The organism is Sphingorhabdus buctiana (genome assembly GCF_042680825.1).
In the GTDB taxonomy this organism is placed as follows: domain Bacteria; phylum Pseudomonadota; class Alphaproteobacteria; order Sphingomonadales; family Sphingomonadaceae; genus Sphingorhabdus_B; species Sphingorhabdus_B buctiana.
The window spans coordinates 277,232-332,703 of the sequence record NZ_JBHUEL010000010.1 but is presented as its reverse complement, the minus strand read 5'-3'; the positions used below and the strand labels follow the sequence as shown (position 1 = coordinate 332,703).

Genomic DNA, 55,472 nt, shown 5'->3' with positions numbered 1-55,472 from the left:
CGCCGCCAGCAATTCAAATCCGAACATTGCAAAACGGATGATGATCGTATGGTCAATTCCATTTCCCGGAATGTCGAGTACCCAGCCGAACATCCGCGTGTGTAGCGTCTGCAACGGTCTTGTAAGCGTACCATTGGCCAGCTGGTGCAGTTGGCTATAATGGAAAAATTCATCCCAATGGATCGAACGCTGCCAGATCAGGGGAAACTGCATGCCGATGACAATCGCCAGCGCAACGGCTGCGATTGACCAACCGTGCTTTTCAGCAGCGACCTTTGAAAGGGTCATTACTTTGCCCCTGCCAACGCCGCGCAGTTAAGCGCGTCGCTTTCGCGGTAATTCGGTGACGGCGCTATCGCCATTTTCCAGTCGTTTCCGCACTGCTACAAGCTCGTCTTCGAGGTTCCGCATCCGCTTCAGCGAGGTTTCCAGAAGTTTGCGATTGGCGCCAATAAGATCGGCTAGAACGCCCATCAGGCTGGTAATTACACCCAAAGTAACCAGCGAACCGCCCAGCACAAGCGACTGCAAGTGTCCGTTGCCGTCCCCATTGGCCCAGAACCAAAGAAAGCGTAAGACCGGCATCGCACCAATAACCGCGAGCGCCAGCCCCACACTCACAAAAGCCCGCAACGGGTTGTAAGTTGTATACGCCCGCGCAATCGTCACCATCTGTCGCGAAATGAATTGTGGAATTGATTTGAACAACCGCGAAGGGCGTTCGGTGCGGTTGGTACCTACAGGAACGCTGACCACTTTCATCCGCTTGCGGCCAGCCTGGATAAGCATATCGGTTGTGTAGCTGAACTCTGTGGTGATGTTGATCCGTTGCGCAGCCTCGCGGCTGATCGCGCGAAACCCGCTTACGGCATCATTGATATCTGTGCGCGACAGATAGCGCACCACAGCGGTACCAAGCCGCTGAAGTCGACGTTTGATCGGGCCGAAATACTGGTTGCTGGCGACCCCGCGGTCCCCAACTACGATATCAGCTTTGCCCTCTAAAACGGGCAAGACCAATGCTGGAATAGCGCCGCCATCATATTGGCCATCGGCATCAGTATTGACGATTATGTCCGCGCCCGCAGCTAGGCACGCATCCAGCCCAGTCATGAATGCGGCCGCAAGCCCGCGGTTGGTCGCATGGCGCACAACGTGGTGGACGCCCCAGCGGCGCGCAACTTCAGCTGTTCCATCGCTGCTGCCATCGTCGATGACCAGCAATTCAACCTTATCGATGCCCGGAATTTGTCGCGGAATTGCCAGCAGGGTCGAAGGCAGGCTCTCAGCCTCGTTGAAACATGGAATCTGGATAATCAGTTTCATCAAACTTCGCCTCGCCCCGGCTACCAACTTGTGTGCGGCACCCTATTTGCTTTGCATCCCGCCAGTGGCGAATTGCCTTGCATTCAGCCTAGGCGAATTGTGGTTAACAAACCGTTATTTGCGGCTGGCGACTATGGTCGCCGCGCACGGTTTCAGGCGGCACGCTGATTGCGCCACATGATAAGGCCGGCGCACACGATCAACGCAGCCCCACCCAAAGCAAGCGCATCTGGAAAATGCTGGAACACCAGTGCATCGATGAGCAATGCGACCGGAAGCTGGATATATACGGCTTGTGCCGCATCGGCAGCAGTACCGCGCGTGGTGCCGAGGTAGATCAACCGGTGCGCCATGGTCGCCGTTATCGCGACGATCGTGCACCGCAGAATGACCGACCAATGCGGCCAACCAACACTCAACTGCTCGATCCCTGACATATGGCCGGCAAACGTGACCAGCAAAAGAATCGGAGCAGCCGTGGCCGCCAATATCCATTGCAACGCCATCGGCGATCCGGTGCCGGCAGCAAGGCGATTGAAAATCATCATTGCTGAAAAAGACACCGCCGCAATCAGCGGCAACAGTGCAACCAAACCCAGTTCCGCCAGATTGGGACGCAACACCATCGCCACTCCGGCCAAGGCGACCAACGTTGCAAGCCACGAGGCGCGTTGCAGATGCTCTCGCAAGACAACCGCAGACAGCAAGGCAGTAATTACCGGGCTAACGAAAACGATCGCCGTGGCTTCTGCCAATGGCATCAGGAACAGGCTGAAAAAGAAAACGACCGAAGATGTGGCGACCGAAAATCCTCGCCCGAACTGTACCCATGGCTTTGCAACGCGCAGCGCCTGTCCGCCCTGGGTCGCAGCCACAAAGCTGGCCAGCAGCGGAACCGCGATCGAAAATCGCAGCGCGGCAATCGCCGGTGCAGGCCACATGCCCGCCATCGATTTGATGATTGCATCTCCACAGGTCAGCAGCGCGAAACCCGCCAGCGCCATTGTGAAACCTGAGGATGATCGCATCGCTTACCTATAGGACAGGGAAAAGCGGGCCGAATGGCTCGCAACCCTGCCCTAGCGTTTCGGATTGTAACAAAAAAGCGATAGTTTCACCGCCGGGCAGACAAACTTGTACGCTTCATTACCCATTTATTCACCATTTCCGGATAGCACCCAGTCCCTACAGATTTTGCAACAGCATATGGGGTTCCAGTGAGCGCATTTGGCAAACGACCGGGATTGAACAGCAGCCGGCCCGCTTTTGGTGTCGCGCGTCCCATGTCTGGTGGAGCTACTCCTGCACCTGCTGCACCCACAGCCGCACCGGCTGCCTATCGACCCGAACAGGTACCAGCCCAAGTGCCGCCGCCAGGTGGAGAACAATTCCCGCCGATCGAATCGCTGGAGCTGGCGCCGAGCAGCGCATCCGCCGAAGCGATGATGCGATTGGCCGAACGTGCTGCAGGGCCGAGCGAAGCCAACGCAAGCAACGAGGGCTTCGAAGCTTCGGTTCACAAGATCAAGGAACAGGTGCTTCCGCGCCTACTCGAGCGCGTTGACCCTGAAGCCGCTGCCACACTTAACAAGGAAGAACTGACCGAGGAATTCCGGCCGATCATCCTGGAAGTGCTTGCCGAGCTGAAACTGACCCTCAACCGGCGTGAGCAATTTGCACTCGAAAAGGTGCTCGTTGACGAACTGCTCGGCTTTGGTCCGCTCGAAGAATTGCTGAACGATCCCGATATTTCCGACATCATGGTCAATGGGCCGTTCCAGACCTATGTCGAAAAAAAGGGCAAGTTGCAGCTTTCGGGAATCCAGTTCCGCGATGAAGAGCATCTGTTCCAGATTGCCCAGCGCATCGTCAACCAGGTCGGCCGCCGCGTTGACCAGACCACGCCACTCGCCGACGCCCGCCTCAAGGACGGCAGCCGTGTGAACGTGATTGTGCCGCCGCTTTCGCTGCGTGGCACCGCGATCTCGATCCGTAAATTCTCCGAGAAACCGATTACCATCGACATGCTCAAGGGCTTTGGATCGATGAGCGAACAGATGGCGACAGTTCTGAAAATTGCCGGCGCCAGCCGCATGAACATCGTCATCTCGGGCGGTACCGGTTCGGGTAAAACGACAATGCTCAACGCCTTGTCGAAAATGATCGATCCCGGCGAACGCGTACTAACCATCGAGGACGCAGCGGAACTTCGCTTGCAGCAGCCGCACTGGTTACCGCTCGAAACCCGCCCGCCAAACCTCGAGGGCGAAGGCGCGATTACCATTGGTGACCTTGTGAAAAACGCCCTGCGTATGCGCCCTGACCGCATCATCCTGGGCGAAATTCGTGGCGCCGAATGCTTCGACCTTCTCGCCGCGATGAACACTGGTCACGATGGCTCGATGTGTACGCTCCACTCCAACAGCCCGCGCGAATGCCTTGGCCGTATGGAAAACATGATCCTGATGGGCGACATCAAGATTCCGAAAGAAGCAATTTCGAAACAGATTGCCGACTCGGTCGATCTGATCGTCCAGGTAAAGCGCTTGCGCGACGGCTCGCGCCGTACCACCCAGATTACGGAGGTGATCGGGATGGAAGGCGACGTCATCGTGACGCAGGACCTGTTCAAGTTCGAATATCGCGACGAAGATGCCGACGGCAAAATCATCGGCGAATTCGTATCGGGCAGCGTGCGCCCCTATACACTCGAAAAGGCGCGCCAATTCGGTTTCGACCAGCCTTATCTCGAGGCCTGTCTGTAATATCGTGCAATTAGGTGATGTTGGCTAATTCCGCTTGCATCACCTGACCCTGCTGCATAGCTTGTCCTTTCCGGAATCCATCCGGGGAGGAAGATTGCATGAAAAAATTCACGAAAGTAGCGGTCGCTGCGATTTTGCTCGCCCCGCTTGCTGCCTGCGGCACCCAGGAAGCCGACAAGGCTGCTGAAGAAACCGGCGAAGCAGTTGAAGCAACCGGCGAAGCAGTTGATGCTGCTGCCGAGGAAGCTGTTGATGCTGCCGAAGGTGCAGCAGATGCTGCTGGCGACGCAGCTGCTGAAGCAGGCGCTGAGGCCAAGGAAGCCGCTGGTGACGCTGCTGCAGCTGCTGGCGATGCCGCAAAGGCTGCTGGTGACGCTGCCAAGGAAGCGACCAAGTAAGCTTTCAAACTTTCCGATAAAAAGCCCGCCCGGCCCAGCCGTGGCGGGCTTTTTTATTGGTGCGCCCGACAGGATTCGAACCTGTGGCCCCCAGATTAGGAATCTGATGCTCTATCCTGCTGAGCTACGGGCGCGTTGGTTTGGCCTTAGCGGCAGGGGCCGATAGCGTCAATTTTTGGCGTCGGGCGGCACAAAAGGCAGTGGCAGAGGCGCGACGGAAATGCCTTCTTCGTGCAGGTCGCGGGCATCTTCTATTGTCGCACTGCCATGGATGATGCGGTCGGGCGCGTCACCATAATGGATTGCCCTCGCCTCATCGGCAAAACGATCACCTACCCAATCGGACTTTTCGAGCATTTTTTCCTGCATTTCAGCAAGCTTGCCGATCATTTCGACCATTTCTGCGGGCATTGCGGGCATATTGGCAACCGCGACCGCTTCGTCTGTTTCGTTTTTGCCGGGCAATGCGGGGGCCTGGTTGCCCTTGCGGCCAACATTGGGGGCCATTACCGCTTTTTCGACCGATGGATCGCCGCATACCGGGCAGGAAAGCAGACCGCCCAGCCGTTGCATGTCAAAATCGGCAGAAGATCCAAACCAGCCTTCAAACCGGTGCGATCCAGCCTTGCAGATCAGATCATATGCAATCATCGGGTCAGTTTCCCGCCAGCATCGGATCCAGCTTGCCGGCCGATTCAAGCGCCATCAGGTCATCGCAACCGCCGACATGGTGCCCGTCGATGAAAATTTGCGGCACCGTGGTGCGACCATTGGAGCGTGCGAGCATGTCATCGCGCGCCGGGCCGCCAGTCGCATCCTTTTCGGTGTAGCTGACGCCTTTTGAATCGAGCAGCGCCTTTGCACGATAGCAAAAGGGGCATGCAAATTTGGTGAAGATTTCAACAGTGGCTGTCATGCCCTACAGATGGGAATATGCCCGGCTCTAGTCAAGTGAGTGTTCGAGTGCATCGGGCAAAACCCGGGCCCAGCAGAAAATCGTAACGCTGGTTGCTCCTGCCTTGCGCAAGATATTCACGCAGGCGTCGGTCGTGGCGCCGCTGGTGTAAACATCATCCACCAGCACAATCGCCCTGCCTTTGACCAAATTCTTGCACGCGGCCCGTATCTGGAATGCGCCTTTGACCATTGCCGCACGTTCGCGCGCGGAAAGGCCGCCCAGCGGCCGGGTCCGTCGGGTGCGCTGCAACAGGTCGGGCATATGTTGGTGGCCGGAATTGCGCGCGAGTTCTGCAGAAATCAGCGCAGATTGGTTGTACCGCCGGCTCCACAAGCGCGTCCAGTGCAGCGGAACCGGGGTGATGATCGCATCATCGGGAATCGCGCGTGCATATCGCTGCAGCATTCGCGCTATCATCCGCGCTAGGCCGATTTTTCCGCCATGTTTCAGCTTCAGTGCTATTTCGCGCGTGACATCGCCATAAGCCGCCACGGCTTTGACGCCCGCATGGCGCGGCGGGCTATTGAGGCAGGCCGCACATTGCGTACCATCAGCAGCGGCGTAAGGCAGCGGCAAATCGCAAGTGGCGCAGGCCGGTTCGGACAAAAGCTGCAGTTTTTGCCAGCATTCTGCACAAAACTGGTTCTGCTCGGGCGTGATCACGCCGCAAGCCGGGCAGCGCGGTGGCAACGCGAAATCGACCAGAAATTTCAACGGAACAGCCATGGCCTGCATAACATGCTTGTCGGATATAAAGGCGCACGGCACAAGCGCCCGCATGAAACAGGCAGCCCCGCCCCAAATCTTTGACAACAAGAGGCGTCACGCGCTGCGTTTTCGCGCGATGGCTAGGGATGTCGGCAATCACTTCCTTTGGAACATATTGGCCGAGGATCTTGCCGATCGCCTGTCGTGCACCACCCGCAACTTTGAAAAATGCCTTCTGATCGGGCCGCTCACCAGCCAGGCCGATATGATCATTGGTGCCAAAGCGGCCGATATCACCTGCCTGCCACTCGCCGATGAAGACCGCCTCGAAGTCGAGCAGGGTGATTTTGACCTGATACTATCAGCCGGTACCCTCGACAGCGTCAACGACCTGCCAGGCGCGCTGGTCCAGATCCGCCGCGCCTTGCGTCCGGATGGCCTTTTCCTTGGTGCGATGTTCGGTGCCGGCACGCTTGCCAGTTTGAAAAAGGCCATGATGCTGGCCGATGGGGCAAGGGCAATGCCGCACATCCACCCGCAGGTCGAGCTGCGCTCTGCCGCCGACCTGCTGGCGAGAGCTGGGTTTGCGATGCAAGTGGCGGACAAAGTGGGCGCTGATGTGCGCTATTCGGATTGGCGGCGACTGGTCAATGACTTGCGCGACGCGGGAATCGGCAATTGCCTTGCCGGGCCGCGCGCATATCTGGGCCGGGGCTATGTTCAGCAGCTCGACGCAGCGTGGGGCAGCCTGATGGATGTCGAGGGCAAGGTGAGCGAGCGCTTCGAATTCCTTCACCTCAGCGGTTGGGCACCCTCGCCCGACCAACCAAAAGCGGCTCCACGGGGCAGTGGAAAGGTGTCGTTGGCGGCTTTGCTCGATAAATCCGGCAAGCTTTAGTCGCGCAAAATTCGTTCCAGCAGGTCAATAAGCGGAAGATCGGCGGGAGGCATCGGCAAGCGGTACATGTCTTTTACCGCAAACCAATCAAGCTCCTGCCCTTCAAGCGGCTGCGGCGTACCCTGCCATTCCCGGCAGCAATACAGCAGCAAAAGCAAATCCTTGTCGCGAATCTTGGCGCTTGCAAAGCAAGTCGGGGCCAGATTCTGAGGATCAACGCTAACCCCAAGCTCTTCATCCAGCTCGCGCGCCAATGCCGCCTCGGCCTGTTCTGAAGGCTCCAACTTGCCTCCGGGAAACTCCCACAAGCCCGCCATATCGCGGCCTTCCGGACGCTTCTGGAGCAAAATCAGCCCGTCGGCCCTGATGAGTGCTGCTGCTGTGACGATCAACATTGTCGGATTTTTTTTCAATTTCGTTGCGGTTGGAAAGTTTTTGTTAACGGCTCTGTGAAAAAAGGCGAGTGTCGTAACCATGACATGAACAGGACCATCTCATGTTGAAATTTGTTCGAGGCATCGCAAGCTGCCAAGTGGGAGCGACAGCAGTGGAATATGGACTGATACTGTCCCTGCTCGTCATCGCAATGATGGCCGCATTGGGCAATGTAGCAGGCTCTACCACCGGAATGTGGAACGACGTGTCAAACGACATCACGGACGTTGCCGGTTAATCGCTAGATTAACGATTTGGTAGGAGAGTCTGTTTTATCGGTTCATGGACAGTTGGATATTTTCTGACTGCCCGGGTGAATAGTTGAACAGGAGACCTGACATGAAGATGATCAAAAAGCTTTTCAAGAATGAAGAAGGTGCAACCGCGATCGAATACGGCCTGATCGCCGCTCTGATCGCCGTCGCTGCAATCGCTGCGATGTCGAGCCTCGGCAACAACCTGTCGAACACCTTCAACGACGTGAACAACGAACTCGACGGCTAATCGTCGGTTTGCCTGATCTGACCAGGTCGGGCATCGTAGAAAAAGGGGGCGGGAACCACATGGTTTCCGCCCTTTTTCTTTGCAATTACGACCAGCGCATTAACCAATTGGCGACCATTTGCCGTTAAGAATCACAACTGCAATAAATGCCAATTCATGCTGTTAGACAGATGCAATGAACAAGCCGGTCGATCTTATTGAAACGGACAGTGCCCAAGGCAAGCCGCGGTCGCAAGATCGCAACAGCTTGTTTTTAAAAGCTGTCCTGCGTTTCCCTACCAGTGGTGCGCAAGGCGAAGTTCGCGTTCGCAACCTTTCTTCAGGCGGCCTGATGGCGGAAGCGCCTTTGCAGGCAGCTCGCGGCGAAGTCGTCGAGATTAACCTCAAAAATCTGGGCTGGATTACGGGCAAAGTCGCCTGGGTTGCCGAATCGCGTTGCGGCATTGCTTTCGACTATCCCGTCGATCCGCGTGCAGCACGTCAACAAATTGGCTGCGGCAACATTGATGAGACGATGCCGCTTTACCTTCGCAAACTGAACAACCAGGCTGCGATGTCGAAAGCTCCGCTACGCCGGATCTGAAAAATCAGCCGTTCAGGCAGTAAATGTCGACTGGAACGGTCAGCGCATCGATAACGCGACCCACCGGATAAGCCGATTTCGCGCCTTCCTCTATCGCTTGCTCAAGCACCTGCTGCTTATCGGCACCATTGATGACGATCATCGTGGTGCGCGCCGATGTGATCGCCGGCAGCGTGAGCGTTACACGATCGACAGGAGCTTCGGGCGGCAACGGATCGGGGCGAACACCAATCGCGTGCACACCCTTTGCCGGGTTCAATGCTTCACCAAGGTCCGGGCCCGGGAAGATCGAGGCGGTATGCCCGTCTCCACCCATACCCAGCCACACCAGATCAGGCGGCCAGTGAAGGTCTTGCAGCCGCGCATTTGCGGCGCTGCCTGCCAGTTTATAGTCCGCAGCCTCGCTGTTCAGCGGCAGCACGCGAGCACCTTTTGGCAGGAAAATCTTTGCCAGCATGGCAACATTCGACAAAGGATCGCTGACGGGAACCAGACGGTCGTCGGTCGGGATGATCGTTACGCTTTTCCAGCGCAGCGGTGCAGCGGCCAGTTTTTCGAGGATCGGCTTAGGTGTATTTCCGCCGGGAAAAGCCACCAGTGCCTGCCCGCGCGCATCCAGCGCGCTTTCGATGATAAAGGAAACATCACCGACAACCGCGTCAATCAGCTCTTCGGCCGAATCAAATTCCCACCACTCGATTTCCTCGGCCATAATTCCTTTTCCTCGATTATCGCGCGAGTGCGGCAGCCGCGCGTGCCGCAGCCTCTATGGCTGCAACATCAGGGGTTCCTTTAGCAACAAGCCAGCTTCCGCCAACACATAAAATCTCGGGAACGGCAAGCCAATCGGCGGCAGTTTCAAGTTTGATGCCGCCAGTCGGGCAGAATTTGCATTGCCCGAACGGCCCGATGAGCGCCTTCAATGCAGGCAAGCCTCCATTGGCTTCTGCAGGGAAAAATTTGAAATGGGTAAGGCCAAGGTCAAGCCCGCGCATGATATCGCCTGCATTCGCCACGCCCGGCAGGAATGGGATGCCCTTTGCAACAGCAGCTGCGCCGAGTTTATCGGTCAGGCCCGGCGAAACGATAAATTCGCTTCCGGCAGCGATCGCGCTTTCGAGGCCGGCAACATCGACCACGGTTCCAGCGCCGACAATCGCCCCGGGCACTTTCTTCATTTCGCGGATTGCATCAAGACCAGCCTCGGTTCGAAGCGTGACTTCAAGGACGCGGAGCCCGCCTGCGACCAGCGCCTCGGCAATGGGTTTCGCATGGGCCACATCGTCAATCACCAATACGGGAATGACAGGCGCAGTGCGCATGATGGTTTCAATCGGCTTCATTGGAATTTCCTTATCCGTGCTGGCGGGCAAAAGCTGCTGCGGCGCCAAACAGCCCGGGCTGGGGGTGGGTGATGAGTTTGACGGGCAATCCGGCCATCAAGCCTTCGAAGCGCCCCTTTGCGCGAAAGCGCTCGGCAAATCCGGAGCGCAAAAGCGTATCTTTGATGCGCAGCCCCAAACCGCCCGCGATCACCACGCCGGCAAATCCGCCCTGCGCCAATGCAATATCGCCCGCGATGCTGCCGAGCGACAGGCAGAAACGGTCGACAGCTGCCGCTGCAAGGCTGTCTTGGCCTGAGGTACCAAGCGACCATAGCTGCTTGTCGTCAAGTTGCTGGATCGCCCTGCCCTCGATGCTCGCCAGCGTTTCATAAATGTCGACAAGGCCCGGCCCAGAAACCACCCGCTCCGCCGAGACTCGGCGATAGCGCTTGCGCAACCGGGCAAGGATCGCGTCCTCAATGCTGTCGAGTGGTGCAAAATCGATATGGCCGCCTTCGGTCGCCTGCACATGATAGCCATCATCTGTGCGCAGCACATGCGCGACGCCAAGACCTGTACCCGGGCCGATGATGCTGATCGTGCCAGTCGCTTCAAGCGGCTGGTCAGGGCCACACAGATGTACGAAATGTTCAGGGCCAGCCTGTGCCACTGCATGGCCGACGGCTTCAAAATCGTTGACCAGCGTATAGGATTCGACCTTGAGCTTTTCCTTGATCAGCGCCGGCCGGATGATCCACGGATTGTTGGTGAATTTGATCACCTCGGCATTGATCGGCCCCGCAATCGCGATGGCGACGGCCTGCGGGATCGGTTCGTCGATCATATCGCCGAACGCCTCCCAAGCGGTCTGGAACGACGCATGTTCCGCAGTTTTCATCGTTATGGGTTCGCCAAGCGTGACGACCTTGCCATCTGCGATTTCGGCGAGCGCGAAGCGGGCGTGGGTGCCGCCAATATCTACCGTGACCAGCCTGCTCACAACCCGGCCTCCGCCAGCATGGCCGATCCGCCTTTTTCCGCTTCATCAGCAAAATGGCGCATGATCGCAAAGAGTTCGCGGCCGACACCGGTTTCGGCAGGTGGCTGCTTCGCATCTTCGCGCGCGTTCCATTCGCCTGCATCTACCAGCGCTTCAAGGCTGCCCCGATGCGCGCACAGGCGAACGATGTCGCCATCGCGCAGCTTCGCAAGCGGACCGCCTTTAACGGCTTCGGGGCTGATATGGATCGCAGCGGGAACCTTGCCCGATGCACCGGACATGCGGCCATCGGTGACCAGTGCGACCTTGAAGCCCTTGTCCTGCAAAACGCCGAGCGGCGGCGTCAGCTTGTGCAATTCGGGCATGCCATTCGCCGCAGGCCCCTGGAAGCGAACGACGACGACAACATCACGGTCAAGCTCGCCAGCCTTGAACGCCGCCAGCACTTCATTCTGGTCGCTGAAAACACGCGCGGGTGCTTCAATCGTCCAGCGTTCCTCGTCAACCGCGCTGGTCTTGAAGGTACCGCGCCCCAAATTACCCTGCACCAGCCGCATTCCGCCATCGGGGCGGAAAGGATCGGCGACGCCGCGCAGGATGCTGTCATCTCCTGAAACAGTAGGCGCGGCATCCCAAACCAGTGCTTCGCCGTCCATGCGCGGTTCACGCGCGCCGGCACTCAGGCCGCCGCCATAAATCGTCATGATGTCATCATGGGCAAGGCCGGATTCGACCAACTCACGGATCACGAATGGCATGCCGCCTGCTGCCGCGAAATAATTCACGTCGCCGGCACCATTGGGATAGACCCGGGCGATCAGCGGCACAACCGACGACAGCTCGTCCATATCCTGCCAATCGATGATGATTCCCGCCGCGCGCGCGATTGCGGGCAAGTGCAGCACATGGTTGGTGGAACCACCCGTTGCCAGCAGCCCGACCACAGCGTTCACAATCGCCTTTTCATCGACGCAATGGCCAAAGGGTCGATAGTCGCTGCCTTCCCAACCAATTTCGGTAATCCGGTGCGTTGCCGCGCGGGTCAATTCCTGTCGCAGCTTGGTACCGGGATTGCAGAAGCTGGAGCCTGGCATGTGAAGCCCCATCATCTCCATCATCATCTGGTTCGAATTTGCAGTGCCGTAAAAGGTGCAGGTACCCGCGCCATGATAGGATGCCGCTTCTGCCTCGAGCAGCTCTTCGCGCCCGACCTTACCCTCGGCATAAAGCTGGCGGACGCGCTGTTTTTCCTTATTGGCTAGGCCCGATGGCATCGGTCCGGCGGGAATAAGGATCATCGGCAGATGGCCAAAGCGCAAAGCGCCGATCAGCAAACCGGGAACAATCTTGTCGCACAGGCCCAGCAGCAGCGCGCCTTCGAACATGCCGTGGCTAAGCCCGATTGCCGCGCCCATGGCGATATTGTCGCGGCTGAACAGCGACAATTCCATCGAAAGCTGGCCTTGCGTCACCCCATCGCACATCGCGGGTACACCGCCAGCTACCTGTGCGGTCGCGCCCTTTTCGCGTGCCCACATTTTGATCTGTTCGGGGTAACGACCATAAGGCTGATGCGCCGAAAGCATGTCGTTATAGGCGGTGATAATCCCGATGTTCATCGCCTTGCCGCCGCGAATGGCGGCCTTGTCATCGCCGCTCGCCGCAAAGCCATGTGCCAGGTTTCCGCACGACAATGTCGGCCGGTTCACCCCTGCATCGCGCGCGCGCGCAATCAAGTCCAGATAGGCGGTGCGCCCCGGTTTCGACCTTTCGATAATCCGGTTGGTAACGGCCTCAACGACCGGGTTGAGCTTATTCATGCCAGCTCACTCCATCGCGTTCGGCAAGCGCAATGGCGGCACTCGGCCCCCAGCTTCCCGCGCCGTAATTTTTGGGCTTCAGGCCCGTTTCGCCCCACAATTTGCGGATGGCATCGATCCATTTCCATTGCGCCTCCACTTCGTCGCGGCGCACGAACAGGGTCTGGTCGCCCTCGATCAGGTCGAGCAGCAGCCGTTCATAGGCGATGCGGCGGCGTGACCCTGCGAAAGCGGTGGTCAATGAAAGGTCGAGCGGTACTTCGCGCAAGGTAACCCCGCCCCGGTCAAGCCCCGGTTCCTTCGCCATGACAAGCAGGCGGACATATTCTTCGGGTTGCAAGCGGATCACCAGTTTGTTCGCCTCAAGCCGTCCTCCGCGATCGCGGAAAATATTGTGCGGTACCGGCTTGAACTGGATCACGATTTCGCTGCGCCGTTCGGCTAGCCGCTTTCCAGTGCGCAGGTAAAAGGGAACACCCTGCCAGCGCCAATTGTCGACATAGGCCTTGATCGCGACGAAGGTCTCCGTGTCCGAAGGCTTGCCCAGGTCGCTGTCATAACTTTCCACCGGCGCACCTTTGACGGCGCCATTGCCATATTGGCCGGTCACCACATCGCCATCATGGACTCCCCGCAAGGCCCGAAGAACCTTGACCTTTTCATCACGAATAGCGGTGGAATCGAGATTGGCGGGCGGCTCCATTGCGGTAAGCGCGACGAGTTGCAGCATATGGTTTTGCACCATGTCGCGCAGCGCACCGGTATCGTCATAAAAGCCGGCACGCCCTTCAAGACCGACGGTTTCACTGACGGTGATCTGTACATGTTCGATCGCATTGGCATTCCACAGCGGCTCGAACAGCATGTTGCCAAAACGCAGTGCCATCAGGTTCTGGACCGTTTCCTTGCCCAGATAATGATCGATCCGGAAAGTTCGGCTTTCGGGGAACACCGCGTTCACGGCATCGTTGATCGAGCGGCTCGATTCAAGATCGTTGCCCAGGGGCTTTTCAAGGCCGATGCGGACATTATCCCCGGCCAACCCGGCAGCGTGCAGCCCCTTGATCGTGGGTTCAAACAGGAAAGGCGCGGTTGAAAGGAAAATTGAAAGCCCGCCCGAAATATCGCCGATCTTGTCGGCCAATGCCTTGAAGCCCTCCGGCTTCGAAGCATCAAGCGCCTGATAGTGCAGCCGTGTCAGGAAAGCGTCGATCTTGCCTTCGTCCTTGCGATCATCGGGCAGGAATTCGCACAAGGCCTCTTTGGCAAAGTTACGGAAACTCTCGTCGTCATGCTCGCTGCGGGCAGTGCCGAAGATGCGCAGATTGGGTGCAATCAACTCATCCGAATGCAAGGCATAGAGCGAAGGCAGCAGCATTCGCCGCGACAAATCCCCCGTCGCGCCGAACAGCAGCAGGGTCTCGCTATGCTGGCTCATAAAAAATGTCCTCTCAAGCGCGCCAAATCGCGCGCCATCGACAACCATATAGCAGCGATGTCAAATGGCTAGGAGGGGAAGAGGTCGTTTATTCGTATGTAACGAACGCCTTAGCCAGTGATAACCCCGCGCTGCTCCGCCATTCCCATCGAAACCAGTATGGGATCGGCAACCTGCCGTTGCTGGAAATCGGCTTTGCCCTTCAATCCACGCCAGCCGCATGCGATCAAGGCCTGTGCCACTGGCGCACCCAAAGTGGTACCGGGGCCGAGGACAGCGATGCGATCCGGGCAAAATTCGCGCGCAGCGACCTGCACTGCACGGGTGAAATCATAGGTCCGGTTGATCTGTGTGCCGAGTGTGTAGTCGTAGATCCCCTCGGCGTCGAAACCCTTGGGGCTCCAAACCCGCCCGGTTCCGTCTATCGCCGGAATCATGCCTTCGCCAAAATCCGCAACCGGGTTCGCTGCATGAGCGAGTGGCACAATATGGTCGAGCAAAGGCGAGTGGAAAGCGGCGTGATAGTTGAGCTTCATCGGGAAGCGGTCATCCTTTGGAAGCCGTTCCATCAACCATTTCATGCCGTCATCGTCAGCGGCAAAAACGACCATCGCGCCCAGCCGGATCGAGACATGCACCGCACGCCCATCACGCGAAGCTTCAGCAAGAACGGCCTCAACTTCTGCCACCTTTACAGGGTCGATGTGCCAGTCGGCATCAGACATTGACCAGACAACCTGCCCGCCCTGCCCCTTTTCATGCATCAGGCCGCCCATGGTGTTGACGAGCTGCGCGCCGGCATCGAAATCAACGACGCCCGCGCAAGCAAGGGCAAGATACCAGCCCATCGAGTTGCCGGTGACCGCGACCACATCAAAACGATCGCGATCGATGGCGGCAAAGTCGGCAAGCGCACATGCGTAGATCAGCAGCGATGCATTATCGCCGGGCATGTGCAGCGACGTGCTGTATTTCTCGGCGCCGTCTAGTGCCGAAATCGTCGGCTGGCCAAGTCCCGCGCGATAGGAATCGAGCCGCGCCACCTGCGCACCACCACCGCCATGGTAGCGCTTCAGATAGCCAAGTTCGGTTGCGTTATAGGTTCCGCGGCCGGGGCAGACGACGAGGATTTTTTCCTTCATTTCCCTGCTGCCTTCAATGCCGCCTCAATAATCGACGCCTTGCTGGGCAGCGTCAGTTCCGCCGCCGGGCCCAAGGCAATAAAGCAATCATCGGCGGTGAGGCGGCTGGTATCATTCCCTCTTCCCGCTTCGGCAAGGATCGTCACCAGTTTCTCCGACGGGCTGCCAGCGCGGCGGCATTCATCAACAACAAGGATTTTCTTCGCCGATGACACGGCCTCTACAATCCCGGCTTCGTTCAGCGGATGGAGCCAGCGCAGGTCAATAATGCGCAGGTCGATGCCCTTGGCGCGCAATTCGGGCTCCGCCTGACGTGAGAGGAAATAGCCATTGCCGTAAGTGACGATCGCCAAATCCTTGCCCGCACCATGCACACCAAGTTCGCCCAGCGCTATCGGTTTTGCCTCAGCGGGTGCGACATAATTCGCGGTCCAGCCACCATCACCCGCCTCGGCAAGATCGGTGGTGTGGTAAAGCGCAATCGGTTCAACAAAAATGATAACCCGGCCATCTTCATGCGCCAGCTGCACACATTCGCGCAGCATCGCCGGTGCGTCGGCCGCACAACTGGGAACCGCGACAATGATACCCGGAATATCGGTCAGCACGGCAAGGCTGTTGTCGTTGTGGAAATGCCCGCCAAAGCCTTTCTGGTAGGGCAAGCCGGCAATGCGCACGACCATCGGGTTGCGATATTGCTGGTTGGAGAAAAAGCTCAGCGTCGCCGCTTCGCCCCGAATCTGGTCCTCGGCATTGTGCAGATAAGCGAGGAACTGGATTTCGGGGATCGGTACAAAGCCATTGTGACCCAAGCCGATTGCAAGGCCGAGGATGGTCTGTTCGTCGAGAAGCGTGTCAAACACGCGCGCGGCACCAAATTTTTCCTGCAAGCCCTGCGTCACGCCGTAAACGCCGCCCTTGCGGGCGACATCTTCGCCGAACAGCGAAATATTTGGATAACGCTGCATCAGGTCGGCGAGCGCAAAATTGATCGACTTCGCCAAGGTAACAGGCTTGGCAAGATTGCGTGCATCCTTTGCGAAAAGCTCGTCTCGCGCCGTGCTTGACGGAAGCGGTGGCGAGGCTTTTGCCCCGACCTTTGGCGTGATGGGTGCCATGATTTCGGTGTTGGTCGAAAGCCGGGGCTTGGTAAGCGCTTCGGAAGCCACGCGCTCCACCCGCTGGCGCATATCTTCGTAACGCCCGACAATCTCTTCACGCGACAACCCGCCATGCTGCAACAGGATGCGCGCGCTATGAAGCAACGGATCCTGTGCCTCATTGGCTTCGATCGCCTCGAGCGCAGAATAGCTGGCTTCCACATCCGCGCCCGCATGGCCCATCAGACGCACGGTGCGCATGTGCAGGAATACCGGTTTGCGACGACTACGCGCATAGGTAACGGCTTCTTCACAACCGCGCATCGCATCGAGCATGTCGACCCCGTCGCACTGGATATAGTGCAGCGCTGGGCGGTGGGCGAAATTCGCCTCTACCCAACCACCTGGCGTGCGCACCGAAATGCCGATGCCATTATCCTCGCACAGGAAGATCAACGGCATGGGCAGGTGCTGGTAAGCCGCCCAGCAAGCCGAGTTAATTGCACCCTGCGACGTCGAATGGTTGGCCGACGCGTCGCCAAACGAGCACAGGATAACCGCATCGTGCGGCAGCACCGCATCATCCAGTTTCAGGCGTTGCGCCATGCCGATGCTGTGCGCAGCGCCCACGGCCTTTGGCAAATGCGAGGCGATGGTGCTGGTCTGCGGCGGGACAAAGGTCTGCGCACAACCAAGCACCTTGTGGCGCCCACCAGAGATCGGATCCTCCGCCGAAGCGGCAAAGCTAAGCGCCATATCGTAAAGCGGCGTCAGTCCGCCTGCCTGTTTCTTGCGCTGAATCAGGAAAGCCGCATCGCGATAGTGCAGGAAGGCCATATCGGTCTCACGCGTGGTCGCGGCCATTGCCGCGGTGCCTTCGTGGCCCGAACTGCCGATGGAATAAAAGGTCTTTCCCTTCGATCGCCGGGCCCAGAGATCGAGATGTCTCGACATGATCTGGCTGTCGAAAATATCGACCAATTGGTGGGCGGGCGGAACGTGGAAATTCTGGTTGCTGCGCGACGCTGGCAAGTCACCGGAGAGCACGCGCTTGGCGAAGCCTTCGTCGATTATGGTAGGGCGATCAAACATGCGCGCGGGTTTAGCCCGATGCTGCATAAATGCCACAGCAAAAACTAAAGTTTAAGTGCGCAATTGAAATTCTGGACAAGCAAATTCCGTAAGTTAAGTGTGCGACCGTTCCAGTTATGCCCCGGGAGAAAAGGTATACAAAGACGACAGTGGCAACCCAGACCGGCAAAATCAGGCAGGTGCCATAGTCGCAAATCAAGGAGAGGTAATATGCGTCGTTTGAATCGACTCAGTGCACTGGCACTCAGTTCAACCATGCTCGCAACATTCGCGATCACGCCAGCCTATGCGCAAGACGCACAGGCGGAAGAAGAAAGCTATGAGAACGAGCCCATCGTTGTCACCGCTACACTGCGCGAAGCAGATGTGCAGGATATTCCCATCGCGGTAACCGCAGTCCAGCCGGAAACACTGGAACGTCAGGGTATCGCAGACATCAAGACGCTGTCGTCGATCACCCCCAGCTTCAATATCCAGTCGTCCCAGACCGAAACGCAGGGCACGTCGATCAAGATCCGCGGCGTCGGCACGACCGGCAACAATACCGGTCTTGAAAGCTCGGTCGGCGTATTTATCGATGGCGTCTATCAGTCGCGCCCCGGTGTTGCGCTTGGCGACCTTGTCGATCTTGAGCGTCTCGAAGTACTGCGCGGCCCGCAGGGCACATTGTTCGGCCGCAACACTTCGGCCGGCGCACTTAACATCACCACAAAGCGTCCGAGCCTGTCGAAATTCGAAGGTTTCGTGAACGCATCCTACGGCAATTACGACTTCATGAATGTGCAGGCTGGCGTAAGCGCCCCGATCGCGCACAGGATGTTGCCGCAGTTCGCCTTTCGGGCACCTGGCGCAAGCGCGATGGTTACCTGAAGAGCTCCACTGGCGCAGAAAGCAACGATCGTGATCGCTGGATGCTTCGCGGACAACTTTATGTCGAGCCCAGCGCCGATGTAAGCATCCGCATCCTCGCTGACTATTCAAAGGTCGACGAAAAGTGCTGCGATGCCGTCATCCTTCGGGAAACCGAACTGCAGCCCTTCTTCGCCTTCCATGGCTTGACCAATGATGGCGTCGATCAGTCTGGTTTCAGCGCGCTGAAGAATCTTTCCACCAATGGTCAGCAGTTCCTGAACAGCGCCAAGCAATGGGGCCTTTCGGGCGAGCTGAAATGGGACATTGGCGGCGCGAAGCTTACCTCGATCACCTCGTATCGCGACTTCGCTTCTGAATCGAGCCAGGACGATTTTGTCTCCGTGCTGAACTATTCGGTGGGCCGCCGCGGCGCAACGGCGCTTCCGGGCCTTCCCAAGAACGGGGATAACATCACCACCTTCACGCAGGAAATCCGCCTGCAGGGCACAGCGTTCAACGACAAGTTCGACTGGCTGATCGGTGGTTTCTACGGCAAGGAAGATATCACCGCTCAGGGTGTCATGACCCTTGGCAGCGACTTCCAGCGTGCCGTCAGCGCGGGTAACTTCGGCAGCGCCGCTGGCGTCAATCCGTTGTTCGCGCTCACTGCTCTGGGCAATGGCGGCGTTCCGGTGAACGCAGCCGGCGCAAATGCTGTGAACCGGTTCGAACAGAATGCCACCACATTCTCGGTCTTCACCCACAATGTGATCAGCTTCACCGACCAGTTCAGCCTGACCCTCGGCGCACGTTATGTCGACGAAAAGAAGGATGCGAGCTTCGACCAACTTTCGGGCACCAACGGCGCCTGCCAAGCGAGCGTCAACGGCGTGCTTACAGCAGCAGTTCCTTCTGCGCTGCGCGCAGGTCTGGTCGGCCTGAACTGCTTCCCGTTCGTGGCACCGGTGACGCTGACTGCACCGGCAGCACTCGGCGGTGGATTGGCCAGCCGTTTCCTTCCGTTGCCACGCGAATGGGCGAATACGTTCAAGGATGATGAACTGACCTATACAGCTCAGCTTACCTACAAGCCGAACGACGACCTGATGCTGTACGGAAGCTTCAGCCATGGCTTCAAATCGGGTGGTTTCAACCTTGACCCGACCGCGGCCAACCTGATCAACTCGACGGCCGTGCTGACCACCGGCGCGGCGCCGATTTATGCCGATCCGCGCTTCGATTCGGAAAAGGTCGACGCATATGAAATCGGTGCGAAGGCTACCTTCGGTCGGATCAACGCCAACATCGCCCTGTTCCAGATGGATATGAGCGACTTCCAGGTGCTTGAATTCACCGGCGTGCAGTTCACCACCTTCAACGTGGCTGGTGCGCGTTCACGCGGCTTCGAAGTCGAAGTATTCGGTCGCCTGCATGATTATATCAGCGTCAATGCATCGGTCACGCATGCCAAGGCACGTTATGACCAGAATTGCACCGCAGGCGTTCCGGCGGCTGTCGTTGCATCGGTCGCATTGCTATGCGGTCAGGACCTTACCAACGCTCCGCGTTGGGCAGGCGTAACCGGCATTACCTATGACGGCCCGCTGAACAGCTCGGGTTGGGGCCTCACCGCCAACATGAACGTAAGCTATTCGGGTAGCCGCCGCACTTCGACCCAGGCCGTAGAGCGCCTGTCGTCGGGCGCCATCGTCCCGCTGCCGCTCGACCGTCAGGAAGACTATTTCAAGATCAACGCCCGCCTCGGATTCACTGATCCGAGCGAGCGCTTCACCTTTGAAGTCTGGGGTACGAACCTGGGTAACGAAATCACCCGTGGCATCACCTCCAACACCCCGCTTCGTGGCGGTGGCGGCACACGTTCGCGTATCGCGTTCGTCGAAGAACCGCGCATGTATGGCATCACCGTCCGCACCAAATTCTGATCCGGACGATAGCTAAAAGAAAGGGCCGGTCTCCCCATGGAGGCCGGCCCTTCTTCTTTGGATTTTTGGGAACTTAGCCGGTGACGACCGCACCCCCGGCGACGAGGGTTTCAATATCGGAGGTGGCAAGGCCCGCTTCGGCTAGCACCGCCGAATAATCGCCACCACGCGATGCGATAACGAAATTGTCAGCCTGCTCCTGGCTCGACAATCGCGGCGCGATTTGCGGGTGCAGCCATTTTCCATCCTTCACCACTGCCTTGCGTTCAGCATTGGCGGGGTGCGAGGCGGCCTCGACATAATCGAGCACCGGGGTGACGCAGGCGTCGGTCAGCGCAAATGTCGCTTCCCACTCGTCGCGGGTCTTTGAGGCGAAGACCTCCTCGAGCATCTTATGCTGCTGCGCCCATTTCGATTGATCGTGCTGGCCGCCATACGCTTCCTTGTCGATCGGCAACCGCTCCATCATCGCGGCAAAAAATTGCGGCTCGATACAGCCGACTGCCATGAATTTGCCGTCGCTGGTGCCATAGCAGCGATAAAAAGGCGCAGCACCATCGAGCAAGTTCGCCTCGCGGTTGGTGCGCCATTGTCCGAGCCCCGCCATGCCGTGGACAAAGCTCATCAGGCTGTGGGTGCCGTCGATAATCGCCGCATCGACAATATTGCCTTTGCCGGTTGTCGCACGGTCAACCAGCGCAGCGAGGATGCCGGTGACGAGGAACATCGTGCCCCCGCCGAAATCACCCACCATATTGAGCGGCGGCACCGGTGGCTGGCCGGCCTTGCCGATCGCATTCAACACGCCGGTCATGCTGATATAGTTGATATCATGGCCAGCCATCTGGCTCCACGGGCCGGTCTGCCCCCAGCCAGTCATGCGGCCATAGATTAGCTTCGGATTGACGGCATGGCAGGCCTCGGGGCCGACGCCCATACGCTCGGTTACGCCGGGGCGGAGACCTTCAATCAACACATCGGCGCTTGCGACCATTTTGAGCAGCGCTTCGACTGCTTCGGGTTTCTTGAGGTCGAGCATGATCGACCGCTTGCCGCGCCCGTCGACCGCCTTGGGCAGTGCCGGGCCAGGCCGGTCGACGACGATCACATCCGCACCCATATCCGCCAGCAATTGGCCTGCATAAGGGCCGGGGCCAATCCCAGCGAGTTCGATAACCTTGATGCCGTTCAGCGGCCCTTGACGTGCGCTCATGTTTCCTCTCCGTTTAATCGCGTGATTAAACGGCCATAACCGCTCCTTCAGTTATCGACAAGCAGCCAGTTCGGTTCAGCGGTTCCGCCGCCCCTCGATCAGGCTGTCGACTACGCTCGGATCGGCCAGGGTCGACGTATCCCCCAGCGCACCGAAATCATTCTCGGCAATCTTGCGCAGGATACGGCGCATGATCTTGCCGCTCCGCGTCTTGGGCAAAGCGGGGGTGAAGTGGATATGGTCGGGCGAGGCGATCGGGCCGATTTCCTGCCGCACCTGCATCCGAAGTTCGCTTTCCAGTTCCGCGCTTGGCTCTTCGCCTGCGTTCAACGTGACATAGCAATAAATGCCCTGTCCCTTGATCTCGTGCGGGAATCCGACGACTGCGGCCTCGGCCACGCGGTCATGCAACACAAGCGCGCTTTCGACCTCGGCTGTGCCCATGCGGTGGCCGGAAACGTTGATCACATCGTCGACACGACCGGTAATCCACCAATAGCCATCGCCATCGCGGCGGCAGCCATCGCCGGTGAAATACTTACCCTTATAGGTGGAGAAATAGGTCTGCACGAAACGGTCATGATCGCCATAGACGGTGCGCGCCTGCCCCGGCCAGCTATGCGTGATGCAGAGGTTGCCCGATACATCGCCGCGCGCATCGCCTTCGTCGGCAATGACCTGCCCGTCGGCATCAACCAGTTGCGGGCGGATGCCGAAGAAGGGGCGGCCTGCACTGCCCGGCTTCATGCCATGCGCGCCGGGCAATGTGGTGATCATCGTGCCGCCGGTTTCGGTCTGCCACCAGGTATCGACGATGGGCAATTTCCCCTCACCCACCGTCGCATGGTACCAGCGCCAAGCCTCCGGATTGATCGGTTCCCCAACCGTTCCCAGCAGGCGGATCGACTTGCGTGAGCGTGCCTTCACCGGGCCATCGCCATCGCGCATCAGCGCGCGCAAGGCAGTCGGCGCGGTATAGAAGATGTTGACCTGGTGCCGGTCGACAATGTCCCAGAAACGACCATTGTCTGGATAGCTGGGGATGCCTTCAAAGATGAGGCTGGTCGCGCCATTTTGCAGCGGCCCGTAAACGACATAGCTGTGCCCCGTGACCCAGCCGATATCGGCCGAGCAGAAGAAGACCTCACCCGGCTTGTAATCGAACACATAATGGAAGGTCGTAGCGGTCCACACCGAATAGCCACCGGTAGTGTGCAGCACGCCTTTTGGTTTGCCAGTGGAACCCGAGGTGTAGAGGATGAACAGCGGGTCTTCGGCATTCATCGGCTCGCACGGGCATTCGGCAGGCACATCTGCGCCATATTCATGATACCAATGGTCGCGATGCGGAGTCATGTTGCAGGGATCGCCGGTATGTTCGATCACCAGCACGCCCTCGACGCCTGAAACACGCTCCAGCGCCGCATCTAAATTGGATTTGAGCGGCACATGCTTGCCCCCGCGCACGCCGCTGTCGGCACAAATCACGAAACGGCTGGCACAATCCTCGATACGTCCCGCGAGGGCTTCTGGCGAAAAACCACCGAACACCACTGAATGCACCGCTCCGATGCGGGCACAAGCGAGCATGGCCACCGCACCTTCGACGATCATAGGCATGTAGATTGTTACCCGGTCACCCTTGGCTACACCCATTTTCTTGAGCGTGTTGGCCATGCGGATCACTTCGGCCTGCAACTCGCTATAGCTGACCTTGCGCGCTGGTTTCGAAGGTTCGTCAGGTTCGAAGATGAAGGCAATCGCATCGCCCTTGCCAGCGGCCACATGACGATCAACCGCGTTGTGACACAGGTTCAATACGCCATCTTCATACCATTTGATCGATACCGGATCGTAAGACCAGTTGCCGATCTTCGTCGGCTGCGCGAGCCAGTCTATCCGTTTCGCCTGCTCCGCCCAAAAGCTGTCAGGATTAGCGATACTCCCGGCATAAAGCCGATCATATTCTGCAGCGCTGCAATGCGTATCCTTTGTTGCGCTTTCGGGGACGGGGAACCAGTCCTGATGCTCGCTCACTTGCTCTCTCCAGATTATCGGCCAACCTTGCAAACTGCATTGCTGGACTCAATCCGGGGTTTCAAGGCTAAACAAGCAGCGATGGCAATTCTTGGCCAAATGCCGGATTTGAACTCAGTCCACATCCTCGACCGAAACGGCTTCGCCCGTCACGCGCTGCGCGAGTGCTGCAGCGATGAAATCGTCTAGGTCGCCATCAAGTACATCCGAGGGTGTCGGGCTGGTAACGCCAGTGCGCAGGTCCTTCACCATCTGATAGGGCTGGAGGACATAGGAGCGGATCTGGTGGCCCCAGCCGATGTCGGTCTTGGCCGCATGTTCGGCGCTCGCGGCTTCCTCGCGCTTGCGCATTTCAGCTTCGAAGAGGCGTGCCTTGAGCATGCCCATCGCAATCTCGCGGTTCTTGTGCTGGCTGCGGTCCACCTGGCTCGCCACCACAATGCCGGATGGCGCGTGGGTGATACGAACGGCCGAGTCCGTCGTGTTGACATGCTGACCACCGGCACCCGAAGCGCGATAGGTATCAATCTTGAGGTCAGCCGGGTTGATGTCGATTTCAAAGCTGTCGTCGATCACCGGATAGACCCAGACCGAACTGAACGAGGTATGGCGGCGTGCGGAGCTGTCATAAGGCGAAATACGAACCAGGCGGTGGACGCCGCTTTCGGTCTTGGCATAGCCATAGGCATTCTCGCCCTTGACCTGGATCGTCGCCGATTTGATGCCGGCGGTATCGCCTGCCTGATACTCGATCGTATCGACCTTGAAGCCGCGCTTTTCCGCCCAGCGGGTGTACATGCGGAACAGCATTTCAGCCCAATCCTGGCTTTCGGTGCCACCTGCGCCTGCGTGGATTTCGATGAAGGTATCGAGCGGATCGGCTTCGCCCGAAAGCAGCGCCGAAACCTTGTCCTTATCTGCCCTGTCGGCGAGCGCCTTCAACGAGGCTACGCCTTCGTCGGCGAGGCCCTCATCACCTTCCATTTCGGCAAGTTCGATCAGTTCAACCGTGCCGCTCTTATCGGCGTCGATCTCACGCACCGTCGTCACAGCCGCATCGAGGCGGCGGCGTTCGCGCATCACTTCTTCGGCCTGCTTGGGATTGTCCCACAGCTTGGGATCCTCAACGCGCGCATTGAGTTCATCAAGGCGGCGCAGCGCGCGATCCCAATCGAGCGACATTTTGACGAGGTTTAGGGCAGCGTCGATCCGGTCGACAAGGGCTTGCGCATCGGCGCGCATGGGAAAACTCCAAAATCAGGCTAGGTTACAGCTTGCGGCCTTTAGCCGAAAGCAGCGCCGAGTCAAAGCTGGCCGGAGAAATATGTCAGCCGCGCCGGGTGACCTCATGCCATAGGCCGACACCGCCCAAATCGGCCGCCATCGCCCCTAGCAGATCAGCCCAATAGGCATCGTTGCCATGATCCGATCGCCAATCGAGCAGCGGGCCCGTGAGCTTGTGCAGGTCATATTCGCGGGTAAAGCCGATGGCACCATGCACCTGATGCGCGATGGAGGTTGCCTGCCCGATCGCCTTGTTGGTGCGTAGCTTCGCCGCTGCGATTTCGAACAAAGCCTGTTCAGCATCGCCCCCCGCTTTATCGAGCGCAGCCGCCGCAGCAGCACCAGCGACATTCACCGCCGCCGCTTCGACTGCGAAAATGGCGAGCACCTGCTGCACGGCCTGAAACTTGCCGAGCGCCTTGCCGAATTGCTGGCGGGTGTTCACATAATCGATGCTCATCGCCAGTGCAGCATCCATCGCGCCTGCGGCCTGCGCCACAAGGATAAATGCGCCGATGGGGCGCGATATTTCTCCGCCGACGATCCGTTCGCCCACCGCAAGATGCGGCACTTTCGCACCGGCGATGCGTAGTACGGCGAACAAATCTCCCCAATCGCCGCCAAAACCGCCCTCTGCCTCAGGCACGAGCAGTTGATCGAAACCGGCTGCCTCGATCGGGGCCATTCCCTCGACCACAGCTTCGGCGAACACCGCCTCCGCCGTGTCGCACAATAGGGCACGTTGTTCGCTCATCTCAGTCCCAGCCCCCGTGCGATGATACCGCGGATGATCTCTCGTGTTCCGCCGCGCAGCGAGAAACTCGGCGCGGCGATAAGCAAGGCCCGCATCAGCCGTGCAAGATCGTCATCGCGGGTAGACGGGCAATCGACCAGAGCCTGCACACGCTGCGGCAGCGCCTGTTCAAAGCTGTTGCCAAGATCCTTGACCATCGACGCCTCGACCATCGGGTCTTCGCCGGCGGCGAGTTTCGCGGCGGTCGACAGCGACATCTGGCGCAGCGTCCACAATTCGGCGGTCAGTTCGCCAATCCGCGCCTTGATCTGCGGTTCGGGATTGGGCCCGGCTGCATCGATCAACGCGGTCATCAGCACATGGCTTGAAAGATAGCGTTCCGGCCCCGACCGTTCGAGCGCCAGTTCGGCCGTTGCCTGCACCCAGCCCTGCCCGCGCGTCCCGACCATCGCCCATTCGGGCAGCAGCACATCGTCGAAAAACACCTCGTTGAAATGATGTTCCCCGGCCATGTCGATAATCGGCTTTATGGTGAGGCCCGGCGCATCCATCGGGATGAGGAATTGCGAGAGGCCCGCATTGCGCTCACTGCCCTCTTCGCTGCGCACCAGGGCGAGCATGACATGGCTCAAATGCGCGCCCGAGGTCCAAATTTTCTGGCCGGATATGCGCCAGCCTTCGGCGGTTTGCCGGGCCGAAGTGCGAACCGCAGCCAGGTCGGAACCGGCGCCGGGTTCTGACAGGCCGATGCAGGTATAGATTTCACCGCGGCAAATGCCGGGCAGGTATCGCTGCTTCGCCTCTTCGCTGCCATAGCGCAGGATCAGGGGTGCTGTCTGGCGATCGGCAATCCAGTGCGCACCCACAGGTGCACCCGCAGCCAACAGTTCCTCAATCACCACATAGCGTTCGAGCGGATGGCGCTCGTGCCCTCCGACTTCCTTGGGAAGGATCATCCCCAGAAAACCCGCTGCACCCAGCGCGCGCGAGAATTCAGGATCGCCCACGACCCAACAATTGGGCACGCCAAGCTTCGCTTCATGCTGCGCAAGGAACGCACGCACTTCGGCGCGCAGCTTGGCCACATCGCCAGGCGGATCGAATGGGAAAATCGTAAAGCTTTGCTGCATCGTCATCGCATTGCCAGCCATTGCAGGCGACGACAAGTGCAACATAGACGGGATTTTTGCTGTCCCGGCATGCGCGACGGAGAAATTGGAATTGCGTCAGGTTAGCAAAATATAAACCAAAATATGGCAGGAATTCTGGCGGGAGACGCGCATTCAAAGCCCCGAAAGGGCACAAGATCGGAACGATACGGTGAAAAACATTCTGCGAAGCTGGACAGGCAATTCCGCGCAACAGGCGGATGGAGCAACTTCTGTCTCGGTTATCCGCTCGGATGACGTATCAAAGCGGCTCGAACTGCTCGATGATTTCGAGCAAGCCGGCATAAGCTGGCTTTGGGCCACCGATGCCGATGCGCGACTTGTCTATCTTTCAAGCAACGCCGCCGAAAACCTCCAGAAACCACTCGATGAGCTGCTCACCAAGCCGCTTGTCGAACTTTTCGAGACCGATCCAGACAGCCCCGGCGGGTCATCTGCACGACCGCTTAACTTCCAGCTCACTGCACGAAACAAGCTGGTCGATCAGACGGTGCGCCTCACCGTCGGACGCTCCAAACATGAAGGCAGGCAAACCTGGTGGTCGCTTTCGGGTACGCCCAAGTTCGACAAGGCCGGACAGTTCCTCGGATATCGCGGCAGCGCCAAGGATATAACGGTCGAATATGAGCGACAGCTTGAAGATTCGCGGCTCGCCGAATTCGACTCGCTCACGGGCCTTGCCAACCGCCACCGCATGAACAAGCGGCTGGAATCGATCCTCGCTTCGTACAAGTCCACCAACCGCTCTTGCGCGCTGATGATGCTCGATCTTGACCGGTTCAAACAGGTCAACGACACCTTTGGCCATCCGGTGGGTGATGAGCTTCTGAAACAGGTGGCAAAGCGCCTGCAGCGTGTTGTTGGCCATCGCGGCGAAGTCGGTCGATTGGGCGGTGACGAATTCCAGATCATCCTGCCCGATATCGACGATCGCGGTAAGCTGGGCGAACTTGCCAGCAAGATCATTCAGATGGTTTCGCAGCCTTATGTCATCGAAGACAAGCGTGCGACAATCGGTACCTCGGTCGGAATTGCGATCTCGCCTTATGACGGCGTGCATAAGGATGATTTGATCCACAATTCGGACCTCTCGCTCTACGCCTCCAAAAATGGCGGTCGTGGCCAGTTCCGCTTTTATTCGGTCGATCTCAAGGACGAAGCCGAAGAACGCCGCATAATCGAGGAAGATTTGCGCGTCGCCCTCGCCGAAGACAAACTGGAATTGCATTACCAGCCCATCGTACGCACCGACGACAATATGGTTGTGGTGTTCGAAGCGCTGATGCGGTGGACACACCCCGAACGTGGCCCCATTGGCCCCAATGTTTTTATCCCGATTGCGGAAGAATCCGACCTTATCCTGCAATTGGGGGAATGGGCACTCAACCGGGCGTGCAAAGATGCCCTTGCATGGCCTTCATCAGTGCGTGTCGCGGTCAATGTGTCGGCGGCGCAATTTGCCCATAGCGAATTTGCAGAGACGGTGACTCAGGCGCTGGAAGCAAGCGGCCTTGAAGCCGGACGGCTTGAGCTGGAGCTCACCGAAAGCGTGTTCATGGGTGACAGTGAAACCGTCGAGGAGACCTTCAGCCTTTTGAAGAAACTTGGCATTCGGCTGGCTCTCGACGATTTCGGCACCGGCTATTCATCACTCAGCTATTTGCGATCCGCTCCGTTCGACAAATTGAAGGTGGATCGCAGCTTTGTCGACAGTTGCACCCTGAAAGACCAGAACAGCGACAAGATCATTGCCGCCATCATCGGCCTTTCGGAAGCGCTGGGCATGGAAGTGATTGTCGAAGGCGTGGAAGCGTTTGACCAGCTCGATGTCGTGAAGTCCAAGGGTGCGCGCTACATCCAGGGCTGGATTTATTCGAAGGCCCTCACCCAGAGTGCGATTGTCGAGCGCATGAAATCCGGCGATTTCCGGATCGAGCCCGATGGGCCGGAGCGGCATCGCGGCGAACGCCGTTCCGTATTCCGCCGCATCGGCGTGATCCACGACGATCATCGATACGACGCCTTGCTGCGCGACCTTTCCAAGACCGGCGCGCGAATCGAAGGCCTGTTGGGCGTGGCCGTGGGCACCGATCTCGTACTTGATCTTGGTGGCGGCCAATTGGTGGTCTGCACCGTCAACCGTACGCACGATTCCACCTTTGCGGTCGAATTTGAAACGCCGCTGGTCAGCGACGGCGCTGGAGGCCTTTGCACGCGCCACCGGGCGTCGCCTTATGCTCTGGCTGCGGCCGGCATGAAGATTGAACCCGGTCCGAATGGCAAAAGCAGCAACGTCGTGCTGTTGAATCCGCCCAGGACCAAGCCACAATTCATGGAAGTCGCGGTCGGCAAGATGCATGCGGGTTGAGCGAGCCGCAACACCCTCAGAAATTATAGGCGATCCCCGCCACAGCCAGAAACTGGTCAGCATCACCTGCATCGCGAACGATCGGGCTGCGGGCATATTGGCCCAGCAGCCTTTTATAGCCCGCCAGCCCGAAAAGCGCCCAACCCTTGCGGTTATCGCCGCCCAAATCGTGCGCCAGCAACAGGGTTGATCCCACGCTTTTGAAACCTGCCCCTGAAGTTGCATAGGGCTGCAGCACAGGGCCGGGTGCGATCACAGGTGCGACATCGAAATAAGTGCGGCCATAACCGCTGCCGACATAATCAGCGGTGAAACCCAGCCGCGCAAAGGTGCGTTGCGACACCGGGCTCGCAAGCGCGACGCCGGGCGTCAGGATGAAACTGTCATGCGCGCCTGCAACATCGTGCACGAATGCGAGGTCGAACGTCAGGCTGGCGGGTGGAATCAGGAACCCTTTTTTGCCGATGCCCACATAGCCGCCCAGTTCGACCGCAGTCTTGCGCGTGCCGAGCAATGCAACACGCGGATCATCAAGATCGCTGCGGCTGGTGCGATCAAAGCGAAGTTGCGCCACCGGGCCAAGGATCAGGTTAACCTCGCTGTCGTTCGAATCGCGGATGAGATCGACATAGATATTGGTTCCGCGCACCTGGAATTCGAAACCATCCACTTTGCCCTGGATGATGCCGCCCGGCTGAAAGCCATAGTTGCTTGCGCCTTCATATTCGGGGGCAATCCCGCCCCCAAACCCCAAGGTCAGGCTGTTGTCGTCCGGCGGCGGCGGCCCTTGCGGAGCTTGCGCTGCAACAGCAATCGGGAAAGTGATCGCAAGCAGCGGCACTAAAAGGAGGCGGCGCAGCAAATTCATGAAAACTCCAATCCAATCCGCCCCCTTTGGAACATCTTACTAGCAGACTGTCCGGGGTTCAGGACAGGAATATGTCTTAGAGGACTAGACTTTAATCGCGCGATTAAACATAGTCGCGATGGAGCCCGCATCTGCGGGGAGGAGATAGCGACATGAACCTGCCGAAGGTGTGCATCATCGGGGCCGGCTGTTCCGGCTTTACCACTGCCAAGCGACTCAAGGATTATGGCATTCCGTTCGACATATTCGAGGCGTCGGACGATATTGGGGGCACCTGGTATTACAACAACCCCAACGGCATGTCGGCCTGTTACCAGAGCCTGCACATCGACACCTCAAAATGGCGCCTTGCCTTCGAGGATTTTCCCGTTCCCGCAAACTGGCCCGATTATCCGCACCATTCGCAGTTGCTGAAATATTTCCATGACTATGTCGATCATTTCGGCCTGCGCCCGCACATCCGCTTCAACACCCGCGTCGAAAAGGCGCAAAGGCGCGATGGCGGCGGTTGGGAAATCACTTTGTCGACTGGTGAGACGAAGCATTATGATGCGCTCGCCGTTGCCAATGGCCACCATTGGGCTGCCCGCATTCCCGAATATCCGGGCCATTTCGATGGCGCGCAGATCCACTCGCACCAATATCGCACCCCGTTTGAACCCGTAAACTGCATCGGCAAGCGCGTACTGGTGGTCGGCATGGGCAACAGTGCGATGGATATCGCGAGCGAGCTTTCGCAGCGACCGATGGCCGACAAGCTTTTCGTTTCGACCCGCCGCGGCGTCTGGATCTTCCCGAAATATTATCAAGGCCAGCCGCTCGACAAGAACCCGGCACCGGCCTGGATGCCCAAAGGGTTGCGCCAGTGGCTCGGCGCGCGAATGGTCAAGAAACTGGTCGGCAAGATGAGCGATTATGGACTGCCCGAGCCGGAAATCGGCCCGTTTGAAAGCCATGGGACGGTGTCAGGCGAGTTCCTCGTCCGTGCTGGCTCCGGCGACATCAACATGAAGCCAGCGGTCGAGCGACTGGATGGTGACGGACTCATTTTCACCGATGGCAGCCGCGAGAAGATCGACGTCATCGTCTGGGCCACCGGCTATGACATCAGCTTCCCCTTCTTCGACAATCCGGCGTTCACCGCTGACAGCGACAACCGACCGCCGCCATTGTTCAAACGGATCATGAAACCGGGTGTGCCCGACCTTTTCTATATGGGGTTGGCCCAGCCGCTACCGACGCTCGTCAACTTTGCCGAGCAACAATCGAAACTTGTCGCGGCCTATCTCGCCGGCAAATATGCGCCGCCTTCGGAAGATGAAATGCGCCGCATCATTACCGCTGATGAGGATTATTACACCGGCCAATATTATGCCGCGCGGCGGCATACCATCCAGCTCGATTTCGACCATTATGTCCGCGCGCTGAAAAAGGAACTCGACAAAGGAGCCAAGCGTGCAGCCGCGAATGGCAATGCCCTGCCCGTGCCTGCACGCGAAATGGAGGAGGCTTGAGCCATGGCGACCCTAGCCGATAACCGCCCGATCAACCCGTTCGAAGTCAGCGCAAACGCCATTTACACCGAGGACCAGTGGCGGGAGCCTTTTGCCAAACTGCGTGCAGAAATGCCGCTAAGCTGGCGTCCGGAAAGCCCCTTTGGCGCCTATTGGTCGGTGGTGACGCATGATCTGGTGCAGGAAGTCGAACTGCGCCACGAAGTGTTCAGCTCTCGCTGGGATATGGGCAACATCACCATTGCCGAAGCGGTGAATGGTGAAGGTTTCCCCAATTTCATCGCGCAAGATCCGCCGATCCACACCGCGCAGCGCCGGGTCATCGCCCCTGCATTCAGCCCGAGCCAGATATTGAAGCTCGAGAAACTGGTGCGCGAGCGGACCGAAAAGCTGTTTGCTGAACTTCCGCGCGGTGAGGAATTTGATTGGGTCGAACGGGTGTCGCTGCCGCTCACATTGGGAATGCTTTGCATCCTGTTCGACATGCCGTTCGAGGAATGGCGCGATATCAAACGCTGGTCCGATTGGGCGAGCGGCGTATCGGAAGACAATCTCAACGAGGAATATCGCGCCCAGTTCCTGGTGCAGATGGGCGAGATGCTCGCCCGGTTCGACCGCGAACTCGAAGACCGCCGCAGCAAACCACCCACCGACGACCTTTTGAGCCGCATGGTGCATTCGGAAGCGATGGGGAACATGGACGCGATGGAGCGGATCGCCAATATCGCGCTGCTGATTGTTGGCGGGAACGACACCACCCGCAATTCGATGTCTGCACTGGTAGAGGCGTTCGACAAATATCCGAGCGAATTGGACCGGCTGCGTGCGGACGCGTCGCTGATCCCCAACGCCGCACAGGAAATCATCCGTTGGCAGTCACCGGTAACGCATATGCGCAGGACAGCCCTCGAAGACACCGAGCTTGCCGGGCAGCGCATAGGCAAGGGCGAAAAAGTGGTGATGTGGTACATTTCGGCCAACCGCGATGAACGGATTTTCCCGGACGCCGAGCGGTTCGATGTGGCACGCGAAAATGCCCGTCGTCATGTCGGCTTTGGTCACGGCATTCATCGCTGCGTCGGCGCGCGACTGGCCGAAGTGCAACTGCACGCAGTGATCGAACAGATGCTCAAACTGCCCGGAAAGGTCGTCCCGCAAGCCAAGCCCACACGACTTGCGAGCCCATTCCTGCATGGCTTCACCGCAATGCCCGTCAAGATCATGGAGGCCTGAGCCGATGAGCAATTACAGCACGCTGGTGGTGGAGCAGGAGGGACCGATCCTCTGGGTGCGCATCAACCGCCCCGAAGCGATGAACGCCTACACCGCGACGATGGGCGCTGAACTGGCTGCCGCATTTGACCATGCCGATGCGGAGGATTCGATCCGCGTGGTGATATTGAGCGCATTGGGCCGCGTGTTCTGCGCGGGGGCGGATGTTTCGGCAGGTGCCGGATCGTTCGACACCGAAAGCGGTGAAGGCGCTAAGAATTTCGGAGGGCGCAGCGAGGGCCGCAACGCCAATTTCATCGCTGCGATCATGAATTGCCGCAAACCCTCCATCGTTGCCTTCAACGGCTCGGCTGCGGGTGTCGGGCTTACACTCACCTTGCCGTGCGACATCCGCATCGCTGCCGACAATGCGAAATTCGGCTGCGTATTCACCCGCCGCGGTCTGGTGCCAGAGGCGGGGTCGGCATGGTTCCTGCCGCAAATCGTAGGCCTCAGCCAAGCACTCAAATGGTGCCTGACCGGCGCACTGGTGCCCGCCGCCGAAGCGCTGGAAAAAGGCCTATTGGCTGAAACCTGCCCGGCCGAGCAGCTCGACGAGCGCGCACGCGAATTGGCGATGGAAATTGCGACCAACACTTCGCCCGTGGCCCTTGCGCTCACCCGCCGCCTGTTGTGGCGGTTCTCGACCGATGCCGATCCGTCGGGTGCGCTTGCGGTCGATGCGCCGCTCAATATCGCGTTGGGCAAAGGCGCGGACGTGCACGAAGGTGTTTCGGCTTTCCTTGAAAAGCGGGCGCCGAATTTCCCCAGCAAGGTGTCGAGCGATATGCCGGCGACGCCCTGGTGGCCCGCCGATCCCACCGCCCGCCGACAAGGATAATTTCTATGTACACGCTCTATGGCGCACTGGGATCACCTTATTCGATGAAGATGCGCGCCCTGCTGCGCTATCGCCGGATCACCCATATCTGGAAGGATGGCGCGGCGGCACGCGATGCATTGCAGCAGGTCAAGGCGCCGGTGATCCCGGTGCTGCAGTATCCAGACGGGCATTTTGCCAATGATTCCACACCATTGGTCTATGATCTTGAGGAACGCCATGCAGAGCGGTCGGTCGTCCCGCCATCACCGGCGATGGCATTCCTTGCGCACTTGCTGGAGGATTTTGCCGACGAATGGCTGACCAAGGCGATGTTCGGTTATCGCTGGCTCGAAGAAGTCGACCAGGTTCAAATGAGCCGCTGGCTGGCATTCGACAATCTCAAAGGCGGAGGACTCCAGACGAGCCAAGGATTTGCCGAGGCGTTTCGTGCCCGGCAGGTCGGTCGGATGGCCATCGTCGGCTGCACCCGCGAAAACTTCCCCTTGATCGAGGCAAGTACCAAGGCGGTGCTTGCGGCGCTTGAGGCGCATGTCGTGAACCGACACAGCCTGTTTGGCACCCGCCCCAGCCTTGCCGAATTCTCGATCTTTGGCCAGCTGTCGCAGCTGGGCACCGACCCGACCCCACAGGCGATGATGCGCGCCGAATTCCCCTATAGCTATCGCTGGCTGGCCCATGTCGATGACATGTCCGGCGTCGAGGGAGAGTGGGAAGATACCATTGCGCCCGTGGTTACGGAGCTCGTGCGCATTTCTGGCGAAGTCTATGCCCCTTTCCTGCTCGCCAATGCGGCAGCGGCGCAAAGCGGCGCGGAAACATTCGCGATGACGGCCATGGGCCTGCCCTATGAGCAGGGCACGTTCAAATATCAGGTCAAATGTCTCGCCGATCTGCGCGCGCGCTATGCTGCGTTGGACGGGGATGCAAAGGTAGTAGTCGATCCCGTGCTGGGGCCGAGCTGGCGCGAGGCACTCAGCCCAGCAGGATGAAAATCGCCACCGCTATCACCATCAAGGCGAAGATGGTGCGGGCGAGCGCAGTGCGTTTTTCCAGTCTTTTGGCAAGCGGTATGGCGGCTAAAGTGCCGGCACCGCCCCCCACCACCAACGCAGCAAAAAGCGGCCACAACAATTGGCCGGACGCCGCGTAAGACAGGCTGGTCGCACTACCGAACAGCGTGACCGAAACCAGCGAAGAGGCGCTGGCATTGGCAAGCGTCATGCCGGTCGACGCCATCAATCCGGGGGCAATCAGGAATCCGCCACCGATGCCGAAAAAGCCTGCGGCAAGCCCGGCGAGCAAACCCACAGGTGCTAGTTTGAGCACCATCGGCGGTGTCAGATGGACATTGGGGTCGCCTTCGTTTTTCTTCGGGATGAGCATCGAAATGGCAATCGCAATCATCGCAAAGGCGAACCACATCAGCAGCGCCTTGCCATCCACCTGTTTGGCGAACTGCGCACCCACCAGCGAACCGGCAAGTCCCGCTATGCCAAAGGTGACGGCGCACGGCCATTTGACCCGCCCTGCCCGCGCCTGCGCGGCAAGCCCGGTTGCGGCATTAACCGCCACCGCCGCTGCCGAGGTGCCTATGGCGGCATGGGTATCAACCACGCCGACCACATAGATCAGCCAGGGCGTCGCCAGAACAGAACCACCCCCGCCGAACAGCGTCAGCAGCAGCCCGATCAGCGCGCCGCCAAGCCCCGCCAGCAGGAGCGTTTCCCAGACCATGTCAGGCAGCTTTCACCCGGTTCCACGGCATCAGCATCAACAGACGCGCCATGCCGCAAAAGCCGGTGACGCCCGCAAAGGTAAGGCCGGCACCAACAAAGGCCGAAAGCCCGAACCATGCTGGTGCAACAAGGAAGCCAAGCAGAACGCCGATCAAAACCAGCGAACCGGCCGCAATTTGCACCTGCCGCATGATTTCGAGCGGAGCATCGGCATTGGTTTCAACGGGCAGCCCAGCCTTTTCCCAGGCATTGAGGCCTCCATCGAGCACAAAGGCTTCGCCTGTAACTCGCGCGGCCAGTCGGTCGCATGCCCCGGCGGTGCGCATGCCCGAACGGCAGGTGAAAATCACATCAGCATCAGGATCGATGGTGAGATGCGCCTTTTCCCATTGCGATAGCGGCTGCGATTGTGCGCCCTTGATGTGGCTGCGCGCATATTCGTCAGGCTCGCGAATATCGACAAGCACCGCGCGACCTGCATCAAGCCGCTCGCGCACGGCCTGCGGTGACAATTTGTGCAAACTTGCAGTCATGGCTATTTCCTCATTTCGGGCGGGCAAAACAGCTCCGCCAGGGTTTCGATGATCCGCAGCGCGCTATGATCGGCGATGCGATAGTAAATCGTCTGGCTCTCGCGGCGGGTAGAAACCACGCCTTCCTCGCGCAGCAAAGCTAGGTGCTGCGACAAAGCAGATTGCGAAAGGCTGACGCGGCGCTGCAATTCGCCCACCGACAATTCCTCGTCGGCAAGCTGGCACAGAACCATCAGCCTTTTTTCATTGCCAAGCAGCCGGAGCAGCGCAGCCGCGCGTCCGGCGCTTTCCTCGAACAGTGCGAGGTCAAAGCGAGCCAAATCGAACATGGCCTCATTATATGCATTGATTCTAATTTAGCAAGTGCTAATATATAGATCATAAGGAGACGACTCATGAATCCTCACGTTCAAGGCTTTTTCGACCCCTCAACCTTCACGGTCAGCTATGTCGTACACGATCCCGCGACCAAGAAGGCGGCGATCATTGATCCTGTGCTTGATTTCACGCCGCGTAACGGGCGCACTTCCACTCAGTCTGCAGATGCGCTGTTGCGCTATGTCGACGAGAATGACCTGACGCTCGATTGGCTGCTCGAAACGCACGCCCATGCCGACCATCTTTCCGCGGCGCATTATCTTCACGAGAAGACCGGCGCTCCGATCGTTATCGGATCAGAGATTACGCATGTGCAGGGCGTGTTTGGCGCATTGTTCGAAGCCGACGATGTGAAACCTGATGGCAGCGCCTTTGGCCAGCTGGTTCGCGAAGGTGAAACCCTGCCATTGGGCAATCTTGAAATTGGTGTCCTGCACACGCCGGGGCATACCCCCGCCTGTGTGACCTACCTGATCGGCGATGCGGCTTTTGTGGGCGACACGCTGTTCATGCCGGACTACGGCACTGCGCGCGCAGATTTTCCCGGCGGCGATGCTGCGACCTTGTACCGGTCAATCCGCAAAATACTCGCCCTGCCCCCGCAAACCCGGATATTCGTCGGCCATGATTATCTGCCTGCGGGCCGGACCGACTATCGTTGGGAAACCACCGTTGCCGATCAGAAGGCCGGGAATATCCACGCCCATGATGGCATAAGCGAAGCCGAGTTCGTGGCAATGCGCACCGCGCGTGACAAAACGCTGGAAGCTCCGCTGCTGATCCTGCCCTCGTTGCAGGTCAACATCCGGGCAGGCGCGATGCCGCCGGCATCACCGGGCGGGCATGTTTACTTCAAATTGCCTGTCAACGCGATCTGAACTGAAGGATCAGCCGATTTCGATCATCTCGAAATCGGCTTTTTCCGCGCCGCAAGTCGGGCAATACCAATCCTCGGGCACATCTTCCCAACGCGTACCGGGGGCGATGCCGTCGTCCGGCCAGCCTTCGGCCTCGTCATATTCCTGCCCGCAATAGGTGCAGCGAAAGCGTTTGAACGGCTCTGCCATCTCAATTCAGCGTGAAGCGGATGGGGACATGTTTGGGGCCGCAGACGAAGTTGGAAATTGTCCGCTGCGGCGTGCCTGCCAGTTCGATCGATTTCAAATGCGGGAACAGCTCTTCCCACAGTATCCGCATTTCCATGCGCGCGAGGTGCTGGCCAAGGCAGACATGCGCGCCATATCCAAAGGCAATCTGCCGGTTGGGTTCACGGTCGATGCGATATTCAAACGGATCGTCGAATACCGCCTCGTCGCGGTTGGCGGATTGATAGGATAGCATCATCCAGTCGCCCGCCTTGATCTTCTGCCCGGAAACTTCGGTGTCCTGCGTCGCGCTGCGCATGAAATGCTTCACTGGCACCACCCAGCGGATCGATTCCTCGACAAAGGCGTTCACTTTGCCTGGATCAGCTTTCATCTGCTCGAACAGGTGCGGGCGTTCGGCGAGCGCCCACATCGCGCCGGCGGTGGTGTTAGACGTGGTGTCATGCCCTGCCGTCGCGGCGATTATGTAATAGCCCATCAGCTGGCGGCGGTTGAGATATTCGCCATTGACCTTGGCATTGGCGATCAGGCTGTTGACCTGGTCGGTGGGGTTGGTGCGGAATTTCTCGGTAACGACACCGAAATAGGCTTCCAGATCCTCCATCGTCCGGCGCAGGCCATCCAATGCTTCGGCAGGATTCACTTCCTTGCGGTCGCGGTTGAGTTCCGGGTCTGCGCTGCTGAACAATTCCTGCGTCAACTTGAGCATGAAGGGCTCATCCTCTTGCGGTACGCCCAAAACGGTCATGATGACGCGGAGCGGATAGAGGAAGGCAACATCGGTGGCGAAATCGCATTCGGGCGCCTTTTCGAGCATTTCGGCAACGAAGGATTTGGCGATCTTGCGGATATCATCCTCCAACCCGCGCAACGCCTTGGGTGTGACTGAGGGGAAAACCACCGCCCGCAAATCCTTATGTTCCTGACCGTCAAGCGAGACGAGGCTGCGCACCAGATTGGGTTCGCCGCCGGTGATGAAGCGCACCATCGGCTCCATTTCCTTGAGCGTCAGGAAAGTCGACTTGTCGCCATTGTGAAAGACATCGGGCTGCTTTTCGACCGTCATGATATCGGCATGGCGGCTGACCACCCAGAACGGCTCCATCCCCTCCGGCTCTGCCACAGCGAGCGGCATTTCGGCGCGGATGGTGCGGAATGCTTCGTCAACCGGATCGCCGGCAGCATAGGCCCGCGAGTCGACTATGGTCTGGGCCAGATGGGCTGGAATGTTCATGGGCTTGGTCCTGTCCTGATGCGTGTCAGCTATATTTGAATTCGGCTCCGGTCAGATCGGTTGCCGGGATCTGGTCCTTTTCAGCCCAATAATCCTGGTTGTGCCGCCATTCGGGCTTGTCGCCGCGCTTGGGCAGCTTATCGAGCCCGCGCATCAGATAGCCGGGATTGAAATTATCCTCCTCAATCCACGGGGAGAGCGGCATTCCGGCATCTTCGGGCCGCAATTGGACATCGACGCGCTTGGCACCGATCTTGTCCATATGGTTGAGCAGGTTGCAGACGAAATCGCCCATCATGTCGACACGCAACGTCCAGCTCGCACGGAAATAGCCCATCACCCACGCCATGTTGGGAACGCCGGTGAACATCATTCCGCGATAGGTGACGGTATCGTTCCAATTGACCGGCTTGCCATCGACGCTGAACGGGATGTCGCCCATCACTGAAAGGCGGAAACCGGTGGCGGCAACGATGATGTCAGCCTCGATTTCCTGTCCCGAACTGGTGCGCACACCCTTTTCGGTGAAGCGGTCGATGGTGTCAGTCACCACGGTCAGCTTGCCTTCGACGGCGGCGCGGAAAACATCGCCTTCCGGGCAGAAGGCCAGCCGCTGCTGCCACACGCGATATTTGGGCGTGAAATGCGGCTCAAACTCGAAATCGGGTTTACCGGTGAAGGCGCGGACGAGCTCTTTGAGTTCCTCGAACACCACCTCCGGCTCGGTCTGGCAGCGCTTGGTCATCATATCCTGGTCGTACATGATCTGCGCCCGCACCACGCGGTGGATGGTGGGTTCATCGATGCCGATTTCGCGCAACCGATCCGCCAGTTCATTCTTGTTTTCGCTGCAATAGAAATAGGTCGGCGAGCGTTGCAGCATCGTCACATGCGCGGCCTTTTCGGCAAAGGCCGGAACCACCGTCGCGGCGGTTGCACCAGACCCGATCACCAGCACACGCTTGCCCGCATAATCAGTGCGCGGGTCCCACAATTGGGCGTGGACGAACTTACCCTTATAGTCGCTCAGCCCCTCCCAATCGGGAATGTAGGGCTTTTCATGGTCATAATATCCCTGGCACATCCAGAGGAAGTTGCAGGTGAAGACGGCCTTTGAGCCATCCGAAAGCCGGATTGCCTCAACCGTCCAGCGATTGTCGGCGCTCGACCATTTGCAACCAGTGATGCGGTGGCCATAGCGGATGTTGGGGCCGATATGGTTTTCCTCGATCACCTCTCCCATATATTTGAGGATCTCGTCGGCGCTTGCGATCGGCGCGCCAATCCAGGGTTTGAAGCGATAGCCAAAGGTGTAGAGATCCGAGTCGGAACGCACGCCGGGATATTTGTGCGTCTCCCACGTGCCGCCAAATGTATCCTTCATTTCCAGGATGACATAGCTTTTGCCCGAGCATTGCTGCTGCAAATGATAGGCCGAGCCGATCCCCGAAATGCCGGCGCCTGCAATCAGGACGTCAAAATGTTCTGTATCTCCGGTCGAACCTGCCGACTCGTTGCGCTCCAATGTGTCCAGCATTTTCCATCTCCTCTATTCGGAGGAGATAATCGCGGGTGCGTTTCAACTTGCAATTGACCAAAATCAAAATGTGAAGATCACAGCATATATTTCATTTTAACGCCCTGCGTGACACTTCCCTGCAGTGCGAAGGCGGCCGAGGCGAATTTGGGCGGGCCGAAGGCAATTTTCGGATTGCGCGAAAATCCGAAGCCTTCGCGCGGAATGGCCAAGCTGGTGTCGAGCTTTCCATTGCCGTTTTCGTCATGGATGAGCGACAGGGCGTAAGTGCCTGGTCGGATCCCTTCAAACTGGATCGATGCAGCCGCGCTCGCCTTCACCGTGCGTTTGATAGCTGCCGGGTCCTTGGAACAATCGGGGAAAGCCTTTGCATTAGCCGTAAGGCAGACATGAACCTGCCCCTTTTCATTGCGCAGCCCGCTGACCGAAACGGTCAACGACGCATCATCCGCCGCTTGCGCTGCGCCCTGCCCGGCCAAAATTGCCAAGGCCAAGATCGGTGCCGCAAAGCCGGTCCCAAAAACGGAAATAGAGCCCATAATTCCCCTTATACGCATCATGATGTTTTTGATGGTGGGTCGCGGTTATCAGCCATTGGCCCAACGGTCCATGAACGATCGAACGCGGAAACATCTCCCACCCCATATGGTTGGTGATGCCCATCAGCGTCATCACGAACAGCACGAAACCAAGCGCCTCGACATGGATCGGAATAAGGAAGACCAGCGCCGGAATTACGATCGCCCCGGTCAAAGCCTCCCACGGATGGAAACTCATCGCCGCCCATGCTGTCGGCGGGCGGCTTTCATGATGGACGGCATGGGCGATGCGGAACAGCCGCGGCTCGTGCATCCAGCGATGCGTCCAGTAAAACCATGTGTCGTGGGCAAATAGGTACAGCAGCACCGAAAGTGGGATGTACCAGAACGGATAGCTGCCGATGTCGGTATAAATCTGCGTCCAGCCCAGATTTTGCCAGCCCCATGCAACAACTCCGGCCGGTATGCCGTAAATCCCCGCCGAAAGCAGCGACCAGTAAATCTCGCGCTTCATCTGCTTATCGAGCTTTGCATATAGCCCGGGCTGCACTTTGCCGGTCAGCCAGGCAAAAAAGCCACTGGTCGCCAGATAGCGCAGGCCAATAATCAATGTCATCGCGACAGCAGAACCGATTGCGGCGAAAGCGGGTGTCATCGTTCCTTCCAGGTGACGTTACCACGATAGCGACCGTCGGTTGCCCGACCGCTGCTGTCCTTTGCGGGAGTAAATCGAGCCCGCTTCATGAACGCGTTGCACGTCGCCTTGTCGAGCGCATCCTTGCCTGACGAAACCGTGATAAAACAATTCTGCGGCTTGCCATCCGCCCCAACCCGCATTTCAAAGCGCGTATTACCTTCGGCGGCCACGCCAGCGGGATAATCACTGGCGGTGATGATCGACGCGGCGTTCTTGAGCGACGAGGCCAGCAAGATTGGCAGGTTCGCTAGGCCGGTCGGGTCGCAACCGGCAAGCCCACCTTGCCCAAGCTGCACGACGGCTGGTGACTTGCATGCAAAGACGTTCAGGATTTGCAACGAACGGAATGTATTGGGCAATTGGCCGCGCGCGGTGACAATATGGCGGACGAAATTCTGCGGCTGCGTACACGCCCCGCTCTCCGCTTCGGCGCATAATGCAATCTCGATCGGGGCATCGCAGTTATTGACCAGGTTGAAACTGTCAGAGGTCGCCCGGTTATAAGAGACGCATTGCTCCGCCGCATAATCCAGTGCCGGCGTAGTCGCTTGCATGGCCGTCGCGGGTTGGGGCCAAAACAGAAAAATCGCTAGCGCTGGCACGAAGGCTGATCTGAACGAATTCATCCTTCGCGCATTAGCAGAAGTCGCCTTGCTGTCCATTTGTAAAACAATTCCCTAATCGTCGATTCCATCCAATACAGCCCATTCGATGCCTTGCTAAGCAGCTATGTCGTTTGAACTAGGCCACCGGGATAGGGGCAATCAAACGATGGAATACGGGGTCGCACCATGGACGCAAAATCCGGCCAATGGTGCACAAATATGCGTCATCCACGGGTTTTGCTTTTTGCTAACGCAAGGAGACTGCACATGAATACCCGTATTATTTTCAGGACCATCTCCATTTCTTCTGCAGCAATGGTCGCTGCAATTTCCAGCCCGGCTTTTGCCGATGCAACACCCGAATGCAATGTGGGCCCAGGCACAGAATCTACCGAATGTGGTGTAGACGCAACTGCAACACAGGCGGGCGGAACGGCCGTGGGTGATGGTGCCCAAGCAACCGGACCCAGCGGAACAAATCCGATTTTTGCATCGACCGCGGTCGGATATAATTCGCAGGCTAATGACAATGCGGTGGCAATAGGGAACACAGCAATTGCCCGTTTCAGCGGCACTGTCACACCGCCAAATGTCGGTGCAAATTCTGCTGTGGGCATAGGTGCTTATGCCGTCGCGATCGGATCGAACACTATTGCCATCGGTACAACGGCGCGCGCGGGCACCGGCTTTACGATCAACTCGCCGGGGACAGACGTAAGTGCGGGCAGCAACATCACCGTCGTCGGCGGGCGCGCCGAAGCCAACCAGAATGATGCCACAGCGATCGGTGCCAATAGCGAAGTTTCAGCCGAACGCGGCACCGCGCTGGGTTCGAATACGCAGGTCAGTCAGGCGGGCGGCATTGCCATAGGCTTCGGTGCCATCGCGCAGGGGCCGAGCACGACCAATCCGATCTTCGCCTCGATCGCCGTGGGCCATAATGCCCTGGGCGTCGACAATGCGGTGGCCATAGGCAACAATGCGATTGCGCGCTTTGGCGGTACTGCCAACCCGCCTGCTACCGGGGTTAATACGAGCACGGTGATTGGCGCCAATGCAGTTTCGGTTGGGGCGAACAACGTCGCCATCGGCTCGACCGCGCGCGCCGGCACCGGCTTCGCGCTCAATTCGCCGGGCGATCCGGTCAATCCGGGCGGCAACCAGACCGCTGTCGGTGGTCGGGCTGAAACCAACGCTAGTGGTGGCACCGCGATTGGAGCGAGTAGCAATGTTTCGGGTTTCGACGGCACAGCGCTGGGACGGAACACGCTGGTTTCCGGCAACCTCGGCACGGCCATTGGGGCGAATGCCGAAGTGACCGGTATCGGGGCAATTGCGATTGGCGCTGCGAGAACCGCGGCTGTCGATCGTGCGATCGTGATCGGCAGCGGTTCGACGACAACCGATACCGAGGATGGTGTTGCCATCGGTACCAATGCCCAAGCACTGGGCGGTACGGCCGTTGCGATCGGACTTGGGCAGACGGCGACCGGTAATGGTGCAGTGGCGATCGGTGATCCGAACACCGCGACCGGCACAGGCGCTGTTGCCATTGGTGCGAACAACACGGCTACAGGCGATGGGGCGGTCGCCATCGGCAACAACACCGTCGCCAATGGCAATGGAGCCGTCGCGATCGGCAATGGCGCTCAGGCCAATGCCGCCGGTGCTATCGCGCTGGGCGATGGATCAATCGCCAACGATCCAAATACAGTGTCATTCGGCGCTGCTGGCACCGAGCGGCGTCTGACCAATATTGCGGCAGGGGTTGCCGCCACCGATGCTGCAACAGTGGCCCAGTTGAACACGGCAGTTGGAGGAGCCACAGCGAGTGCGGCTGCGGCCCAAACGACAGCGAACACTGCACTCGCCAACGCTGCAGCCGCGCAAACGACGGCGAATACTGCCGTCACAAATGCGGCGGCGGCACAGACAACCGCCAACACCGCGGTGGCGAATGCAGCGGCTGCGCAAACGACCGCCAATGCTGCCGTTGCGCAAAATGCGGTTCAGGATACCCAGATCGCAGCGATCCAGGTGATCAACAATACGCAAAACAGCCGACTCACCGCATTGGAGTCTCTCAGTTTGGGCGCCATCCCTGCACTTCAGGCGTTGACTGCCACCCACAGCGCCCAGATCAGCGAGCTTTATGCGCTCACCGATCGTGATCGCCGTGATGCGCGCAGGGGCACATCGGCAGCCATGGCGCTTACGACAGCGCCCATGCCATCCAATGTCGGCGGGGTGAGCTACACTTTGAACGCTGCAACCTATCGGGGAGAGCAGGCCATTGGTCTGTCCGTCGCCTATCGCGCAAACACCGATAACCCCTTCGCCGTGACCGGTGGCATTTCCTACGCTGGCGGTAAAAGCGTTGGCGCCCGCGTGGGCATCGCAGGCGAATTCTGAGTTAACAGGGGACCGTCGGGATTGTGCAGGCAGTCTCGCAACATCCCGAAGGGGCAGGCCGGAACGAAAGTTCCGGCCTGCATCCGTCTGGTGTCGGTCAATATCTGACGATTATCCACGCATTTGTGTTTGCACCGGCTTTTGCAACATCTGGGGCTGCGCTAGGGCTTTTTACATGGCGTCAGCGGCCCCAACTCCAATCAAATGCGACCTTGCCATTGTCGGTGGCGGGCTTGCGGGCGGGCTGATCGCGCTTGCCGTGGCGCGCCAGCGGCCGGAGCTGAAAATAGTGCTGATCGAGCAGGAACAGCATTTCGGCGGCAACCATATCTGGAGCTTCTTTGCGAGCGACATTGCACCCGAGCATCGCTGGCTGACGGCACCGCTCGTGACCTATGGCTGGTCGGGCTATGACGTGCATTTCCCGGAACATAGCCGCAGCATCGACAATATCTATTATACCATCGAATCCGAACGGCTCGATTGGCTGCTGCGGCACAACCTGCCTGCGTCTTCGCTGATAACCGGGCGATCGGTAAAAGCGGTCAGCCCGCGCCTAGTCGTGCTAGATGGCGCACAGCGTATCAATGCGGGCGGCGTTATCGACACGCGCGGCGTATCCGACTACCACCATCTTGATTGCGGCTGGCAAAAATTCACCGGCCAATTGCTGCAATTGCGCGAGCCACACGACCTGAAACGCCCCATCGTGATGGACGCGACGGTCGAACAATATGACGGCTATCGCTTCATCTATGTCCTGCCATTCGGGATGGACAAGATTTTCGTCGAAGACACCTATTACAGCGACACGCCCGATCTCGACCGTCGCATTATGGCGCAACGCATCGCTGGATATGCCGATGGCAAGGGCTGGCAGGTCGAACGCGTCCTGCGCGAAGAAACAGGCGTCTTGCCCGTTGTGATGGACGGGGATCTTGAAAACTATTGGGCAAGCGGCAGCGGGCGAACGGCAAAGGCCGGGGCGCGCGGTGCATTCTTCCACCCCGTCACCAGCTATTCGTTGCCCGATGCGGTGCGTAACGCGATTTTCATCTCCGAACAGCTTGATTTCGATGGAGACCGATTGAACCTGCTGATGCGACAACGCGCACAGGAGCATTGGAATGGCGGCAATTTCTATCGTATTCTCAATCGGATGCTGTTCCGCGCTGCAGAGCCTGCCGAGCGCTATAAGGTTCTCGAACGCTTCTACAGGCTTAAGCCCGGATTGATTGAACGCTTCTATGCCGGTCAGTCGACCGCCGGCGACAAGGCACGTATATTGTCGGGCAAGCCCCCAGTGCCTGTCGGCAAGGCGTTGAAAGCAATCACGGCACGGAAGAAAAAGAAATGAAATCAGCCGTCGTCATCGGCTCAGGCTTTGGGGGGCTGGCGCTTGCCATCCGCCTGCAAGCTGCAGGTATCCAGACCACCATAATCGAAGCCCGCGATAAACCGGGTGGACGCGCTTATTATTGGGAGCGCGACGGATTCATTTTCGATGGCGGCCCGACAGTCATTACCGATCCGCCATGCCTGACCCAACTATGGGCGCTAACCGGCCATGACATGGCGCAAGATGTCGAACTGATTCCCGTCATGCCCTTTTATCGGCTGAACTGGTCGGACGGCACCAACTTCGATTATTCGAATGATGAAGCCAAGCTGCGTTCTGAAATCGCGAAACTGAACCCCGCCGATGTTGAGGGCTATGCCAAGTTCCTCGAATACAGCGCCGGCGTTCACGACGAAGGCTATGTGAAACTGGGGACCAAGGCATTCCTCGACTTCGCATCGATGATCAAGGCCGCCCCCGCGCTTGCCAAATACCAGGCCTGGCGCAGCGTCTATTCGATGGTTTCGTCCTTTGTGAAGAATGAAAAGCTGCGCGAGGCGCTGTCATTCCACACCCTGCTGGTCGGCGGCAACCCGATGAAGACCAGCGCCATCTATGCGTTGATCCACAAGCTTGAAAAGGATGGCGGCGTTTGGTTTGCCAAGGGCGGGACCAACCGACTTGTCGCCGCCATGGTGCGCCAATTTGAACGCATTGGCGGCACGTTGCGGCTTGGCGATCCTGTCGAGCGGATCGAAACACAAGGCGAGCGTACAACGGGCATCGTCACCGAATCCGGTTATCGCGTCGAATGCGATGCTGTCGCCACCAACGGCGATATCATGCACAGCTACCGTGACTTGCTTGGCCATCACCCGCGCGGCAAAAAGGCTGCAGCCAGCCTGTCACGCAAGAAATTCTCACCCAGCCTGTTTGTCGTCCATTTTGGCATCAAGGGCAGCTGGCCCGGTATCCCGCACCATATGATCCTCTTCGGGCCGCGCTACAAAGGGTTGCTCGACGACATTTATTCGCATGGTGTGCTGCCCAAGGATTTCTCGCTCTACCTGCACCATCCCACGGTCAGCGATCCATCGATGGCGCCGGAGGGCTGTTCCACTTTCTATTCGCTCGCGCCGGTCGCCCATCAGGGCAAGCTGCCGATCGATTGGGAGGAAATGGGCCCGGTTTTCGAAAAGCGCATTTTGGACGAGGTTGGCCGCCGCCTGATACCCGACATCCATGAGCGTATCGTGACGAAGTTCCATTACACACCCGCCGATTTCGGAACCGACCTCAACGCGCATCTGGGCAGTGCATTCAGCCTTGAACCCGTACTGACGCAAAGCGCCTGGTTCCGTGTGCATAATCGCGACGATGTGCTGTCGAACCTTTACTTTGTCGGCGCAGGAACGCATCCGGGCGCAGGTATTCCCGGTGTGGTCGGCAGCGCCAAGGCCACGGCGGAATTGATGATCGAGGATTTGAAACGTTGAAGCGACTTGCCGTTTATTGCGGTTCAGCCACGCCGGCAGACCCGGTTTATATCGAGAGCGCGCGCATGGTGGGCCGTGAACTTGCCGCGCGCGGAATCGGCCTCGTCTATGGTGGCGGGCGCCTCGGGCTGATGGGCGCGGTTGCCGATGCCTGCCTTCAAGCAGGAGGCGAAGTCATTGGCGTAATCCCTGAAGCGCTGGTCGGAAGCGAAGTCGCCCATCGCGGCTGCACCGAATTGCACGTTGTACCCGGAATGCATGAGCGCAAGCGGATGTTCACCGACCTGTCGGACGGCTTCATCACCATTCCCGGCGGCGTGGGCACAATGGACGAATTGTGGGAGGCGATCAGCTGGGCGCAGCTCGGCTATCATGAAAAGCCGGTCGGCCTTTTGAATGTTGCCGGTTTCTATGACCGGCTCATCGAATTCAACCAGCACATGGTCGAGGTCGGCTTCATCCGCCCCCAGCACGCCGGCATCATGATCGTGGACGACACGATGGATGGCCTGATAAGCAAAATGGCCAGCTACGAACCGCACAAGAGCATATTCCAGATGAAGGCCGAGGATTTGTGAGCGATCGGGCGGCTCTCGTCGCCTATGCCCGCGACAGCATCGCTCGCGGTTCAAAATCCTTTGCTGCTGCCAGCAAGCTGTTCGATCGCACCACGCGGGAGCGCGTGTGGCTGCTTTATGCATGGTGTCGCAAATGCGACGATATGGCAGACGGGCAGGACCATGGCGGTGCAATGGGCAATGTTGCGGATCCCGAAGCGAGGCTGAATGCGATCCGTGAGTTGACGGCAAAAGCCTTGAACGGTGATACCACGGGTGAGCCTGCGTTCGATTGCCTTGGCGTTGTTGCCCGCGAATGCGGATTGACCCAGCGGATGGCAGACGATGTGATCGAGGGGTTCGCGCTGGATACCGCAGGCTGGCAACCGCGGCACGAAAATGACCTCTACCGTTACTGCTTCCATGTTGCCGGCGCGGTCGGCGTGATGATGGCGGTGGTGATGGGTGTCGCACCCGATGACGAGGAAACGCTCGACCGTGCATGCGACCTTGGCCTTGCCTTCCAACTGGCCAATATCGCCCGCGACATAGCCGAAGATGGCCGTGCGGGACGGTGCTATATTCCCGATGACTGGCTCGCCCAATTGGACCTCGAACCCGGCGAACATCTGCGCCCGCACAATCGCAAGAAACTTGCTCTGATAGGCCGATGGCTCGCTGACGAAGCGGGGCAATATGAAGCTTCGGCCAAGGTAGGCGCTTCCCGCCTGCCCTTTCGCGCGCGCTGGTCGGTGCTGACCGCAGCGGGAATTTACGGCGACATCGCCCGCAAGGTGCGTGCAGCGGGCGAGCATGCCTGGGACCATCGCATCTTTACATCGCGTGGTGAGAAACTGGGTTGGGTCGCGCGTGCTTTGGTGGATGCGGTGCGCAATCATCCCGCAGAGATGGTTCGCGAAGGATTGTGGACCCGCACGAAGTAGGACGCACATTTACCCCAAAATCGCCTCTGCCCGGCCTTTCAACCGATCCACCGCCGCATCATGTATTCCCGGGGCGCAGCAGATCAGGCCAAAATCAAGCGGCTTGGGCTTGTTGTAATATATGGTTCCACCGGTTGCGTCGGTGACCACAGCACCCGCCTCTTCGGCAATCAGATGCGCCGCCGCTATATCCCATTCATGGCCCCAGCGCAGCGCAGCGATGAGGTCCGCCCGGTCGCAGGCGACCATCGTCATCCGCATCGCGATGCTGTTGGGCTTGTGCACCATTTCAAGATCGCGATCGACCTTGGGCAACGCGTCGGTTGGCACACGGGCACCGCTGAACTCCTCACGCGTGCTGGCAAACAAACGCTTGCCGTTGCATGTGGTACCTTCCCCTTTGTGCGCCACCCAAAGCTGTTTGGTCACCGGTGCATACATCGCAGCAAAAACGATTTCGCTGGCCTCTGCCAAAGCCACCGAAACGCACCAACCGCTCCGACCGCGAATATAATCGCGGGTTCCGTCGATCGGATCGACCAGCCATTGCCGCGACATGGAATGACGGTCCGGATTGTCTGCCGTCTCTTCGGAAAGCCAGCCGACATTCGGCGCGAGCGCGCCCAGCCGCTTTTTCAAAAGCGCGTCGACCGCTAGGTCGATATCGCAAACCGGATTGCCCTTGCTCTTTTCCCAGACCTTGGTTGCCGGTGCCAGCCCTTCGCGCCAAGCGCCCAGCGCAAGATCGCCCGCTTCGCGGACCGCATTTATCGCAGCATCGCGATCAGGCACTCGCCACCATCATGCCATCGACGCGCAGCGTCGGGACATTGGTTGAACGGACGAATTCCAGATCGTCGGCAGGCGTCAATACGCGGAACATGTCTTTCAGATTTCCGGCAATGGTGAACTCGCTCACGGGCTTGGTGATCTGCCCTTTTTCGATCAGGAAACCGGCGGCCCCGCGGCTGTAATCACCCGTTACGATATTGACACCTTGCCCTGACAATTCATGCACATAGACGCCATAGTCGATATCAGAAATCAACTGCGCAACCGAAACCGATCCACCCTCGAGATGCAGGTTTGACGGGCTCGTGCCCGGCGCTCCGCTGCCGCCGCGGCTGGCATGGCCAGTGGGCTTGAGGCCGAGCTGGCGTGCGGCTGCACTTTCCATCATCCAGCCGGTTAGTATGCCTTTGTCGATGATCGCGGTGCGCGCCGTCGGCAAGCCTTCGCCATCAAATGCACGGCTGCCAAGCCCGCGCGGGCGAAGCGGATCATCGATGATGTTGATGGCACTGTCGAACAAGGCCTCGCCAAGTGCATCGAGCAGGAAGCTGGTCTTGCGCGCAATCATGCTGCCACCGATTGCGCCCATCAAATGGCCGACGAGCGAACTGCCGATGCGCGGATCAAAAATCACCGGCATTGAACCGCTTTTCACCGAGCCGGGGTTGACCCGTCGAACCGCGCGTTCGCCTGCGCGCTTGCCGACCGCTTCAGCGCTATCGAGATCGGCACGGTGGCGCGCAGAACGCCAGTCGTAATCGCGCTCCTTGGCGTCGCCTTCCCCCGCAAGCACGCTGGCCGAAATTCCATAGCCGGATGCATGGTTGGCGCCAGCAAAGCCGTGGCTGGTCGCGAGAGCGAAAATCGAACGCCCGGCGCTTGCGCCCGCGCCTTCACTGTTGGTGACGCCTGAAACAGCGCGAGCAGCATCCTCGCAGGCGAGGGCAACCTCGCGCAGCGATTGCGGGTCGGGGTCCGCACCGTCATCGCTGTCGACATCGGGAATCGCCCCTCTCAGCAGCATCTCTGCCGGCGCCAATCCGGCATAGGGATCTTCCGGTGCTTCGCGCGCCATATCAAGGGCGTGGGTGACGAGCCCCTTAAGCACTTCGGGGTTCATGCTCGATGAGGAAATGGTGGCGGATCGCTGCCCAAGGAAAACGCGCAAACCGATTTCTTCGCCTTCTGAGCGAACAACATCTTCAAGCGCGCCCAGACGCACCTGGACTTCGGTCGAAGCATCACAGTGATAAACGGCATCGGCGGCGTCGGCGCCTGCCTTTTTTGCCTGGTCGACGAGATTTACGGCGCGCTCAAGCGCCTCTTGTGGTGTCAGCATGTAACCCGCTTAGGCGCGGGCCCGAACAGCGTCAATCAGGCGATCAGGGAATGATCCAGATAACCAGCGCCAACAGCGTGGGAAGGCCGATGGCACCAGCCCACAAAGCTGCCAGATCGCGGTTGAAACGACCTTCAACATCACTGTCGCCACGCGCATCAATACGCTGCCATTTGCGTTCAAGGTTGCGGCACGGCGGGATCGCAATGCCGACAAGCGCAACGAGCACGAAATAGGGCCAGATGGCCATGCCCTTGCTTTCCATTTGCGGCGAAACTTCGAAGATCAGTGCAAGCGTATAAACAACAAGCGCATAAGCAATATGTGTACTCATGCGCTTGGCGTGACTGACATAGGTTGTTCGATGCGACGACATATCGGCTCTACTGGCCATGACACTCTCCCCTTGTCTCTCCACTGTCGAGACTGTCACCAAAGTGACATGAAGTCAAAGGGGTTTACTACACTGCTTAGGGTAGCCCTAAGAGCTTGTGATTCTGGAGAGAAAGCCTCCATTTGGGGTTGTGCGAAACGAAATCGATCGCCGATTTCCGGTTCGACTCGTTCACGTTCGAATCGCCGCTATCCATGGGCTGGATGAGGAAATTGTCGAACGCCCAATCTTTCATCACTGCAGGCTCGCTGCCTGCCTGTGGCCATACGAGTTTCAGTTCGTTGCCGCGCCGCTGCACGACATCGCTGCCAGCCTTGGGGCTGATACACACCCAATCGATGCCGGGATGCACCGGCAGCGTGCCATTGCTTTCGATAGCGATGGTAAAGCCTTGTGCGTGCAGGGCATCAACCAACGCATCGTCGACCTGCAGCATGGGTTCACCGCCTGTCAGCACGACATAGCGATGCTGTTTCCCCTCGCCCCATAAGGAGGCAACCTTCGCTGCCAGCGCTTCGGCTTCATATCGCCCGCCATTTTCGCCATCCATGCCGACAAAATCGGTGTCGCAAAACTGGCAGATCGCGCTGGTGCGGTCTTCTTCACGCCCTGTCCACAAATTGCAGCCGGCAAAGCGCAGGAATACTGCGCGCCGCCCTGCATGCACGCCCTCCCCTTGCAAGGTCAGGAAGATTTCCTTGACCGCGTAGCTCATGCGTAAACCGTCGGATCGGGCAATCCGGCATCGGCAAAGCCCTTGGCACGCAAACGGCAGGCGTCGCATTGGCCGCAAGCCTTGTTATCCGGCGTAGGGTCGTAGCAGGACCAGCTCATCGCCGCATCGAGCCCCAGCCGGTGCGCTTCGCGGGCAATATCGGCCTTGGTCATCTGCTGGAGCGGGGTGTGGACCGTAAAGCGATCACCTTCGACCCCTGCCTTGGTCGCGAGGTTGGCCATATCCTCGAAAGCCGCAATGAATTCAGGACGGCAATCGGGATAGCCCGAATAATCGAGCGCGTTCACCCCAATAAACAGGTCGCGCGCGCCGCGCGCTTCGGCAAGGCCAAGGCACAGAGAAAGGAAAATCGTGTTGCGCGCCGGGACATAGGTCACCGGAATGGCATTTTCCTCAACGCCATCCTTGGGAACATTGATGTCGGCTGTGAGTGCAGAGCCGCCAAAACGGCGCAGGTCGAGCGGAAGCACGATATGCTCAGCAGCACCCAGATGCGCGGCAATGCGCGCCGCACTTTCCAATTCGATCCGGTGGCGCTGGTTATAATCGATGGTCAGCGCATGGATCGCATAGCCAGCTTCACGCGCCAATCCTGCGACAACCATGGAGTCGAGACCGCCCGACAACAGGACGACCGCAGATTTTGCTTTTGAGGACATTTTCGGGGCTACTCTCGCACAGGGAGAGGAAAATGGCGCACCCGGAACGATTCGAACGTCCGACCCCCAGATTCGTAGTCTGGTGCTCTATCCAGCTGAGCTACGGGTGCGTGGAGCGGTGCCAATAGGCGTGGCTCCACGGATTCGCAACCCCTAAAATGGCGCTATTTTGCCGACACAGCCTGACAGGTGGATTTGCGCCGGATTGCATCGACTTCGGCATATTCTGCCGGATCGGAGAGCAGGATGCGCATCAGCGCAATCCCCTTGTCATGATCTAGCTGAACCACGTCATAACCCTTGGGGGCCACCTGCCCTTTGCGGACGAGTGCGAGGCGGGCAGGTTTGCCGCCGGTATCCCTGTCGCTGCGCACAGCAGCAACATCGGTGCGCGCGTCGAAGATGCTGACCGACCAATATTTGCCCGGCACAGGGGCCACATCGACCAGAACTGGCCCTTGCGAAAGATTGAAGACGCAGGACGAATAGACAAGATCCGGGCTTGGCCGGACAATCGGTTGGCGATCAGCGGTCGCCATCTCGCCGAAACCGAACACATTGGCCCTGCCATTGCCGTTCGCCGAGCTGATTTTCTTCATCGCAGCCGACATCAGGACATAGGGTGTTGCCAGCAGCGTGCCGTGCCAGGCGACGGCCGCCACAGCCAGCCCGGCGAGGATAGGAAGAAGCCAATTGCGGGTCATGCGCAGCGCTCCTTCTTGATGGTCGGCAGTTTGGCGTTGGCCGGATCGTTAAGCAGCGCCCCCTTGGGATGATAGGCACGCAAGGTCAGGTCGAACTTCGGCGCTTGCCCGGTGGGTAGCCACAGACCCTCGGCTCTCTCAGGCGAGACGGTGAACGACCAGTTGCCTTGTGCGTCACGCTCTGGAGCATTGCCGCCGACCGACCAGCGATTGGCCTCATTCTTCACCAGCCAGCCTTCGCCCTCGTAGAGTGTGATGCTCCACCAGCGGGCTTCAAGCTCACCACCGCTCACTATGTAGGTGCAATTGCCGCTGAGCGGTGCACCGTCGCTGTCATTATGCGCGTTGAAATACATCGCCTCTTTAGCTGGCAGTGCGAGCAGGCCGAACAGCGATACACGCGCTCGGCTCAAGGCAGAGGCATCGGCGGTGCCGTTATCGGTGTTAGTGCTCCATGGCCCGTTGGTCACCTGCCGCCCCAGATCGCCGCTGCGCACCTGGTGCACCGCATAGGCCGCACCTCCTGCCAGCCCGAGCAGGATGCAGATCGAATATCGTAACCATGGTTTCATGAAGCCCCTCCGCAGTCCAAGGGCCACAAATCGCCAGCGGCGTCAAGCTTTGCGCAAATTTGCGAATCCTTGCGCAGTCAAATCCGGCTGCGCATCGATGATCTCTTTCGGACAATCCTCTTCCCACGGGAATTTCCGGCTGTTCACGCCGGGCCAGAATATCTGCCAGACGGGAAATGGCTCACCCTCATAATACCAGCGGGTGAAGTTCATATAATCAAGCGCTGCCCTGTCGCCCGCTTCTACGAAAACAACGGGATAGCCCTCGAGAAACTCTGTCACCTCTTCGCCTAGTATAAACTGGGTGCCGTCGTTCCAGCGAAAATAGAATTCATTGATAATCCGGTGATGCATATCCGACGACAGACCAAAGATGATCAGTTCAGGCGCGCCATAGCTTTCATAGGCGCCGGTCGAATAGGAAAAATTCGGCTCTCCCGTAGGCTCGTCGACACGGTCCGCCACAGACATCACCGCGTGGCCATATTTCTCGATCTTGTCGAGATAGCTCTGGTCGAGCGGGTCGGCCTGCGGCTTACCCTTGAGCGACATCAGCGATTCCGCAAAGCCGCCTGCGCCGCTGCGAGCCGAGCGATGGGGACGCGGTATGGCGAGGCGCTGACATAATCGAGGCCGGTTTGCTCGCAGAACGCGATCGAGGCGGGGTCGCCGCCATGTTCGCCGCAGATGCCGAGCTTGATGTCTGGCCGGGTCTTGCGGCCCTTGGTCGCAGCGATCTCGATGAGCTGGCCGACACCCTCGACATCAAGGCTGACGAACGGGTCGGTCGCATAGATGCCCTTGTCTACATAATGGATGAGGAAGCGCGCGGCATCGTCACGGCTTACCCCCAGCGTGGTTTGCGTGAGGTCGTTGGTGCCGAAGCTGAAGAAGGCGCCAACCTCGGCGATCTCATCTGCCATCAGCGCAGCGCGCGGTAGCTCGATCATCGTACCGACCAGATAGTCTATCCGCTTGCCCTGTTCGGCAAAGACCGCTTCGGCCGCCTTTTCGACCACTTCCTTCATCAGTTCGAGCTCGCGGCGGGTGCCAACGAGCGGGATCATGATTTCGGGGACGGGGGCGGTCGGCAAGGCGCAGGCTGCTTCAAAGATAGCCCGTGCCTGCATCTCATAGATTTCAGGATAAGTGACACCCAAGCGGCAGCCGCGATGGCCGAGCATCGGGTTGAACTCGTGCAGTTCGGATGCGCGCTGCTTCAAGGTTTCGATGCCGACACCAGCGGCTTCGGCAACCTCGGCAAAGTCCGCTTCCTGCGTCGGCAGGAACTCGTGCAGCGGCGGGTCAAGCAGGCGGATGGTCACGGGAAGTCCTGCCATCACCTCGAAGATGCCGATAAAGTCTTTGCGCTGCTCGGGCAGCAGCTTGTCGAGCGCAGCGCGGCGGCCGCGTTCGTCTTCGGCGAGGATCATCTGGCGCACCGCAGTGATGCGGCTTGCGTCAAAGAACATATGTTCGGTGCGGCACAGACCGATGCCTTCGGCGCCAAAGTCGCGTGCGGTCTGCGCGTCCAAGGGCGTCTCGGCATTGGC

Annotated in this window: 57 protein-coding genes and 2 tRNA genes (2 of these 59 running past the window's edge); 19 read left to right on the top strand and 40 right to left on the bottom strand. The window is 58.9% G+C overall.

The genetic code is table 11. The features are described 5' to 3' along the window. The 3 genes from ACFSAG_RS12370 to ACFSAG_RS12360 all read right to left on the bottom strand — a co-directional run. Window positions 1-288, bottom strand: the start of a protein-coding gene (locus tag ACFSAG_RS12370; protein WP_381515225.1) for a hypothetical protein. 1,356 nt of this gene lie to the left of the window's left edge; only the first 288 of its 1,644 coding nucleotides appear in the window; its start codon is at window positions 286-288; its stop codon lies off the left edge, out of view. A gap of 27 nt (window positions 289-315) precedes the next feature. Then, entirely contained in the window at window positions 316-1,326 is a 1,011-nt protein-coding gene (locus ACFSAG_RS12365) for a glycosyltransferase family 2 protein (RefSeq protein WP_381515222.1), read from the bottom strand. A 152-nt stretch (window positions 1,327-1,478) separates the two neighbouring features. Further along, a complete protein-coding gene (locus tag ACFSAG_RS12360; protein ID WP_381515220.1) occupies window positions 1,479-2,354 on the bottom strand; it encodes a DMT family transporter in 876 nt (291 codons plus the stop codon). 189 nt (window positions 2,355-2,543) lie between these two features. Between ACFSAG_RS12360 and ACFSAG_RS12355 the strand changes: the two genes are divergently transcribed. Then, window positions 2,544-4,091: a CpaF family protein gene (locus ACFSAG_RS12355; RefSeq protein WP_374613563.1), complete on the top strand. Its 1,548-nt coding sequence runs from the start codon at window positions 2,544-2,546 to the stop codon at window positions 4,089-4,091. A 98-nt stretch (window positions 4,092-4,189) separates the two neighbouring features. Further along, window positions 4,190-4,489 (top strand): hypothetical protein, encoded by a 300-nt coding sequence (locus tag ACFSAG_RS12350; protein WP_381515217.1) that lies wholly within the window; start codon window positions 4,190-4,192, stop codon window positions 4,487-4,489. Between the two features lie 57 nt (window positions 4,490-4,546). Here the strand turns inward: ACFSAG_RS12350 and ACFSAG_RS12345 are convergent. The 4 genes from ACFSAG_RS12345 to ACFSAG_RS12330 all read right to left on the bottom strand — a co-directional run bounded on the left by ACFSAG_RS12345 (window position 4,547) and on the right by ACFSAG_RS12330 (window position 6,182). Then, window positions 4,547-4,623: transfer RNA gene (locus ACFSAG_RS12345), tRNA-Arg, on the bottom strand. Window positions 4,624-4,657: 34 nt separating this feature from the next. Then, the gene (locus ACFSAG_RS12340; protein ID WP_374613560.1) at window positions 4,658-5,140 is read right to left on the bottom strand and encodes a DUF1178 family protein; all 483 of its coding nucleotides are present in this window, start codon (window positions 5,138-5,140) and stop codon (window positions 4,658-4,660) included. A gap of 4 nt (window positions 5,141-5,144) precedes the next feature. Continuing rightward, the gene (gene grxC / locus ACFSAG_RS12335) at window positions 5,145-5,405 is read right to left on the bottom strand and encodes a glutaredoxin 3 (RefSeq protein ID WP_374613558.1); all 261 of its coding nucleotides are present in this window, start codon (window positions 5,403-5,405) and stop codon (window positions 5,145-5,147) included. A 27-nt stretch (window positions 5,406-5,432) separates the two neighbouring features. Beyond that, window positions 5,433-6,182 (bottom strand): double zinc ribbon domain-containing protein, encoded by a 750-nt coding sequence (locus tag ACFSAG_RS12330; protein ID WP_381515213.1) that lies wholly within the window; start codon window positions 6,180-6,182, stop codon window positions 5,433-5,435. A gap of 109 nt (window positions 6,183-6,291) precedes the next feature. Here ACFSAG_RS12330 and ACFSAG_RS12325 point away from each other — a divergent pair, with 109 nt between their 5' ends. Beyond that, window positions 6,292-7,053: a class I SAM-dependent methyltransferase gene (locus ACFSAG_RS12325; RefSeq protein WP_381515210.1), complete on the top strand. Its 762-nt coding sequence runs from the start codon at window positions 6,292-6,294 to the stop codon at window positions 7,051-7,053. On the opposite strand, the gene ACFSAG_RS12320 is transcribed toward ACFSAG_RS12325, so the two are convergent. Then, window positions 7,050-7,448 (bottom strand): (deoxy)nucleoside triphosphate pyrophosphohydrolase, encoded by a 399-nt coding sequence (locus ACFSAG_RS12320; protein WP_381515337.1) that lies wholly within the window; start codon window positions 7,446-7,448, stop codon window positions 7,050-7,052. The genes ACFSAG_RS12325 and ACFSAG_RS12320 overlap by 4 nt on opposite strands. A gap of 101 nt (window positions 7,449-7,549) precedes the next feature. Here ACFSAG_RS12320 and ACFSAG_RS12315 point away from each other — a divergent pair, with 101 nt between their 5' ends. The 3 genes from ACFSAG_RS12315 to ACFSAG_RS12305 all read left to right on the top strand — a co-directional run bounded on the left by ACFSAG_RS12315 (window position 7,550) and on the right by ACFSAG_RS12305 (window position 8,575). Beyond that, window positions 7,550-7,726: a Flp family type IVb pilin gene (locus ACFSAG_RS12315; protein WP_374613553.1), complete on the top strand. Its 177-nt coding sequence runs from the start codon at window positions 7,550-7,552 to the stop codon at window positions 7,724-7,726. 101 nt (window positions 7,727-7,827) lie between these two features. Then, on the top strand, window positions 7,828-7,992 hold the full coding sequence (locus ACFSAG_RS12310; protein ID WP_374540294.1) for a Flp family type IVb pilin: 165 nt from the start codon (window positions 7,828-7,830) through the stop codon (window positions 7,990-7,992). Window positions 7,993-8,167: 175 nt separating this feature from the next. Next, on the top strand, window positions 8,168-8,575 hold the full coding sequence (locus tag ACFSAG_RS12305; protein WP_374613552.1) for a PilZ domain-containing protein: 408 nt from the start codon (window positions 8,168-8,170) through the stop codon (window positions 8,573-8,575). Between the two features lie 4 nt (window positions 8,576-8,579). Here ACFSAG_RS12305 and pgl read toward each other — a convergent pair whose 3' ends face one another. The 7 genes from pgl to ACFSAG_RS12270 all read right to left on the bottom strand — a co-directional run bounded on the left by pgl (window position 8,580) and on the right by ACFSAG_RS12270 (window position 17,519). After that, window positions 8,580-9,287: a 6-phosphogluconolactonase gene (gene pgl / locus ACFSAG_RS12300; RefSeq protein ID WP_381515205.1), complete on the bottom strand. Its 708-nt coding sequence runs from the start codon at window positions 9,285-9,287 to the stop codon at window positions 8,580-8,582. Window positions 9,288-9,303: 16 nt separating this feature from the next. After that, window positions 9,304-9,918, bottom strand: a complete 615-nt coding sequence (eda, locus tag ACFSAG_RS12295) for a bifunctional 4-hydroxy-2-oxoglutarate aldolase/2-dehydro-3-deoxy-phosphogluconate aldolase (protein ID WP_374613548.1) — start codon at window positions 9,916-9,918, stop codon at window positions 9,304-9,306. A gap of 10 nt (window positions 9,919-9,928) precedes the next feature. Next, window positions 9,929-10,900: a glucokinase gene (gene glk, locus ACFSAG_RS12290; RefSeq protein WP_381515202.1), complete on the bottom strand. Its 972-nt coding sequence runs from the start codon at window positions 10,898-10,900 to the stop codon at window positions 9,929-9,931. Next, entirely contained in the window at window positions 10,897-12,720 is a 1,824-nt protein-coding gene (gene edd / locus ACFSAG_RS12285; RefSeq protein WP_381515199.1) for a phosphogluconate dehydratase, read from the bottom strand. The genes glk and edd overlap by 4 nt, the downstream gene beginning before the upstream one ends. Continuing rightward, the gene (zwf, locus tag ACFSAG_RS12280; protein ID WP_381515197.1) at window positions 12,713-14,158 is read right to left on the bottom strand and encodes a glucose-6-phosphate dehydrogenase; all 1,446 of its coding nucleotides are present in this window, start codon (window positions 14,156-14,158) and stop codon (window positions 12,713-12,715) included. Before zwf ends, edd begins: the two co-directional genes overlap by 8 nt. Before the next feature lie 110 nt (window positions 14,159-14,268). Beyond that, window positions 14,269-15,300, bottom strand: coding sequence for an ACP S-malonyltransferase (locus tag ACFSAG_RS12275; RefSeq protein WP_381515194.1), 1,032 nt, complete (start codon window positions 15,298-15,300; stop codon window positions 14,269-14,271). Beyond that, complete coding sequence (locus tag ACFSAG_RS12270; RefSeq protein ID WP_381515191.1) at window positions 15,297-17,519, bottom strand: thiamine pyrophosphate-dependent enzyme; 2,223 nt, start codon at window positions 17,517-17,519, stop codon at window positions 15,297-15,299. The genes ACFSAG_RS12275 and ACFSAG_RS12270 overlap by 4 nt, the downstream gene beginning before the upstream one ends. A gap of 183 nt (window positions 17,520-17,702) precedes the next feature. On the opposite strand from ACFSAG_RS12270, the gene ACFSAG_RS12265 reads away from it, so the two are divergent. Both ACFSAG_RS12265 and ACFSAG_RS12260 read left to right on the top strand, forming a co-directional pair. Beyond that, a complete protein-coding gene (locus ACFSAG_RS12265; RefSeq protein WP_381515189.1) occupies window positions 17,703-18,362 on the top strand; it encodes a TonB-dependent receptor plug domain-containing protein in 660 nt (219 codons plus the stop codon). A gap of 41 nt (window positions 18,363-18,403) precedes the next feature. Beyond that, complete coding sequence (locus ACFSAG_RS12260; RefSeq protein WP_381515187.1) at window positions 18,404-20,287, top strand: TonB-dependent receptor; 1,884 nt, start codon at window positions 18,404-18,406, stop codon at window positions 20,285-20,287. 73 nt (window positions 20,288-20,360) lie between these two features. Here the strand turns inward: ACFSAG_RS12260 and ACFSAG_RS12255 are convergent, their stop codons facing one another. From ACFSAG_RS12255 to ACFSAG_RS12235, 5 genes are all read right to left on the bottom strand, one after another. Next, on the bottom strand, window positions 20,361-21,500 hold the full coding sequence (locus ACFSAG_RS12255; protein WP_381515185.1) for a CaiB/BaiF CoA transferase family protein: 1,140 nt from the start codon (window positions 21,498-21,500) through the stop codon (window positions 20,361-20,363). Window positions 21,501-21,575: 75 nt separating this feature from the next. Then, entirely contained in the window at window positions 21,576-23,537 is a 1,962-nt protein-coding gene (gene acs / locus ACFSAG_RS12250; protein ID WP_381515182.1) for an acetate--CoA ligase, read from the bottom strand. A gap of 114 nt (window positions 23,538-23,651) precedes the next feature. Continuing rightward, window positions 23,652-24,779: a peptide chain release factor 2 gene (gene prfB, locus ACFSAG_RS12245; RefSeq protein ID WP_374613531.1), complete on the bottom strand. Its 1,128-nt coding sequence runs from the start codon at window positions 24,777-24,779 to the stop codon at window positions 23,652-23,654. An 85-nt stretch (window positions 24,780-24,864) separates the two neighbouring features. Continuing rightward, window positions 24,865-25,575, bottom strand: a complete 711-nt coding sequence (locus tag ACFSAG_RS12240; RefSeq protein WP_381515178.1) for an acyl-CoA dehydrogenase family protein — start codon at window positions 25,573-25,575, stop codon at window positions 24,865-24,867. Then, the gene (locus tag ACFSAG_RS12235) at window positions 25,572-26,741 is read right to left on the bottom strand and encodes an acyl-CoA dehydrogenase family protein (RefSeq protein ID WP_381515175.1); all 1,170 of its coding nucleotides are present in this window, start codon (window positions 26,739-26,741) and stop codon (window positions 25,572-25,574) included. The genes ACFSAG_RS12240 and ACFSAG_RS12235 overlap by 4 nt, the downstream gene beginning before the upstream one ends. Window positions 26,742-26,895: 154 nt before the next feature. Between ACFSAG_RS12235 and ACFSAG_RS12230 the strand changes: the two genes are divergently transcribed. After that, window positions 26,896-29,112, top strand: coding sequence for a putative bifunctional diguanylate cyclase/phosphodiesterase (locus ACFSAG_RS12230; RefSeq protein WP_381515172.1), 2,217 nt, complete (start codon window positions 26,896-26,898; stop codon window positions 29,110-29,112). A gap of 16 nt (window positions 29,113-29,128) precedes the next feature. On the opposite strand, the gene ACFSAG_RS12225 is transcribed toward ACFSAG_RS12230, so the two are convergent. Next, on the bottom strand, window positions 29,129-29,980 hold the full coding sequence (locus ACFSAG_RS12225; RefSeq protein ID WP_381515169.1) for a MipA/OmpV family protein: 852 nt from the start codon (window positions 29,978-29,980) through the stop codon (window positions 29,129-29,131). Window positions 29,981-30,132: 152 nt separating this feature from the next. Here ACFSAG_RS12225 and ACFSAG_RS12220 point away from each other — a divergent pair, with 152 nt between their 5' ends. From ACFSAG_RS12220 to ACFSAG_RS12205, 4 genes are read left to right on the top strand one after another with little or no spacing between them, the layout of a single operon-like run. Then, window positions 30,133-31,494: a flavin-containing monooxygenase gene (locus tag ACFSAG_RS12220; protein WP_381515166.1), complete on the top strand. Its 1,362-nt coding sequence runs from the start codon at window positions 30,133-30,135 to the stop codon at window positions 31,492-31,494. Between the two features lie 3 nt (window positions 31,495-31,497). Then, the gene (locus tag ACFSAG_RS12215; protein ID WP_381515163.1) at window positions 31,498-32,727 is read left to right on the top strand and encodes a cytochrome P450; all 1,230 of its coding nucleotides are present in this window, start codon (window positions 31,498-31,500) and stop codon (window positions 32,725-32,727) included. A 4-nt stretch (window positions 32,728-32,731) separates the two neighbouring features. Next, window positions 32,732-33,607: an enoyl-CoA hydratase-related protein gene (locus tag ACFSAG_RS12210; protein ID WP_374613518.1), complete on the top strand. Its 876-nt coding sequence runs from the start codon at window positions 32,732-32,734 to the stop codon at window positions 33,605-33,607. A 5-nt stretch (window positions 33,608-33,612) separates the two neighbouring features. Further along, window positions 33,613-34,599: a glutathione S-transferase N-terminal domain-containing protein gene (locus ACFSAG_RS12205; protein ID WP_381515160.1), complete on the top strand. Its 987-nt coding sequence runs from the start codon at window positions 33,613-33,615 to the stop codon at window positions 34,597-34,599. Here the strand turns inward: ACFSAG_RS12205 and ACFSAG_RS12200 are convergent. Genes ACFSAG_RS12200 through ACFSAG_RS12190 form a run of 3 tightly spaced genes read right to left on the bottom strand, consistent with a single transcriptional unit; the run spans window position 34,583 to window position 36,208 of the window. Beyond that, window positions 34,583-35,344, bottom strand: a complete 762-nt coding sequence (locus tag ACFSAG_RS12200) for a sulfite exporter TauE/SafE family protein (protein ID WP_381515157.1) — start codon at window positions 35,342-35,344, stop codon at window positions 34,583-34,585. The two genes, ACFSAG_RS12205 and ACFSAG_RS12200, sit on opposite strands and share 17 nt — an antisense overlap. A gap of 1 nt (window position 35,345) precedes the next feature. Further along, window positions 35,346-35,879, bottom strand: a complete 534-nt coding sequence (locus tag ACFSAG_RS12195) for a rhodanese family protein (protein WP_381515154.1) — start codon at window positions 35,877-35,879, stop codon at window positions 35,346-35,348. A 2-nt stretch (window positions 35,880-35,881) separates the two neighbouring features. Continuing rightward, window positions 35,882-36,208, bottom strand: coding sequence for an ArsR/SmtB family transcription factor (locus tag ACFSAG_RS12190; RefSeq protein ID WP_374613511.1), 327 nt, complete (start codon window positions 36,206-36,208; stop codon window positions 35,882-35,884). A gap of 66 nt (window positions 36,209-36,274) precedes the next feature. On the opposite strand from ACFSAG_RS12190, the gene ACFSAG_RS12185 reads away from it, so the two are divergent. Then, a complete protein-coding gene (locus tag ACFSAG_RS12185; protein ID WP_374613509.1) occupies window positions 36,275-37,135 on the top strand; it encodes an MBL fold metallo-hydrolase in 861 nt (286 codons plus the stop codon). Between the two features lie 9 nt (window positions 37,136-37,144). Here ACFSAG_RS12185 and ACFSAG_RS12180 read toward each other — a convergent pair whose 3' ends face one another. The 6 genes from ACFSAG_RS12180 to ACFSAG_RS12155 all read right to left on the bottom strand — a co-directional run bounded on the left by ACFSAG_RS12180 (window position 37,145) and on the right by ACFSAG_RS12155 (window position 41,924). Then, entirely contained in the window at window positions 37,145-37,324 is a 180-nt protein-coding gene (locus tag ACFSAG_RS12180; RefSeq protein WP_381515149.1) for a rubredoxin, read from the bottom strand. 1 nt (window position 37,325) lies between these two features. After that, window positions 37,326-38,597, bottom strand: coding sequence for a cytochrome P450 (locus tag ACFSAG_RS12175; protein WP_381515146.1), 1,272 nt, complete (start codon window positions 38,595-38,597; stop codon window positions 37,326-37,328). A gap of 25 nt (window positions 38,598-38,622) precedes the next feature. Beyond that, entirely contained in the window at window positions 38,623-40,134 is a 1,512-nt protein-coding gene (locus ACFSAG_RS12170; protein WP_381515142.1) for a flavin-containing monooxygenase, read from the bottom strand. 77 nt (window positions 40,135-40,211) lie between these two features. Continuing rightward, on the bottom strand, window positions 40,212-40,622 hold the full coding sequence (locus ACFSAG_RS12165; RefSeq protein WP_374613502.1) for a DUF2141 domain-containing protein: 411 nt from the start codon (window positions 40,620-40,622) through the stop codon (window positions 40,212-40,214). Then, entirely contained in the window at window positions 40,579-41,328 is a 750-nt protein-coding gene (locus ACFSAG_RS12160) for a sterol desaturase family protein (protein WP_381515138.1), read from the bottom strand. The genes ACFSAG_RS12165 and ACFSAG_RS12160 overlap by 44 nt, the downstream gene beginning before the upstream one ends. Next, entirely contained in the window at window positions 41,325-41,924 is a 600-nt protein-coding gene (locus tag ACFSAG_RS12155; protein WP_381515135.1) for an energy transducer TonB, read from the bottom strand. The genes ACFSAG_RS12160 and ACFSAG_RS12155 overlap by 4 nt, the downstream gene beginning before the upstream one ends. A 318-nt stretch (window positions 41,925-42,242) precedes the next feature. Between ACFSAG_RS12155 and ACFSAG_RS12150 the strand changes: the two genes are divergently transcribed. From ACFSAG_RS12150 to ACFSAG_RS12130, 5 genes are all read left to right on the top strand, one after another. Next, window positions 42,243-44,387: a YadA family autotransporter adhesin gene (locus ACFSAG_RS12150; RefSeq protein WP_381515132.1), complete on the top strand. Its 2,145-nt coding sequence runs from the start codon at window positions 42,243-42,245 to the stop codon at window positions 44,385-44,387. A gap of 175 nt (window positions 44,388-44,562) precedes the next feature. After that, window positions 44,563-45,744: a lycopene beta-cyclase CrtY gene (crtY, locus tag ACFSAG_RS12145; protein ID WP_381515129.1), complete on the top strand. Its 1,182-nt coding sequence runs from the start codon at window positions 44,563-44,565 to the stop codon at window positions 45,742-45,744. Beyond that, window positions 45,741-47,222: a phytoene desaturase gene (locus tag ACFSAG_RS12140; RefSeq protein ID WP_381515126.1), complete on the top strand. Its 1,482-nt coding sequence runs from the start codon at window positions 45,741-45,743 to the stop codon at window positions 47,220-47,222. Before crtY ends, ACFSAG_RS12140 begins: the two co-directional genes overlap by 4 nt. Beyond that, entirely contained in the window at window positions 47,219-47,800 is a 582-nt protein-coding gene (locus tag ACFSAG_RS12135; RefSeq protein WP_381515124.1) for an LOG family protein, read from the top strand. Before ACFSAG_RS12140 ends, ACFSAG_RS12135 begins: the two co-directional genes overlap by 4 nt. After that, entirely contained in the window at window positions 47,797-48,723 is a 927-nt protein-coding gene (locus tag ACFSAG_RS12130; protein WP_381515121.1) for a phytoene/squalene synthase family protein, read from the top strand. Before ACFSAG_RS12135 ends, ACFSAG_RS12130 begins: the two co-directional genes overlap by 4 nt. Window positions 48,724-48,732: 9 nt before the next feature. Here ACFSAG_RS12130 and ACFSAG_RS12125 read toward each other — a convergent pair whose 3' ends face one another. The 10 genes from ACFSAG_RS12125 to ppdK all read right to left on the bottom strand — a co-directional run. Further along, a complete protein-coding gene (locus tag ACFSAG_RS12125) occupies window positions 48,733-49,515 on the bottom strand; it encodes an inositol monophosphatase family protein (RefSeq protein ID WP_381515120.1) in 783 nt (260 codons plus the stop codon). Beyond that, window positions 49,508-50,854, bottom strand: coding sequence for a TldD/PmbA family protein (locus ACFSAG_RS12120; RefSeq protein WP_381515117.1), 1,347 nt, complete (start codon window positions 50,852-50,854; stop codon window positions 49,508-49,510). Before ACFSAG_RS12120 ends, ACFSAG_RS12125 begins: the two co-directional genes overlap by 8 nt. Before the next feature lie 43 nt (window positions 50,855-50,897). After that, window positions 50,898-51,188 carry a hypothetical protein gene (locus tag ACFSAG_RS12115; protein WP_381515115.1) on the bottom strand — a complete coding sequence of 97 codons (291 nt, stop codon included), beginning with the start codon at window positions 51,186-51,188 and terminating at the stop codon, window positions 50,898-50,900. Between the two features lie 136 nt (window positions 51,189-51,324). Further along, window positions 51,325-51,963: a 7-carboxy-7-deazaguanine synthase gene (queE, locus tag ACFSAG_RS12110; RefSeq protein ID WP_381515113.1), complete on the bottom strand. Its 639-nt coding sequence runs from the start codon at window positions 51,961-51,963 to the stop codon at window positions 51,325-51,327. After that, window positions 51,960-52,643, bottom strand: coding sequence for a 7-cyano-7-deazaguanine synthase QueC (gene queC / locus ACFSAG_RS12105; protein ID WP_381515110.1), 684 nt, complete (start codon window positions 52,641-52,643; stop codon window positions 51,960-51,962). Before queC ends, queE begins: the two co-directional genes overlap by 4 nt. Before the next feature lie 33 nt (window positions 52,644-52,676). Continuing rightward, window positions 52,677-52,753 (bottom strand) — tRNA-Arg (locus tag ACFSAG_RS12100). Between the two features lie 54 nt (window positions 52,754-52,807). Beyond that, window positions 52,808-53,347, bottom strand: a complete 540-nt coding sequence (locus ACFSAG_RS12095; protein ID WP_381515107.1) for a DUF1254 domain-containing protein — start codon at window positions 53,345-53,347, stop codon at window positions 52,808-52,810. Continuing rightward, window positions 53,344-53,919, bottom strand: coding sequence for a DUF1214 domain-containing protein (locus tag ACFSAG_RS12090; RefSeq protein WP_374613477.1), 576 nt, complete (start codon window positions 53,917-53,919; stop codon window positions 53,344-53,346). The genes ACFSAG_RS12095 and ACFSAG_RS12090 overlap by 4 nt, the downstream gene beginning before the upstream one ends. Window positions 53,920-53,961: 42 nt before the next feature. Continuing rightward, window positions 53,962-54,471, bottom strand: coding sequence for a DUF4262 domain-containing protein (locus ACFSAG_RS12085; protein WP_381515103.1), 510 nt, complete (start codon window positions 54,469-54,471; stop codon window positions 53,962-53,964). Then, a protein-coding gene (ppdK, locus tag ACFSAG_RS12080; protein WP_374613473.1) for a pyruvate, phosphate dikinase crosses the window boundary here: on the bottom strand, window positions 54,471-55,472 show its final stretch. Its footprint extends 1,650 nt past the window's final position; only the last 1,002 of its 2,652 coding nucleotides appear in the window; its start codon lies off the right edge, out of view — the gene reads right to left on this strand; its stop codon occupies window positions 54,471-54,473. Before ppdK ends, ACFSAG_RS12085 begins: the two co-directional genes overlap by 1 nt.

What these genes read in the sequence shown, in the direction of transcription:
- ACFSAG_RS12365 (WP_381515222.1), bottom strand. Translation starts at nt 1,326, where the DNA reads ATGAAACTGATTATCCAGATTCCATGTTTCAACGAGGCTGAGAGCCTG.
- ACFSAG_RS12360 (WP_381515220.1), bottom strand. Translation starts at nt 2,354, where the DNA reads ATGCGATCATCCTCAGGTTTCACAATGGCGCTGGCGGGTTTCGCGCTG.
- ACFSAG_RS12350 (WP_381515217.1), top strand. Translation starts at nt 4,190, where the DNA reads ATGAAAAAATTCACGAAAGTAGCGGTCGCTGCGATTTTGCTCGCCCCG.
- ACFSAG_RS12340 (WP_374613560.1), bottom strand. Translation starts at nt 5,140, where the DNA reads ATGATTGCATATGATCTGATCTGCAAGGCTGGATCGCACCGGTTTGAA.
- grxC (WP_374613558.1), bottom strand. Translation starts at nt 5,405, where the DNA reads ATGACAGCCACTGTTGAAATCTTCACCAAATTTGCATGCCCCTTTTGC.
- ACFSAG_RS12330 (WP_381515213.1), bottom strand. Translation starts at nt 6,182, where the DNA reads ATGCAGGCCATGGCTGTTCCGTTGAAATTTCTGGTCGATTTCGCGTTG.
- ACFSAG_RS12325 (WP_381515210.1), top strand. Translation starts at nt 6,292, where the DNA reads ATGGCTAGGGATGTCGGCAATCACTTCCTTTGGAACATATTGGCCGAG.
- ACFSAG_RS12320 (WP_381515337.1), bottom strand. Translation starts at nt 7,448, where the DNA reads ATGTTGATCGTCACAGCAGCAGCACTCATCAGGGCCGACGGGCTGATT.
- ACFSAG_RS12315 (WP_374613553.1), top strand. Translation starts at nt 7,550, where the DNA reads ATGTTGAAATTTGTTCGAGGCATCGCAAGCTGCCAAGTGGGAGCGACA.
- ACFSAG_RS12310 (WP_374540294.1), top strand. Translation starts at nt 7,828, where the DNA reads ATGAAGATGATCAAAAAGCTTTTCAAGAATGAAGAAGGTGCAACCGCG.
- ACFSAG_RS12305 (WP_374613552.1), top strand. Translation starts at nt 8,168, where the DNA reads ATGAACAAGCCGGTCGATCTTATTGAAACGGACAGTGCCCAAGGCAAG.
- pgl (WP_381515205.1), bottom strand. Translation starts at nt 9,287, where the DNA reads ATGGCCGAGGAAATCGAGTGGTGGGAATTTGATTCGGCCGAAGAGCTG.
- eda (WP_374613548.1), bottom strand. Translation starts at nt 9,918, where the DNA reads ATGAAGCCGATTGAAACCATCATGCGCACTGCGCCTGTCATTCCCGTA.
- edd (WP_381515199.1), bottom strand. Translation starts at nt 12,720, where the DNA reads ATGAATAAGCTCAACCCGGTCGTTGAGGCCGTTACCAACCGGATTATC.
- zwf (WP_381515197.1), bottom strand. Translation starts at nt 14,158, where the DNA reads ATGAGCCAGCATAGCGAGACCCTGCTGCTGTTCGGCGCGACGGGGGAT.
- ACFSAG_RS12275 (WP_381515194.1), bottom strand. Translation starts at nt 15,300, where the DNA reads ATGAAGGAAAAAATCCTCGTCGTCTGCCCCGGCCGCGGAACCTATAAC.
- ACFSAG_RS12270 (WP_381515191.1), bottom strand. Translation starts at nt 17,519, where the DNA reads ATGCAGCATCGGGCTAAACCCGCGCGCATGTTTGATCGCCCTACCATA.
- ACFSAG_RS12265 (WP_381515189.1), top strand. Translation starts at nt 17,703, where the DNA reads ATGCGTCGTTTGAATCGACTCAGTGCACTGGCACTCAGTTCAACCATG.
- ACFSAG_RS12260 (WP_381515187.1), top strand. Translation starts at nt 18,404, where the DNA reads ATGCTTCGCGGACAACTTTATGTCGAGCCCAGCGCCGATGTAAGCATC.
- ACFSAG_RS12255 (WP_381515185.1), bottom strand. Translation starts at nt 21,500, where the DNA reads ATGAGCGCACGTCAAGGGCCGCTGAACGGCATCAAGGTTATCGAACTC.
- prfB (WP_374613531.1), bottom strand. Translation starts at nt 24,779, where the DNA reads ATGCGCGCCGATGCGCAAGCCCTTGTCGACCGGATCGACGCTGCCCTA.
- ACFSAG_RS12240 (WP_381515178.1), bottom strand. Translation starts at nt 25,575, where the DNA reads ATGAGCGAACAACGTGCCCTATTGTGCGACACGGCGGAGGCGGTGTTC.
- ACFSAG_RS12225 (WP_381515169.1), bottom strand. Translation starts at nt 29,980, where the DNA reads ATGAATTTGCTGCGCCGCCTCCTTTTAGTGCCGCTGCTTGCGATCACT.
- ACFSAG_RS12220 (WP_381515166.1), top strand. Translation starts at nt 30,133, where the DNA reads ATGAACCTGCCGAAGGTGTGCATCATCGGGGCCGGCTGTTCCGGCTTT.
- ACFSAG_RS12215 (WP_381515163.1), top strand. Translation starts at nt 31,498, where the DNA reads ATGGCGACCCTAGCCGATAACCGCCCGATCAACCCGTTCGAAGTCAGC.
- ACFSAG_RS12210 (WP_374613518.1), top strand. Translation starts at nt 32,732, where the DNA reads ATGAGCAATTACAGCACGCTGGTGGTGGAGCAGGAGGGACCGATCCTC.
- ACFSAG_RS12205 (WP_381515160.1), top strand. Translation starts at nt 33,613, where the DNA reads ATGTACACGCTCTATGGCGCACTGGGATCACCTTATTCGATGAAGATG.
- ACFSAG_RS12200 (WP_381515157.1), bottom strand. Translation starts at nt 35,344, where the DNA reads ATGGTCTGGGAAACGCTCCTGCTGGCGGGGCTTGGCGGCGCGCTGATC.
- ACFSAG_RS12195 (WP_381515154.1), bottom strand. Translation starts at nt 35,879, where the DNA reads ATGACTGCAAGTTTGCACAAATTGTCACCGCAGGCCGTGCGCGAGCGG.
- ACFSAG_RS12190 (WP_374613511.1), bottom strand. Translation starts at nt 36,208, where the DNA reads ATGTTCGATTTGGCTCGCTTTGACCTCGCACTGTTCGAGGAAAGCGCC.
- ACFSAG_RS12185 (WP_374613509.1), top strand. Translation starts at nt 36,275, where the DNA reads ATGAATCCTCACGTTCAAGGCTTTTTCGACCCCTCAACCTTCACGGTC.
- ACFSAG_RS12180 (WP_381515149.1), bottom strand. Translation starts at nt 37,324, where the DNA reads ATGGCAGAGCCGTTCAAACGCTTTCGCTGCACCTATTGCGGGCAGGAA.
- ACFSAG_RS12175 (WP_381515146.1), bottom strand. Translation starts at nt 38,597, where the DNA reads ATGAACATTCCAGCCCATCTGGCCCAGACCATAGTCGACTCGCGGGCC.
- ACFSAG_RS12170 (WP_381515142.1), bottom strand. Translation starts at nt 40,134, where the DNA reads ATGCTGGACACATTGGAGCGCAACGAGTCGGCAGGTTCGACCGGAGAT.
- ACFSAG_RS12160 (WP_381515138.1), bottom strand. Translation starts at nt 41,328, where the DNA reads ATGACACCCGCTTTCGCCGCAATCGGTTCTGCTGTCGCGATGACATTG.
- ACFSAG_RS12155 (WP_381515135.1), bottom strand. Translation starts at nt 41,924, where the DNA reads ATGCAAGCGACTACGCCGGCACTGGATTATGCGGCGGAGCAATGCGTC.
- ACFSAG_RS12150 (WP_381515132.1), top strand. Translation starts at nt 42,243, where the DNA reads ATGAATACCCGTATTATTTTCAGGACCATCTCCATTTCTTCTGCAGCA.
- crtY (WP_381515129.1), top strand. Translation starts at nt 44,563, where the DNA reads ATGGCGTCAGCGGCCCCAACTCCAATCAAATGCGACCTTGCCATTGTC.
- ACFSAG_RS12140 (WP_381515126.1), top strand. Translation starts at nt 45,741, where the DNA reads ATGAAATCAGCCGTCGTCATCGGCTCAGGCTTTGGGGGGCTGGCGCTT.
- ACFSAG_RS12120 (WP_381515117.1), bottom strand. Translation starts at nt 50,854, where the DNA reads ATGCTGACACCACAAGAGGCGCTTGAGCGCGCCGTAAATCTCGTCGAC.
- ACFSAG_RS12115 (WP_381515115.1), bottom strand. Translation starts at nt 51,188, where the DNA reads ATGAGTACACATATTGCTTATGCGCTTGTTGTTTATACGCTTGCACTG.
- queE (WP_381515113.1), bottom strand. Translation starts at nt 51,963, where the DNA reads ATGAGCTACGCGGTCAAGGAAATCTTCCTGACCTTGCAAGGGGAGGGC.
- queC (WP_381515110.1), bottom strand. Translation starts at nt 52,643, where the DNA reads ATGTCCTCAAAAGCAAAATCTGCGGTCGTCCTGTTGTCGGGCGGTCTC.
- ACFSAG_RS12095 (WP_381515107.1), bottom strand. Translation starts at nt 53,347, where the DNA reads ATGACCCGCAATTGGCTTCTTCCTATCCTCGCCGGGCTGGCTGTGGCG.
- ACFSAG_RS12090 (WP_374613477.1), bottom strand. Translation starts at nt 53,919, where the DNA reads ATGAAACCATGGTTACGATATTCGATCTGCATCCTGCTCGGGCTGGCA.
- ACFSAG_RS12085 (WP_381515103.1), bottom strand. Translation starts at nt 54,471, where the DNA reads ATGTCGCTCAAGGGTAAGCCGCAGGCCGACCCGCTCGACCAGAGCTAT.